General features: G+C 47.2%; 42 protein-coding genes (1 of these 42 running past the window's edge). 25 read left to right on the top strand and 17 right to left on the bottom strand.

Going from position 1 to position 57,671, the window contains the following annotated elements; genetic code table 11:
• The first annotated feature begins 947 nt into the window (after positions 1-947).
• Both ACYVSB_RS10665 and ACYVSB_RS10670 read left to right on the top strand, forming a co-directional pair.
• Positions 948-1,811 (top strand): AraC family transcriptional regulator, encoded by an 864-nt coding sequence (locus ACYVSB_RS10665; RefSeq protein WP_461219393.1) that lies wholly within the window; start codon positions 948-950, stop codon positions 1,809-1,811.
• A gap of 348 nt (positions 1,812-2,159) precedes the next feature.
• Positions 2,160-2,978: a Cof-type HAD-IIB family hydrolase gene (locus ACYVSB_RS10670; RefSeq protein ID WP_461219341.1), complete on the top strand. Its 819-nt coding sequence runs from the start codon at positions 2,160-2,162 to the stop codon at positions 2,976-2,978.
• Positions 2,979-3,461: 483 nt separating this feature from the next.
• On the opposite strand, the gene ACYVSB_RS10675 is transcribed toward ACYVSB_RS10670, so the two are convergent.
• The 5 genes from ACYVSB_RS10675 to ACYVSB_RS10695 all read right to left on the bottom strand — a co-directional run bounded on the left by ACYVSB_RS10675 (position 3,462) and on the right by ACYVSB_RS10695 (position 7,757).
• Positions 3,462-4,106: a TetR/AcrR family transcriptional regulator gene (locus ACYVSB_RS10675; RefSeq protein WP_461219342.1), complete on the bottom strand. Its 645-nt coding sequence runs from the start codon at positions 4,104-4,106 to the stop codon at positions 3,462-3,464.
• Positions 4,107-4,123: 17 nt separating this feature from the next.
• Positions 4,124-5,740, bottom strand: coding sequence for an ABC transporter permease (locus ACYVSB_RS10680; RefSeq protein WP_461219343.1), 1,617 nt, complete (start codon positions 5,738-5,740; stop codon positions 4,124-4,126).
• Positions 5,727-6,659 (bottom strand): ABC transporter ATP-binding protein, encoded by a 933-nt coding sequence (locus tag ACYVSB_RS10685; RefSeq protein WP_461219344.1) that lies wholly within the window; start codon positions 6,657-6,659, stop codon positions 5,727-5,729. The genes ACYVSB_RS10680 and ACYVSB_RS10685 overlap by 14 nt, the downstream gene beginning before the upstream one ends.
• 334 nt (positions 6,660-6,993) lie before the next feature.
• Positions 6,994-7,134, bottom strand: a complete 141-nt coding sequence (locus tag ACYVSB_RS10690; protein WP_461219345.1) for a hypothetical protein — start codon at positions 7,132-7,134, stop codon at positions 6,994-6,996.
• A 497-nt stretch (positions 7,135-7,631) separates the two neighbouring features.
• A complete protein-coding gene (locus ACYVSB_RS10695) occupies positions 7,632-7,757 on the bottom strand; it encodes a hypothetical protein (RefSeq protein WP_461219346.1) in 126 nt (41 codons plus the stop codon).
• A 244-nt stretch (positions 7,758-8,001) separates the two neighbouring features.
• On the opposite strand from ACYVSB_RS10695, the gene ACYVSB_RS10700 reads away from it, so the two are divergent.
• Both ACYVSB_RS10700 and ACYVSB_RS10705 read left to right on the top strand, forming a co-directional pair.
• Complete coding sequence (locus ACYVSB_RS10700; protein ID WP_461219347.1) at positions 8,002-8,190, top strand: hypothetical protein; 189 nt, start codon at positions 8,002-8,004, stop codon at positions 8,188-8,190.
• 285 nt (positions 8,191-8,475) lie between these two features.
• Positions 8,476-10,809 carry an ABC transporter ATP-binding protein/permease gene (locus ACYVSB_RS10705; protein ID WP_461219348.1) on the top strand — a complete coding sequence of 778 codons (2,334 nt, stop codon included), beginning with the start codon at positions 8,476-8,478 and terminating at the stop codon, positions 10,807-10,809.
• Positions 10,810-10,998: 189 nt separating this feature from the next.
• Here ACYVSB_RS10705 and ACYVSB_RS10710 read toward each other — a convergent pair whose 3' ends face one another.
• Positions 10,999-12,666 carry an ATP-binding cassette domain-containing protein gene (locus tag ACYVSB_RS10710; RefSeq protein WP_461219349.1) on the bottom strand — a complete coding sequence of 556 codons (1,668 nt, stop codon included), beginning with the start codon at positions 12,664-12,666 and terminating at the stop codon, positions 10,999-11,001.
• Positions 12,666-13,871 carry a radical SAM protein gene (locus ACYVSB_RS10715; RefSeq protein WP_461219350.1) on the bottom strand — a complete coding sequence of 402 codons (1,206 nt, stop codon included), beginning with the start codon at positions 13,869-13,871 and terminating at the stop codon, positions 12,666-12,668. Before ACYVSB_RS10715 ends, ACYVSB_RS10710 begins: the two co-directional genes overlap by 1 nt.
• 282 nt (positions 13,872-14,153) lie before the next feature.
• Here ACYVSB_RS10715 and ACYVSB_RS10720 point away from each other — a divergent pair, with 282 nt between their 5' ends.
• From ACYVSB_RS10720 to ACYVSB_RS10740, 5 genes are all read left to right on the top strand, one after another.
• Positions 14,154-15,050, top strand: coding sequence for a helix-turn-helix domain-containing protein (locus ACYVSB_RS10720; protein WP_461219351.1), 897 nt, complete (start codon positions 14,154-14,156; stop codon positions 15,048-15,050).
• A 902-nt stretch (positions 15,051-15,952) separates the two neighbouring features.
• Positions 15,953-16,411 (top strand): hypothetical protein, encoded by a 459-nt coding sequence (locus ACYVSB_RS10725; protein ID WP_461219352.1) that lies wholly within the window; start codon positions 15,953-15,955, stop codon positions 16,409-16,411.
• A gap of 135 nt (positions 16,412-16,546) precedes the next feature.
• Complete coding sequence (locus tag ACYVSB_RS10730; RefSeq protein WP_461219353.1) at positions 16,547-17,905, top strand: TPM domain-containing protein; 1,359 nt, start codon at positions 16,547-16,549, stop codon at positions 17,903-17,905.
• A 55-nt stretch (positions 17,906-17,960) separates the two neighbouring features.
• Positions 17,961-18,647, top strand: coding sequence for a hypothetical protein (locus tag ACYVSB_RS10735; protein WP_461219354.1), 687 nt, complete (start codon positions 17,961-17,963; stop codon positions 18,645-18,647).
• Between the two features lie 236 nt (positions 18,648-18,883).
• Entirely contained in the window at positions 18,884-19,702 is an 819-nt protein-coding gene (locus tag ACYVSB_RS10740) for a ZIP family metal transporter (protein WP_125597479.1), read from the top strand.
• A 143-nt stretch (positions 19,703-19,845) separates the two neighbouring features.
• Here the strand turns inward: ACYVSB_RS10740 and ACYVSB_RS10745 are convergent, their stop codons facing one another.
• From ACYVSB_RS10745 to ACYVSB_RS10760, 4 genes are all read right to left on the bottom strand, one after another.
• A complete protein-coding gene (locus ACYVSB_RS10745; protein WP_461219355.1) occupies positions 19,846-21,303 on the bottom strand; it encodes an NCS2 family permease in 1,458 nt (485 codons plus the stop codon).
• Positions 21,304-21,508: 205 nt separating this feature from the next.
• Positions 21,509-23,536 (bottom strand): MucBP domain-containing protein, encoded by a 2,028-nt coding sequence (locus ACYVSB_RS10750; protein ID WP_461219356.1) that lies wholly within the window; start codon positions 23,534-23,536, stop codon positions 21,509-21,511.
• Positions 23,537-23,834: 298 nt separating this feature from the next.
• Positions 23,835-24,311, bottom strand: a complete 477-nt coding sequence (locus ACYVSB_RS10755) for a hypothetical protein (protein WP_461219357.1) — start codon at positions 24,309-24,311, stop codon at positions 23,835-23,837.
• A 449-nt stretch (positions 24,312-24,760) separates the two neighbouring features.
• On the bottom strand, positions 24,761-25,849 hold the full coding sequence (locus tag ACYVSB_RS10760; RefSeq protein ID WP_461219358.1) for a DUF871 domain-containing protein: 1,089 nt from the start codon (positions 25,847-25,849) through the stop codon (positions 24,761-24,763).
• A gap of 441 nt (positions 25,850-26,290) precedes the next feature.
• On the opposite strand from ACYVSB_RS10760, the gene ACYVSB_RS10765 reads away from it, so the two are divergent.
• From ACYVSB_RS10765 to ACYVSB_RS10785, 5 genes are all read left to right on the top strand, one after another.
• Positions 26,291-27,163 carry a MurR/RpiR family transcriptional regulator gene (locus tag ACYVSB_RS10765; protein WP_461219359.1) on the top strand — a complete coding sequence of 291 codons (873 nt, stop codon included), beginning with the start codon at positions 26,291-26,293 and terminating at the stop codon, positions 27,161-27,163.
• A gap of 288 nt (positions 27,164-27,451) precedes the next feature.
• Positions 27,452-28,498, top strand: coding sequence for a DUF871 domain-containing protein (locus ACYVSB_RS10770; RefSeq protein WP_461219360.1), 1,047 nt, complete (start codon positions 27,452-27,454; stop codon positions 28,496-28,498).
• A gap of 14 nt (positions 28,499-28,512) precedes the next feature.
• A complete protein-coding gene (gene murQ, locus ACYVSB_RS10775) occupies positions 28,513-29,418 on the top strand; it encodes an N-acetylmuramic acid 6-phosphate etherase (RefSeq protein WP_461219361.1) in 906 nt (301 codons plus the stop codon).
• A gap of 2 nt (positions 29,419-29,420) precedes the next feature.
• On the top strand, positions 29,421-31,415 hold the full coding sequence (locus tag ACYVSB_RS10780; protein ID WP_461219362.1) for a glucose PTS transporter subunit IIA: 1,995 nt from the start codon (positions 29,421-29,423) through the stop codon (positions 31,413-31,415).
• A gap of 94 nt (positions 31,416-31,509) precedes the next feature.
• The gene (locus ACYVSB_RS10785) at positions 31,510-32,298 is read left to right on the top strand and encodes a tyrosine-protein phosphatase (RefSeq protein WP_461219363.1); all 789 of its coding nucleotides are present in this window, start codon (positions 31,510-31,512) and stop codon (positions 32,296-32,298) included.
• A gap of 191 nt (positions 32,299-32,489) precedes the next feature.
• Here the strand turns inward: ACYVSB_RS10785 and ACYVSB_RS10790 are convergent, their stop codons facing one another.
• The 3 genes from ACYVSB_RS10790 to ACYVSB_RS10800 form a co-directional block, all read right to left on the bottom strand.
• Positions 32,490-33,473: a choloylglycine hydrolase family protein gene (locus ACYVSB_RS10790; RefSeq protein WP_461219364.1), complete on the bottom strand. Its 984-nt coding sequence runs from the start codon at positions 33,471-33,473 to the stop codon at positions 32,490-32,492.
• Between the two features lie 1,142 nt (positions 33,474-34,615).
• Positions 34,616-36,412 carry an ABC transporter ATP-binding protein gene (locus ACYVSB_RS10795; protein ID WP_225422148.1) on the bottom strand — a complete coding sequence of 599 codons (1,797 nt, stop codon included), beginning with the start codon at positions 36,410-36,412 and terminating at the stop codon, positions 34,616-34,618.
• On the bottom strand, positions 36,396-38,150 hold the full coding sequence (locus ACYVSB_RS10800) for an ABC transporter ATP-binding protein (protein ID WP_461219365.1): 1,755 nt from the start codon (positions 38,148-38,150) through the stop codon (positions 36,396-36,398). Before ACYVSB_RS10800 ends, ACYVSB_RS10795 begins: the two co-directional genes overlap by 17 nt.
• A gap of 128 nt (positions 38,151-38,278) precedes the next feature.
• On the opposite strand from ACYVSB_RS10800, the gene ACYVSB_RS10805 reads away from it, so the two are divergent.
• The gene (locus tag ACYVSB_RS10805; RefSeq protein WP_461219366.1) at positions 38,279-39,109 is read left to right on the top strand and encodes a helix-turn-helix transcriptional regulator; all 831 of its coding nucleotides are present in this window, start codon (positions 38,279-38,281) and stop codon (positions 39,107-39,109) included.
• A gap of 523 nt (positions 39,110-39,632) precedes the next feature.
• Positions 39,633-40,742, top strand: a complete 1,110-nt coding sequence (gene ald, locus ACYVSB_RS10810; RefSeq protein WP_125597592.1) for an alanine dehydrogenase — start codon at positions 39,633-39,635, stop codon at positions 40,740-40,742.
• Positions 40,743-40,835: 93 nt separating this feature from the next.
• Here ald and ACYVSB_RS10815 read toward each other — a convergent pair whose 3' ends face one another.
• Positions 40,836-41,462 carry a GyrI-like domain-containing protein gene (locus ACYVSB_RS10815; protein ID WP_461219367.1) on the bottom strand — a complete coding sequence of 209 codons (627 nt, stop codon included), beginning with the start codon at positions 41,460-41,462 and terminating at the stop codon, positions 40,836-40,838.
• 35 nt (positions 41,463-41,497) lie between these two features.
• Positions 41,498-42,418, bottom strand: coding sequence for an ArsR/SmtB family transcription factor (locus ACYVSB_RS10820; protein WP_461219368.1), 921 nt, complete (start codon positions 42,416-42,418; stop codon positions 41,498-41,500).
• Between the two features lie 299 nt (positions 42,419-42,717).
• Here ACYVSB_RS10820 and ACYVSB_RS10825 point away from each other — a divergent pair, with 299 nt between their 5' ends.
• The 8 genes from ACYVSB_RS10825 to ACYVSB_RS10860 all read left to right on the top strand — a co-directional run bounded on the left by ACYVSB_RS10825 (position 42,718) and on the right by ACYVSB_RS10860 (position 54,920).
• Complete coding sequence (locus ACYVSB_RS10825; RefSeq protein WP_461219369.1) at positions 42,718-43,980, top strand: extracellular solute-binding protein; 1,263 nt, start codon at positions 42,718-42,720, stop codon at positions 43,978-43,980.
• A gap of 76 nt (positions 43,981-44,056) precedes the next feature.
• Positions 44,057-44,971 carry a carbohydrate ABC transporter permease gene (locus ACYVSB_RS10830; RefSeq protein WP_461219370.1) on the top strand — a complete coding sequence of 305 codons (915 nt, stop codon included), beginning with the start codon at positions 44,057-44,059 and terminating at the stop codon, positions 44,969-44,971.
• A 14-nt stretch (positions 44,972-44,985) separates the two neighbouring features.
• Positions 44,986-45,825 carry a carbohydrate ABC transporter permease gene (locus tag ACYVSB_RS10835; RefSeq protein WP_461219371.1) on the top strand — a complete coding sequence of 280 codons (840 nt, stop codon included), beginning with the start codon at positions 44,986-44,988 and terminating at the stop codon, positions 45,823-45,825.
• 11 nt (positions 45,826-45,836) lie between these two features.
• Complete coding sequence (locus ACYVSB_RS10840; protein ID WP_461219372.1) at positions 45,837-46,250, top strand: hypothetical protein; 414 nt, start codon at positions 45,837-45,839, stop codon at positions 46,248-46,250.
• A 51-nt stretch (positions 46,251-46,301) separates the two neighbouring features.
• Positions 46,302-48,125, top strand: a complete 1,824-nt coding sequence (locus ACYVSB_RS10845; RefSeq protein WP_461219373.1) for a glycoside hydrolase family 2 protein — start codon at positions 46,302-46,304, stop codon at positions 48,123-48,125.
• Between the two features lie 30 nt (positions 48,126-48,155).
• Positions 48,156-49,655, top strand: a complete 1,500-nt coding sequence (arfA, locus tag ACYVSB_RS10850; RefSeq protein ID WP_461219374.1) for an arabinosylfuranosidase ArfA — start codon at positions 48,156-48,158, stop codon at positions 49,653-49,655.
• A gap of 10 nt (positions 49,656-49,665) precedes the next feature.
• Positions 49,666-51,660: a glutaminase domain-containing protein gene (locus ACYVSB_RS10855; RefSeq protein ID WP_461219375.1), complete on the top strand. Its 1,995-nt coding sequence runs from the start codon at positions 49,666-49,668 to the stop codon at positions 51,658-51,660.
• 104 nt (positions 51,661-51,764) lie between these two features.
• Positions 51,765-54,920: an alpha-mannosidase gene (locus ACYVSB_RS10860; RefSeq protein ID WP_461219376.1), complete on the top strand. Its 3,156-nt coding sequence runs from the start codon at positions 51,765-51,767 to the stop codon at positions 54,918-54,920.
• 105 nt (positions 54,921-55,025) lie between these two features.
• Here the strand turns inward: ACYVSB_RS10860 and ACYVSB_RS10865 are convergent, their stop codons facing one another.
• Positions 55,026-55,799: a helix-turn-helix transcriptional regulator gene (locus tag ACYVSB_RS10865; protein WP_461219377.1), complete on the bottom strand. Its 774-nt coding sequence runs from the start codon at positions 55,797-55,799 to the stop codon at positions 55,026-55,028.
• 112 nt (positions 55,800-55,911) lie between these two features.
• Here ACYVSB_RS10865 and ACYVSB_RS10870 point away from each other — a divergent pair, with 112 nt between their 5' ends.
• On the top strand, positions 55,912-57,671 hold the 5' portion of the coding sequence (locus tag ACYVSB_RS10870) for an FAD-dependent oxidoreductase (RefSeq protein ID WP_461219378.1). It continues 502 nt past the right edge of the window; the window shows 1,760 of its 2,262 coding nt (coding positions 1-1,760); its start codon is at positions 55,912-55,914; its stop codon lies off the right edge, out of view.

Consider the following 57,671-nt stretch of genomic DNA (forward strand, 5'->3'; position numbering starts at 1 on the left):
TTAGCCCTTAACTAAGAATCACAGTCCGTCTGGCAACCTGCGGACTCTAAAGGCTTTGGTAATTAGCACGTAAGACCTGCTTGCAGGCGATGGCTGTATCTAAGCAAATTGTGGTCGTGTCGCCGTTAGGCGATGCTCTCACAAGCCTGTGACATTAGTCGCGGGTGGTTGACTAATGTCACAAAATTATAGTCAAGGAAATAATAAATTGTGAACAAAGATTTGCTGAATTAAGCCAAGCGTGTTCCTGAATGGTTGAACTACCGATGTACAGGTGGTAGGGCCCTTGGTGATTTTATTGCGTGGCAATGGGCGTCACCACATCACCAATAAATTAAGACGATAGGTTTTCGAATTTGTTACAGAAGAAGGCCAAGGCACAATTCTAGTTTCAAAAATAGAAGCCTCAAAATTCCGAAATTTTTAGAATTTTGGGGCTTTTTATGTACCAAAAAAATCTGTCCAAGATAGCAACGACATTGACAGGACGACAAATGTTAGATTTGCTATACTCAATCTTGAAAGAGTGCGAACCGACCCGGGTAGCTCCTGAGCATTAGCCTAGCAACTATTTTGGAGGCTGGTCTGTGCCTCCGGAATAGATGCGTAGCTAAGCGCAGGGAGCTGGGTCGGTGAGCACGTTTAAAAGAGAGTGCGGAACGCAACGGTTTGACTTCGAGCATTAGCCTAGCTATGGATTTGGAAGCTGTACTTTGCTTCCGGAGCCATAGCGTAGCTAAGCGGAAAAGTCAGTTGCGCGTAGCACGTTTTGAAAGAGAGTGCGGAGCGAGCCGGGTTGCTTTTGAGCATTAGCCTAGCAAGGATTTTGGAAGCCGCACTTTGCTTTCGGAAGCCTTGCGTAGCTAAGCGCAGAAAGCAGGCTCGCGCAGCACGTTTCAAACAGAAAGCGCAGAGAACGCATTTAGAAAGGTGGTCGGGATTTGAATATGATCAAGCAATTCAACGCCGCGATGGCTTATGTTGAAGCGAATTTGACACGGGAGCTCGACTCGGAACAAATCGCGCGGATCGCGGGCTGTTCTGAGTATCATTTTCGCCGGATGTTTTCCTTTATGGCGGGCATGCCTTTAGGTGAGTACATTCGCCGGCGCAAATTGGCCCTTGCGGCTGAAGTTTTGAGTTCCACGAACAAAAAAGTGAGCGATGTGGCTTATGATTTTGGTTACGAAACGCCGGAATCTTTCAGTAAGGCGTTTCAGAAAGTTCACGGCGTCAACCCATCACAAATGAAACGCGCTGATGCCAGTTTTAAAAATCTTTTGCCACTGACTTTCCAATTAACGATCAAAGGAGGAACAACCATGGATTATCGGATTGTTCAAAAAGAGCCGTTTCAGATCGTCGGCTTTAAAAAACGGATCACCTTGCAATATAACGGGGTCAACCATCAAATCGAGGCCTTGACCGCCCGCTTGACGCCGAAGATCATCGCGGAGCTCAAGTCATTTTGTGATCTGGAGCCGCGGGGGATGCTGAATGTTTCGGCGAACTTTGCTGGCGATCGCAGCGAAGGGTCTGAGTTGGATCAATATTTAGGTGTCGCCACCACGCAGGCCGTGCCAGCTGATTACGATATTTTAGCCGTCCCGGCGGCAACTTGGGTCGTTTTCAATGTGGTGGGCAAGTTTCCTGAAGCCTTGCAAGCGACATGGGCGCAAATTTATAGCGAGTGGTTCCCCACCACAGATTATCAATTGACAGGTGGGCCAGAAATGTTGTGGAATGAGGCTCCGGATACAACCAAGCCTGATTATCACAGCCAAATCTGGATCCCCGTGCAGAAAAAATAATGCCGTTGTCGCTCCGTCAAAGTGCTTTCGTAAGGATCATGGGTAAAATAAGACGAGTGGAGCGCGTCAACAGATCGTTTTGGCTCAATGAAGGAAGACGAGAGTGAGTGCCATTCACTTTTCGCCTTCTTTTTCAATTTTGGTAGCAACGCAGTCGTCCTCGGTAGTGACAAGATAAATCGCAGAGGATCAGCGGCGTCTGCAAAGACTGAGCTATCTTCAGCAAAAATCGTCATCCGGTCCAGCGTTCACGAGCCCGTCCCTAACGCCCAGGTGTCTGAGAGCAAATGCGACTTTCCCCAGCTGGTGATTTCACGTATAATGAATAGGCTAAGGAAAGGTGATTCTATGTATAAAATGATTGTCAGCGATTTGGACGAGTCTTTGTTGAATGACGCCGGCCAGGTTTCGGAGCGGGATCGCGCGACGATTTTACGCTTGCAGGCGCAACAAGTTAAATTCGTTCCCAATACTGGCCGCGGGTTCGCGTCAGTACAGGCCTTATTGAAAACGATTGGGACTTATCAACAGCCAGATCAGTATGTGATTTCTTATAATGGCGGGGTGGTCGTGGCCAACCAAGCGAATCAAATTCTGCGCCATCACTACTTGCCTTTTGCTGTGGCCGACCAACTTTATCGCCTGGCTTTGGCCGAACCTGATTTGGGGATCCATTTGTACACGGTCCACCATGTCTACGTGCGCAATCTAGATGCCGATGAAGTGCGTTATATCAAATCCCGGGGCGTGGATGTTTTGCCCCTGACCGGCGCGGACCTGAGCGCTTTTGCGAAACGCCCGATCGTCAAGATCATTATGAAGAATCTAGATCCAGAGAAATTGGCCGCTTTTCGCGCCCGGGCGGAGCGGCAAGCCGCCGAACCTTTGACGGTGACTTATTCGTCGAATCGTTATGTTGAGTTCAATCCGGCCAATGTTAACAAGGGCAGCGCCACCTTGGAGTTGGGGCAAGCGCTGGGAATCAAACCTGAAGAGATCATTGCGTTGGGCGATAATGACAACGACTTCAGTATGATCCAAGCGGCCGGCTGTGGTGTCGCCGTACAAAACGCCGTACCCCATATCAAAGAGGCTGCCAATCTGATTTTGACCGCCAACAATAACCAAGATCCCATCACGGAGATCTATCACCGCCTCTTTCAATAAGAATGACGCCAACTGTGTGGACATAGAGACCAAACTGGATTTCTGGCGCTGGGAAACAATGATCAGAATCAAAGTGTCACAATTTCTTCAAATTTTATTCCCGTAACAACCATAATTTGAACAAGAGCTTTTCAAACTTTCAGGTTATAGTTATTAACATAGAAAGCAAAGGAAATGCACGAGCACTTGCCCGGTGCGCTGCAAGACCTTGTGATCTATAAACTCCAAACAAAACCCTAAACCTAAATAAATCATGATTGATTGCCCGTCAATCATGACACCGTGCCCAGTGGTTGCCCGCCACGAAGCACATATTCGTCACAATTGCCCGTTGTGATGAACAACCAATTAGTCGCACTTGCCCGGTGTGGCTAACAACCAAATTTTTCTTCATTTTTACTCCTCCCCTTAAATAAAGACGACCAACATCTTGCCCGGATGTTGGTCGTCTTTTTGTTTTAACAGGTTCGCTTTAGGAAAAAATCAAGCTTGATCGACAAAACCATATTCAACGATCCGCAAATAACGGGTCAGATCGGCCAACAGGGGTTCCATTTCCGCCACCGTGGTCACTTCTGGGTGGCTCAACAAATACTGTTGGAATTTCTGCAGATAACCGCTGGTGACATAATTCAAAACGGTTAAGGCATCGGTAGCCGTGATGCCTGGCTTAAAGGTCATTTTCGCAAAGACAGGCAGGACGAGCCGTTGGGTCAGATCCTGGTTCGCAACCATCATCTGCTCAACATACTGGCGGCCACTGGCGGGTAATTGCTTGAGATGAATGAACCCATTCAATAATAATTGGAATTCCCGCGGGTATTGTAATTGCAGGCTGATTTTGTAGCGGGTGGCGTTGGTGACCATTGCGACTAGATCGCCGGAGTCCTGCCAAACTGCCTCGTCCATGATCGCCATCAGTCGGTCGTAAGCTTGTCGTAGCGTGGCCAAATAGAGTTGCTCTTTATTGCCAAAATATTTGAAGATCAGGCCTTTGGAGACCTGAGCTTTGGCGGCGATCGCGTCGACTTTGGTGGCTTGGTAGCCCGCACTGGCGAACAACGCCAACGCGGCCGCTTGCATGCGGGCTTTTTTGACCGGATCTTCTGGTAATCTTGTTCGTTTCATCATGTCTGCACTCATTTCTAATTGAAAATTTGATCGCGGCGATGATAGCCCCAACTGGCGATGATCAAGAGGACCACACTGAGGCCGATCATCACGCCTAAAACTGACCAATCTAAAGACTGTTGGGGAATGTTTTTGAACCAACCATAGGGCACAATCTTGACGACTTGGTCAGATAGTTGGAAGATATTCCGGAAGTACATCAGGACGAAACCGATGCCGGCGTAAGCCAACAAAAGGTGTCGCCACTTCGGCGCGAAAGCCAGCAAGACAGCGGCCACGGCGATGAACACTAAAACCACGACGCTGTTGGCGCCGAACATCCGCCAGAAATACTTCGCCGCCACTGGCTGGGACAAAACCGCCACATTTCCTAAGTATAACCCGAAAACACCTGCGCCTAACGTTAGCCAACCGTTGATCAAGGCATAACCTAAATAAGTGGCGCCTAGCCGGATGTGCCCGATCGGCTTAGCGGCGAACAATTCAATGTAACCCAACTGCCCGTCGCCGTAAAGACGATTGGTGAGAAAAAGCGCACGAATCACCGCGATCGTGACTAAAACGATACTCAAGGTGGCCATGAAGGTGACCACCACTTGATTGCCCGCTTGTTGGCGAGTTTGGCTGCCGAGAATTTGCTTGATCATCGGATTGCTGTCGATCATGTCAGCCAACGTGTTGAAAATTGAACCATACATCAGACCAATGATCAGCGCGCCAATCAGCCAACTCCAGAAGCTGCGGCCGTCTGTTTTGATCAAAGCAGTCAACGGTCCGCGTAAGAGCCGACTTTTGACCCGACCATTGCGCACGGCGACCAAGCCAGCGCCGAGATCACGGGCGTCACTGGCCCAAAAAGCCCCAGCGAAAAGAACGACGCTACTAAGCACCAATAAGCCCAAGGGCCACCAGTTATTCTGATAATAAGCGCCGGCCCGCTCCAGCCAGCCAAAAGGCGACCACCAATTGGCGCTGGGCTGGCTGACATCGACTAGCATCCGGACCAAGTAGGCCAGGCCCAGTAACGCCAGCGAGCCAGCCATTGCCGAACGTGTTTCCGCCACAACTTGCGCCAGCAACAATCCGACCACACCGAATAACAAACCGAAGGCGGCCGGTAATGTGGCCGTCAGCCAATCACCGCTCAAGTTGGCGCCAGTCATGTGGATCACCGACAGGCCGCCACCGACGAGCAGTAAGGTTGCCAAATTGAATAGCAAAACCTCCCAAAATCCGGCTAGCAAGAAAGCGTGCCGGCCAACGTTCTTGGCTTGGAGCAGTTCGACTAAGCCTGCCTCCTCCTCACCACGAGTGGCGCTGATAGCGATCAAGAGGCTGGCCAAGCCGTACATCAAGCTCATGAACACCAGCATTTCGCCGCTGAACATCACCGCGTCCGTCATCGCCACGTGCTCAGGAAAGTAGCCCAGAAAGGCGACCATCGCCGGCGTTTTCAAAGTAGCAATCAGCGATTCCCGCGCCGCTTCGTCTGGAAAAATCGTCCCGATCGCCGCCGCGTAACCAACCATCAAGCCTACTAGCCCCAGCAGCCAAAGGGTCAGTTTCAACCAGTCACGGCGCAAGTTGAGCCCCAACAAGCGTCCCGTTTGCGCAAAGTTATTTTTGAACATCGCCGGTCACCTCTGGTTCTGCCGCCTGATCGTAGTAGCGCATAAATAAATCGTCCAAAGCGGGCGGGGCGATTTGCAAGTTCGTCACTGTCAAGGCGGCCACCGCTTGAAGCACCGGGGACAACGCCTCTGAATCCACGGCGAAAGTTGCCTGGGTCGTTTGGTGATCGATCAAGTGGAAATTGTGCACGCCGGACAACTTAGCTAAACCAGCGAGGTCAGCCTGGGTTGTCACCGTCACGTTGGTCCGCGTCAAGTGCCGCATTTGCGTCAAGGAACCAGCTTCGATGATTTTACCTTGACGAATGATGGCGATGGTATCGCCCATTTTCTCGACTTCGGAAAGAATGTGACTGGAGAGCAAGATTGCCTTACCCGCCGCTTTCAAGCGCGCCACCTCTTGCTGGAAAATATTCTCATTCAAAGGATCCAGACCGGAAGTTGGCTCGTCGAAAATATAAAAGTCCACATCACTGGATAAGGCCGCGATCAACGCCACTTTTTGGCGATTACCCTTGGAATAAGTGCTATTCTTCTTCGCTGGATCCAAAGCGAAGGCTTGAATCAAGGTATCAGTCCGCGGCGTGTGTTGTTGACCACTCATCTTCAATAATAGGTCAATGGTTTGCCCACCGGTGAAATTCGGCCATAAATAAACATCCCCCGGCACGTAGGCCAAACGTTCATGAATATTGACGGCGTCTTGCCAAGCATCTTGGCCGAAAACGGACACGGTGCCACCATCCGCCTTGAGCATACCTAAGATCGTTCGAATCGTGGTCGATTTGCCGGCGCCATTGGGACCGATGAAACCCACGACTTCACCAGGGTTTACTTGTAAACTAACGTCACTAAGCGCGGTGAACTTGCCAAAGTTCTTGCGCAAATGCGTGACTTGCAAAATCGGTTGAGCTGTCATGTTGTATCCTCCCCCAATCAGGTGGTTCTGGCCGCCTGATTTTCTAAAAACAGGATGATTATAATTCTTGGTGACCGGTAAGTCAATGACTTTGCAGTCAATATAGTCTGGTGGGGATTCTGACTGTTCATACTAAGGTGGACAAGTTAGGAGATTGGCCGCAGCTTGCGCTGCGCGTGGCGTTGGTGGTGGCAAGTGTAGTGGGGCTCCAGGTCGGGCTGGGGGTGGTGGAACGCAGCGGGCACGACTTGAAGCTTTTCGGAAACCCGCCGAAAATCTTCAAGCTCGGCCTTATTGTAGGCGATAAATCGCCAACAATAATATCGCGGCTGACTCACCCCCAGCCCGACCTTCCGCCTAACGAGTAAACGACCCACCAACGCCACGCTCCGCTCCAGCCGCTCAACATTTTAACAGTCGTTTGAGCACTCACGCCGACTTGCAAGCTATCGCCAATTGATGAGGAGCCACGCAATTGACGGCCGTGGTTAGTGGTTACAAACTTTACATTGGTGACACCGGCGTAGTCTGTCTGATGAACTGAGGCAAGTTCTTGATGAATCAGCTGAATCGGTCGGCTTCCAAACCGATGATTGTTAAGGAAACAAGCAGAGAGTGTTCAGCCTACGCAAAATATCCCGGTCTTCTAATCCAAATCAGTTGGCATTGTCGTACCCCCCCAAAAGGACGATTGTTTTGACCTCTAGCTCGTAAAAGCACTTCGTCAGATATCCAACTTTGATTGCAGATAAGCTCGATTCTGCCAAGCAATCGGCTGGGACCGCGCGGGGCGTTGTTGGTTGGCAGATGTCGTGGGGCTCCAGGTCGGGCTGGGGGTGGTGGAACGCGGCGGGCACGATTTTGAGCTTTTCGGAAATCCGCCGAAAATCTCAAAACTCGGCCTTATTGTAGGCGATAAATCGCCAACAATAATATCGCGGCTGACTCACCCCCAGCCCGACCTTCCGCCAACTAGTAAACGAACCACCAACGCCAGCCGCTCAATGTTATAACAGCCGTTTGAGCACTCACGCCAATTGGCAAGCTATGGCTAATTGATGGGGAGCCACGCAATTGATGACCATGGTTAGTGGTCACAATCTTTAAATTGGTGACACCAGCGCAGTCCGTCTGATGAACTGAGGCAAGCTCTTGATGAATCAGCTGGATTGGTCGGTTACCAGCAGAAATCAGTTTAAATGGGTGAGATAAAGCTATTGACTCTATCCGAAATAACCCGACCTCCTAATCCGAATCCGTTGGCATTGCCGTACCACCCCAAAAGTGGGCGATCGTTTGACCTCTCGCTTGCAAAAGCGCTTCGTCAAATCCTTCGCCCTGATTGCAGATAGGCTCAATTCTGTTCAGCAACCGGCTGGGACTGCGCGGCTCAGTGGTGAAATTGTCCTTGGCGGCTTTGCCGCTTAGGACAAGGCTCGATTTGAAGACAAGCCGCGGTTTTTGCGGATTGGCTTCAAACGATGCCCACCACGTTCGAAACAGAGTGCGAACCGACCCGGGTAGCTCCTGAGCATTAGCCTAGCAACTATTTTGGAGGCTGGTCTGTGCCTCCGGAATAGTTGCGTAGCTAAGCGCAGGGAGCTGGGTCGGTGAGCACGTTTCCAGTCCGCATCAGCAGTCCCAGCCGGTTGCGCTTACGCGCAACACCCCACAAAAACTGCAATCAAGCGAGTAATCAAGAATAGCAGCTACATTTTCAAGAAAAGTCAGACCTGCGCCCGCTTTGTTACGGCGGTTGTTATGCTATAATCAAATAAACACTTTGTCACTTGTGGAAGGATTTGGGAGGGTTATTGTGCTCGAATTAAAAGATATTAAAAAGTACTACCGCGTTGGCGAGACCGTTACCAAAGCGCTGGATGGCGTTTCGGTTGCTTTTCGTAAGCAAGAATTCGTGGCGATCTTAGGGCCAAGTGGTTCTGGGAAAACGACGCTGCTGAATATGATCGGCGGCTTGGATCAGTACGATTCTGGCGATATGGTCATCAACGGGAAATCGACGAAGAGTTTTAAACTGACAGATTGGGATGCTTACCGCAATAACTCGATCGGCTTTGTGTTTCAAAGCTATAATTTGATCGGTCATTTAGGTATTCTGGAGAACGTTGAATTAGGCATGACTTTAAGTGGGGTCAGCGGCGCAGAGAAGCGGCATCGCGCTGAAGACGCTTTGATTCGGGTCGGTTTGAAAGATCATTTGCATAAGAAGCCGAACCAACTTTCTGGTGGGCAGATGCAGCGGGTCGCGATCGCGCGAGCGTTGGCCAATGATCCGGATATTTTATTGTGCGATGAGCCGACGGGGGCTTTGGATACCGAAACTAGCGTGCAAATCATGGAATTGATTCGCGAGCTTTCTGGTGAGAAATTGGTGATCATGGTCACCCATAATCCGGAATTAGCGAAGCAATACGCGGATCGGATCATTGAGTTCTCCGATGGGAAAATTCGCCATGATTCCAACCCTCACCAGGAACGGCCGAAGCCAGATCAGTTCCAATTGAAGCGGACGAAAATGAGTTTCTGGACGGCGCTTAATTTGTCGTTCAATAATATCCGGACGAAAAAAGGGCGGACATTTTTGACGGCGTTCGCTTCTAGTATTGGGATCATTAGTATTGGCGTCGTGCTGGCGTTATCTGGTGGTTTCCAGAAACAGATCGATCAGACCCAGACGAAAACGTTGGCGAAATATCCGATTACGATCTCGCAACAGGCGACTGACTTGCAGGCGGCTTCGGCGGAGCAGCAAAAGGAAACCAAGCAGCTCAGTGGTAAGGGCACCGCAGTCACCGCCAAGATCAGCATGCAGCAAAAGGCGATGAAGACTAACAAGATCACCACGAAATATCTGAACTATGTCAAGGATATTGATCCAGCTTTGAGCAACAACATTGGTTATACCCGCTTGGTGGGCATGAACCTGTTGCGCAAAGTCGATGGCAAGGTTGAAACGGTGACTTTTTCTAGCGCTAGTAGCAGTAACTCTGGCGCCGCGGCGATGTCGGCTTCAACGGGGTTAGGCAGTTCCTCTTTCCCAGAGCAACTGGATCAAACCAAGGAGAACTTCCTGAAGAAAAATTATCGGTTGTTGTCAGGAAGCTATCCTGCCGCTGCCACTGACCTGGTGCTGGTGGTCAATTCGGATAACACGATCAATATCAACGCTTTGAAGAATCTCGGCTTTGACATCAACGATGGTGAGAAAATCGATTTCGATCAGCTGGTGGGCACCGAGATCCAGTTGGTCGGTAACGATGACTATTACACGGCGTTGCCAACGGGGAACTACATTCCCAATACAGACGTCAGCTCATTGTATGACAAGAGTGGCAACCTCAAGCTCAAGATCGCCGGCGTGATCCGCGCTCGTAGCAATTCCAACATGGATCTGTTATCCACTGGCGTTGCTTACAGCGACAAGTTGGCGCGGCAGATCATTGATTTGAACCAAGACTCCGCGATCGTCAAGGCGCAAAAGGCGACCGACGTCAACGTGATGACCAACCAGAAGATGGACGCCACCACGAAGCAGACTTTCTTGGCCACATTAGGCGGCAGCAGTATGCCTTATAGCATCATGATCTATCCTAATAACTTCAAGGATAAAGACGCCGTTTTGAAGTATTTGGATAAATGGAACAAAGGCAAGAGCAAAGCGGATAAAATCACTTACCTAGATCTCGCCGGTACAGTGACCAATTTAACTGGTGGTCTGATGGACGCGATCACCTATGTGTTGGTCGCTTTCGCCGCAATCTCGCTGATCACCAGCATGATCATGATCGGGATCCTGACTTATACGTCAGTGCTAGAGCGGACCAAGGAAATCGGGGTGCTGCGTGCGTTAGGGGCCCGGAGCAAAGACGTGACCCGGGTATTCGACGCCGAAACCTTTATCTTAGGCGTTTCTTCTGGATTATTAGGGATCCTGATCGCCGAATTATTGACCTTCCCGATCAATTCCCTGTTGTATAATCTGACTGATTTGAAAAATGTCGCGATCCTCGATCCTGTCCAAGCGTTGATCCTAGTTGTGGTCAGCACCATCTTGACCATGTTAGGCGGGCACATTCCAGCTAGAATGGCCGCCAAGAAAGACGCCGCGATCGCGTTGCGCGCAGAATAGTTTGCAGCTTTCAATAAACAGAACAGTTTGCAGCTTTCAATGAAAATAGACTCTTGCCAGTTTCGTTGGCAGGAGTCTATTTTTTAGGTCAACTTGGGTTGAAACGTGCTCACCGACCTAGCGTCTTCCGCTTAGCTACGCAATTGTTCCGGAAGCAAAGTCCGCACTGTCAAACCCCTTGCTGGCCGTTTAATAATGATTTCCATTTTTATTAGCTGCTAAATCAGTGCTTTGTGCCCGAACGGTTTGGTCGGCAAAGCGCCAGATCTGATCGTAGTAGTCCAGGTTGGTATAGTGATGGGCCACTTCGATCACGGTGACTGGTAATCTCAGTAAGAGGTCGCGAATCGTTTTGGCGCTGTCTGGGTCAAGACTGGCGGTGATCTCATCGGCCAGAATAATCTGTTTACGATCGGCCAAGGCGCGGGCAATCTCGATTTTCAAGCGTTGCCCGCCGCTGATATTGGCGCCGTTTTGTTGGATCAAGAAGTCTAAAGGCGCTTCGCCCAACTGCTGGCTCAAGTCAACTTGCTTTAAGATCGTCATCAGTTCAGCGTCAGCGATGGGCTTGCCCAAGCAGATATTGTCACGGATACTCAAATTGAAGAGGTGGGGCTGCTGGGCGATCAGACTGATGTTCTGCTGGAAATTAGTTATATTCTGGGGCTGTTTACCACCGGTGCGCAGATAAATCGTTCCTGAATCCGGCTGTTGATTTTGCATCAATAGGTCGAGAAATGTACTCTTGCCCACGCCGCTTTTGCCGGTGATCAGAATTTTCTGTCCGGCGCTAAGGGATAGGTCGACATGCGCAAACAGTAAATGGTCTGCGAACTTCTTACTGACATCGGTAATCGTTAAACCAGCAAAATCGCTTAGTACTGGCGTCGCAGCTACACGCTGGGGTGTTGGCTGGTGCAGAAAAGTGCCGATTTTCGCGCGCACGGCTTTGGTTTCTAACAAGTCACCAGATAAATAAATGATTTCTTGGAACTGATTTTTCAAACTGCCGGCGGTGCCCAACATCGCGACGAGCAGAACGATGGTGATCCGCGGATCAAAACGCATCAAATAGATACCTAAAGCGAAAGGAACCACGTCAGCGATACCTTTCAGTGGTCCGGATAAGGAGAACATCAGCGCTTGTGTGTTGTGCAGATGTTGTTCAGCACGCTCCGTTTGTTCAAACTTACGCTGGGTAAGTCTCAGGAAAAAAGGTTGAGCCTGATGATTGTTGATCACTGTTTTTCCTTTGGCCAAGTCAATGGCAGCGCTCAAAGAATACTCCCGTTGTTGGGAGAAGTGACTGCCTAGATCCGCCAACCCATGAGCCATGAAATGTTGCGGTAGCATCATCAGCCCGGCGCCCACCGCGAAACAAATTCCTACGGCTAAATTCTGTGTCAGTAAGTAAATAATTGGGATCAAAGAGCGACAAAGGTATGTGGGCAAGGTCAGAATCGGGATGTAATAGTTCTCGCGAATCATCCGGACATCTTGAGAAACAATCGAAACGATTTCGTCTGCAGAATGGTTCGGCGTTGCCAAATATTTACGCAAACAGTCGACTTCCAGCGAAACACAGGCCTCTTTAAGGATGCTGTTAGTGACGATTTCGGTCAGGTAGAGCCCAAGATAAACAATCAAATAGAGCAAGAGCCCCTTAACGCAGAACCAGAGGACGTCTGCTAAACTGCTGTGGGCATTCATTCGACCGGCCCAAGTGGTGACCAAGGCAAAAGTTAAGGAAATAAATGAGTTGATCAGGGTGACAACGGCCAGCAAGACCAGCTTATAATTGTGGATCCGACTGGCTAGATCAGCCAGACCAAGTTTTGGTACCGATGTTGTATTCATTACAATTGCTCCTCATCCAGAAGTGTTATTGCGAAATCGTTCTCGGTTATTAATAGGTCAAAGTATTTACGAATATCACTTTTTCGTTGGCGGCAGACCGCTTCAAAATAGCCGTTAATGTCGATTGGACAAGCGCCACCCCGACATAACGGAAAGAATCTACAATCCTGGCATTGTGGACGATAGTGATAGTTATCTGACCAGAAGCTATTCTTCGCTTGATCAATTAGGCCATCATTAATGTTACCTAGCCTATTCTTTTGATCATATAGCATTTTCGTTGTACATTTAATGATGTTTCCGTCAATATTAATAGAATAGGAGTTTGGTAATCTTCCGTAACAAACGCTTTGGTAATTATTTAGAACAAACTTGATATTCATGATATTGTAACCGAGTGCGATTGCCCTTCTGCAAAGATAAATATCTGCGTCAACTCTTGCTAATCCGACCCGATAGTCGATTTTTCGTTCGCCTAATCCCCAGTCCCCGATCCTCTTAAAAAAGAATTGAAAGCGACTGTCCTTCCTAAAGTATTTTCCGTCATGATTCAGAAAATCCTCGATATTTGCTTGGTTATCTGCGGAAATATTGAATCGAAGTAAAACAGTGAACTTTGCATCTGTATTTTGCATGTACCTTAAGTTTTGGTATATTGTTGCGTAGCTGCCGGATCCATCTCGCAGCACCCGTTGAGCGTTATGCGAAACCTCATTACCATCAATAGAAATTTGGAAAGTAGTGACATCACAAGAAAGCATGCTATTAAGAATTCTGGAGTTTAGTAAATAGCCGTTTGTTGTTATGCCGGCTTTATAAATAATACCTAGGTCGACACACATACGCTTAAGCTTGTCAGTCATCTTCATAATTCGAAACCAACTCAAAAGTGGCTCACCGCCAAACCAGTTAACAACTAGTTCTGTAAAGGTCCCGTCTTTTAACTTATTTTTAATAAAATCAATAATTTTATTTTGATTTTCAGCAGGTATGTTTATGTTAGTAAAAGTTTCGTAACAATATTTGCATCTGAAATTACAATCACCGTGGACAAATATAGTGATATCTAAGGTTTTGCTATCTCTAATTTTTAGTGTTTCAACAAAATCGTTAAATTCATTTTCTTCTTTTAAAAAATGATATTGCATTAAAATATCATTCAATTGTAATTGAACCGCTTGTTTTTTTAATAGCGTTTTATCCATCATAAGTGATATATTGTTTTTTTCGTTAAAACAATATATCTTTTCTTTTCTTTCTTCTAAAATACGAAGTTTGAAAATGATGATATTTCCATGTGGATACCTCCTAATTATTTCCCTACACATGAATCGCCAAAAACAAAGTCAAATGTTTTTAAAAATGAGATAAAATCAAAGAATATGTTACAATATATTATAATATGAAAATCTTGTTTAGCTATATTTTTTTCCATATATTCAAAAATGGGCTAAATCCTGAAAAAATTCGATGGGGCTGATAGTGAAATGACAGATGAGATGCATCATTCAATTGGCGGAGTCTTCAAAAGGATTCGCAAAAATCGCGGATTGACAATCGAGCAAGTCAAGGGAGATCTATCAATCGCAACAGTTTCACGGTTTGAAAACAATACATGTGAACTCTCGCTGACAAGTTTTATTTGCTTGCTTGAAAATATGGCCCTAACACCGATTGAGTTCTTCCGCTTTTATAATTGGCTCTGTCGCGATAATGATAGTAAACAAGAAAACTTATCTGATAGATTAGTTGATTTAGAATTAAACAAACGCTTGCGTAGCACGACTGTTAATGGCTTGACCAACAACGGCTTTTGTCTTAATCAACAAGTTAATTTGCTAGCCATGGCTGCCATCAAGGCAATTGAACTAAGTAAGACAAACGGCACTGCCAAGATGGATGAGCTAGATCAGGAACGTGTCTGTCAATATTTGCTAGAGACAGACCTATGGTTAGATTTTGAATTTTTCTTGTTTGCGAGTACGATTCAGGGGCTTGATGATGCTCGTTTCGAGTTGCTTTACAGTCGGCTGATGACCATTCAATTGGGCGTGAGACCGCACTATTATAATAATCAGTGGTTTCCTGAAAGCCTTTATAAAACGGCAATTAGAAAAATCGAAATGGGACGAGCGGATGAAGCTCTGGTTCTGCTGGATCAGATGGTCACTCAGAATTCGCCGGAAACGGACTTTTATTTCAAGGAAAGACTTCTCTTTGCGAAAAGTGTTTGTCAATTCCAACAAGATCCCAGTCGGATCACAGAAAGAAATGTAGCCTTATTGTTGCGAGTTACAGCAGCTCTGAACCTTAAAATCTATCGTGCCGATGTGAACTGGCTGTTGTCGGTGGGAATTGTTGTTGATGAGGGATTGGCGGGGTAGGCGGGCACATTCCAGCTAGAATTGCCGCCAAGAAAGATGCCGCAATCGCGTTGCGCGCAGAATAGTTTGTGGATTTAAATCGACAGAATAGTTTGTAGCCTTCAGTAATGAAAATAGACGCCTGCCTTCGCACCGACAATTTTCGGCGCTAGTGGGAGTCTATTTTTAGATTGGTTGCCGAAAGATAAAGTTCAGCTGTTTCCCCCCAAGAAAAAGTGACAATGAATTCGGGCGGCCGTCAATTTTCAATTGAAAATGGTTTCATTTTGGGCGGACTGCGGTATGATAGAAGGGAAAGAACAATGTCTCCGGGAGCGAGGTGCGGCTTCCAAAATTCTGGCTGGGCTTATGCTCAGGAGCACTACCCGGGGTCGCTCCGCACTCTATCAAAACGTGCTCACCACCCCAGCTTCTTCCGCTTAGCTACGCAATTGTTCCGGAGGCAAAGTGCGCCTCCAAAACAATTGCTAGGCTAATGCTCAGAAGCTACCCGGGGTGGCTCGCACTCTATCAAAACGTGCTGCGAGGTGCAGACCGCTGCGCCTTAAAGTATCAGATTGCCCAATCTGCTTCGCAGCTTAGTCAATCTGATAAATTAATGCTCACGGTCTAACCGCACCTCTCCGCACTCTATCAAAACGTGCTCACCACCCCAGCTTCTTCCGCTTAGCTACGCAATTGTTCCGGAGGCAAAGTGCGCCTCCAAAACAATTGCTAGGCTAATGCTCAGAAGCTACCCGGGGTGGCTCCGCACTCTATCAAAACGTGCTGCGCGAGCCTGCTTTCTGCGCTTAGCTACGCAAGGCTTCCGGAAGCGAAGTTCAGCTTCCAAAATCCTTGCTAGGCTAATGCTCAAAAGCAACCTGGCTCGCTCCGCACTCTATCAAATGGGGGTAATGAATATGTTTGAATCTGATGCTAAATTGATTGTGACTGGTTGGTTGGTGCGGGAGGATGTTGATTTTTTGGCTGAGACTGATCGGTTGTCGTTTTTCTTGTATCTTTATGAGTTGTTGGCGAAGAATGATGGGTTGCCTAGTGATTTCAGTGGGTTTACTTTAGAACCGCTCTTAAATCAGCCGCAATTGTTGAAGTATCGCGATGCTTATCGGGCTGATCCGACGGCGTTCACTAAGGCGGCGGTGGCTGCGTACCAGCGGCAACCGCAACGGGTCAATGAGAGTTTGGCGACAATGGCCTATGTGCTGGTCAAGAATAATTCACTGGAATTCTTGCAAGATTTCGTTCATGGGTTTGATTTTTGGCGGGGTTGGCAACGGAATCATCAGCCGAGTCAGACTTGGGCGTTGACGCAACATGACCAGGAACGGATCGCCGAATATTTCGATCGACAAGCTTAGTTTTTGCGTTTCAGAAGTGTCGGTAGTGTCATCGGGCAAGTTAACACGTTTGACAATTGGATCAGTCTGGAGAGGCCGGTCCTTTTTTCGTCAGGACGATTCTGGCAGATCAAGATAAGGGTAGAGGTAATGATCATGAAGAAGAAATGGCTTATGGCGTTGGGTTGGTTATTGGGGTTGGTGCTGTTAGGTGTAGGCGGCGTTGGGGCACAACCGGTGGCGGCGACGAATTCCGCTTGGGTCGCCGATCACGCCGAGGTGCTTTCCCACAAGACGGTCACGCAGATCGATCGGCTCAATGACCAAACGTTTAAGAAAATCACAGGGCAGCCGCAATTAGCGGTGGTGACGCTTCAGCGCTTGCCGAAAGGTGAAGATGACATCCATGATTACGCGGTTGATTTGTTCACGAAAATGGGAATCGGACACAAAGGCTGGGATAATGGGTTGTTGCTCACGGTGGCGGTCAAGGATCGTAAGTATGATTTGACCGTGGGGTACGGCCTGGAAAATGTGATTCCTGATGGCGCGAAGAAGAAAGTGGTGACGAAGGCGGTCACGAAGCAGTTGAAAGCGGGTCAGTATGATTTGGCGATCAGACAGATGACCGCGAATCTGGGTACTTATTTGGTGCAGCGGAAAGAAAGTATTTTAACGCCAACGCAAATGGCCGCCAAACAGGCTGCCAATAAGCGACGCAAACAAATTATTTGGACGATTGTCTTGATTGTGCTGGGTCTCTTGGCATGCTGGGGAATCTATGCTTGGGTTCAATACGCGCGTAAGCAACGGGTTTGGCGGCAATTTGCCCGTGACCGCGTGACCGCGGCTGATTTCGTAGAGACGTATCCTTTGGCGACCGCGGTTTCCGCCGCGGGTATTCAGAAAGAATTAGAGCTCCTGGATCACCTCAATTCGGCGCCGAAGCAGAACACAGATGATCAGGTGATGCTACAAGTGGTCTATCCAGTGTTAACCAAGGAACTCACCACGATTTTACAAACCAATTCGGTGTCTTTGACCTATCCGATCAGCGACTACACCTTGGTGTTGACGCAACCCGACAAAGCCACGCTATTTGCGGTGCGGACCTTGGATGATTTATTAGATTTATTGACGCCCTTTGCCCAGGACTATGCGGCGACAGAAACGCTTTATCACCAAGTTTGGCAACAATATTGCCAAGAAAATGTGGTGAATGCGGATCGGCAAGAGCACCTCTGGAGATTTATTCAGGGCCACGCCAATTATAATGAAGCCGTGACTGCCGAACAGGTCAAAAGAATGATCCGCCAAGTCGATAAAGTGATGGACGACCACGGAAAAGTCACGATCACCGAAGGCAGCCAAGGCAGTGACTGGCCGACGTGGTGGGTAGTTTACAGTGTTGCTAGTAGTCAAAGCAATAGTAGTTCCTCCGGTTCTGACGACAGTTTTGGCGGCGGCTTTGGCGGTGGCAGCACCGGTGGCGGCGGCTTCTCCGGCGGTTGGTAAAATTCCGCCCCCTTGATTATTTTGGATCCATCAAGTTAGAAGATGAAAGTAAGCAATGACGACAAACTTTAAACTAGGTCCATTTCTGCTAAGTGTCGGGCTTTTGCTGCTAGGACTATTGATTGTGGGTCTGCTTTTGTATCATCACCGTCAACAGGCTTGGCAACGCTTTGGCCGCCGGCGGCTAATGGCAGCAGACTTTCGCAAACAATATCCCTTGGTCCGGTTTCTCGATTGGGGCGAATGGCAACCGTTTTTGCTGGGGACCAACGCGCCAAGCAGGCTCACGGATCACCAACTTTTACGCCTGGTTTGCTACCCCGCGCTTTGCTTAAAAATTAGTTGGCTGCTGGAGCATCAACCCGTGGCCCACGCCTATCCCAGCGTCGATTATCGCCGGGTGATCACGCAAGTTTCGCCGCAACAAATTTTTACAGCGCTGACGTTGTCCCAGCTTGTGCGCCAACTGGATCCGTTGATCGTTCGAATCAAGCCGACGATGATTCGCTATCAGGACGCGCTTTGGCAGTATCGTCAGGCGCAAGGCCTGTCTGATCGGCGGCTGGGTCAACTGGCGCGTTATGTTTGGCAACGGGTGGATTTCCGCCAAGAACCAACGGTCGCCCAGACGCGGTTACTGATTGCGGCGCTGGACCAACAGCTGGATCAGGAAGGGTTGGAACGGCCATTGAAGTGGGCGGACAACGAATTATTTGGGGAGCGAGCGCGCTTTCTCAAATAAAGCCCCGCGCAAAGGGCACCTGATCAGTCGCTGGAGCAGCCAGCTGATTGCGGCACCAATTTTCCCAGCGGCAGTTGCGATTGGCTAAAAGTAACGATCACGGTGAAAAAAACGTGATCGTTTTTTACTGGCTGGCGATTATGTTAGCGTGGCCTAATAGAAACCTTTATAAATGCTAAATATTTGTTTAACTTTTCCTTTAAACATGGTAAAGTAGGTGTGAAGGAGTGAATTTGATGATCGAGTTTTTTATAGGACTGCAACCGTGGCAGCAGGCTCTATTGGGGACCCTCTTTACCTATTTCATGACCGCGTTAGGGGCGGCCTTGGTTTTCTTCTTTAAGGAAATCAAGAAAGAAGTACTTAATTACATGCTGGGCTTCGCGTCTGGTGTGATGATCGCGGCTAGCTTCTGGTCGTTACTTGACCCCGCCATCGCTCGCGCGGAGGAGAACGGCGATATTGCCTGGTTGGCAGTCGCCATTGGCTTCGCGTTTGGCGGTTTGTTCCTGTATGGCGCCGATCGGCTATTGCCTCATATTGATGGTGCTCGCAAAAGCACCAAAAAAGGTTTTCCTGATTACCTCAAGAAAACCTTCTTGCTTGTTTTTTCGATCACGCTTCATAATATTCCAGAGGGGCTAGCTGTCGGGGTCGCGTTTGGAGCGGTCAATCAGGCCGCTGATCCCCGCCTCGCCGTGTTGGCCGCGATTTCGGTGACGCTTGGTATCGGGATCCAGAACTTTCCCGAAGGCGCCGCTGTTTCGATTCCCATGCGCCAAGCGGGAACCAGTCGAACCAAAGCCTTTTTCTATGGGCAGGCTTCTGGCTTTGTCGAACCGATCGCCGGGGTGCTGGGAGCGCTACTCGTTAGTGCCATGACCCAAATTCTGCCCTATGCTTTGGCCTTTGCAGCCGGCGCGATGATCTATGTGGTGGTGGAAGAATTGATTCCCGAAGCGCAACAGTCCCACAAGGAACACAGTCATATGGCTGTGTTCGGTGTGATGACTGGCTTCGTGATCATGATGATCCTAGATGTGGCGCTGGGGTAGCTAGTCCTCACCAAAGAGGCAGCGTTGGCGCTGGACAACATGTCGCCCAACAGTTTCTTAGATAAAAACCAAACAGAAATCCCGCAAGCTAATCTCAATTGCTTGCGGGATTTTTATTTTTTATGTGAGGCGTTAGGGTTGGCTTAGATCAGCGCCATCATGACAAAGTTGAGAATGAATAGTCCAGAACAGATCCAGAGAATCGGATGGATTTCTTTGGCCTTGCCAGTGACGGCCTTAATCAGGCAGTAGGTGATGAAACCAGCGGCGATCCCGTAAGAGATGTTGTAGACCAGCCCCATGAAGATCGAGGCCATGAAAGCGGGAATCGCTTCGGTCAGATCATCCCAATCGATGTTCTTGAAGGCGCCCATCATCATTACCCCGACGGCAATCAAAGCTGGTGCGATCGCTTCGGTGGGGACAATGGCGATGAATGGGGCGAACAGACTACTAAGTAAGAACAAGATGGCGGTGACCACACTGGTCAAACCGGTCCGACCACCAGCGCCAATTCCCGCCGCGGATTCGACGTAAGTGGTGGTATTACTGGTCCCACAGATGGCCCCAATCGAAGTGGCGATCGAATCAGCGAAGAGGGCTTTGTCCATTTTGGAAGAGAAACCAGAACCGTTCTCCATGGCCTTCTCATCGTCGGCGGAGAAGATGCCAGTGCGGCGCCCAGTTCCAATAAATGTGCCCAGTGTATCGAAAGTATCGGAGAAACTGAAAGCGATGATTGTCATGATCACCAAAGGTAAGCGATCCGCGCTAGCGAAGAGGGAGCCCAGCCCTTTCGCACCTAACGCGGCGCCAAAAGTAGTGCCTAATTCATGGATCGAATTGCCCAAGGAATTCATCGCGTCAACATGGACATTGGTTACGCCCATGGGGATCCCGATGATCGTCGCGATCAAAATACTGATCAGGACGGCGCCTGGAACTTTCTTGACGAGGAGCACGATGATCACGGCCAAGCCGACCAAAGCCAGCAACGCGCCAGACTGAGTGAAGTTGACCAAGGCTGGGACGATACCGCCGCCAGTCACCACGTTGGTCACGCCGCCTTTGTAAGCGGATTGGGTGGCGTTGTAAGCCTGGTTGTTGATGCTGAGAATATTGCCCGAATCAGAAGTGAATTGTAGGAAGCCTGCGTTCTTGATCCCAATATAAGCGATGAAGACGCCGATCCCCCCGCCCATCGCGTGTTGCAAAGATTCGGGGATTGCCTTGATGATCATTTTCCGAATCTTGGTGACCGTGATCAAAATATTGATCAGCCCACAGATGAAAACCAGCCCCAATGCTTCTTGCCACGTGAACCCAAGCGCGAAGCAGACTGTGTAGGTGAAGAACGCATTTAAGCCCATCCCCGGCGCCAGCGCGTAAGGCACGTTGGCGAACAGACCCATGATCAAAGTTCCGACCGCGCTGGCGATGATCGTCGCCAGGAAGACCGCCTGACTTGGCATCCCTGTTAACGATAAAATAGCCGGATTGACGAAAAGAATGTAGGACATGGCGAAGAAGGTCGTGACCCCTGCCATCACTTCGGTACTGACCTTGGTATGGTTTTCCCGAAGTTTAAAGAAGTTCTCCATGAATATTGTTCCCCTTTTCAATGTGATGATTTTATAATAGCTGAAAGCGGCCAATAAATCAACGTAAAATCCAAACTATTTAATAATTTACAAAATAATAGTTCGTGTTTTACTTGAAAAATCCGAACTGCGCTCAGTTTGTGTCCAAATTGACGTAAAAAAAGCTAACGGCGTCAAGCCATTAGCTTTTTTCAATCATAGAAATTTAGTGACGCGCTGCCCGTTTTTGTCGCCGCCACAATAGCAACGCTCCTAATAGCCCAACGCTGCCTAAAGTGACCAACAATCGTTGCGCCCATTGATTGACTGAATCGTTGGCTTGAGGTAGGGTGCCGTGCTTGGTGCCGCTTGGCGTTATGGTTGTCTGGTTGCTGGTCTTCACTGGCGCTAGGCTGATTTGTCGGCCGGGCATGACGGGTCGGCTTGCATGCTTGAGCGGTGTGGCCGCGCTGTTCTTAGGACCAACTTTCTTCACGCCGTTTTTCTTAGCCTGAACAACCTTGCCAGGTTGCTTGGCCGGCACAGGTGTTTGTGGCTTGATGTTGGTCGGCTTTTCGGCTGGTGTCGGTGTCTGAGGTTTGATGCTGGCAGGTTGCTTGCTCGGCGCCGGCGTCTTCTGGAAATAAAGGTCAACCGCTTGCGGGTCTTGACTGTATGTGCCAGTCAAGGCGCCACTTTTAGTAGCGTCGAATTGATAGCCGGCAACTTGTGCGTTGGGCCGTAGATCGAAGGCGGCGCCAATTTTCTGACCTTGACCAAGAGTTTGCGCAGGTTGAATGGGTTGACCAGTTTCATCCAGATAATTGATGGTCACCGTGGGATTAGCTTGCCAGTTGATTGGCCGGTAGATCATGCCGTCATAACTCAGCCGAACTTTGTTGGGGTAAGTCAGATTGATATAGGCGCTATTGACCGCCTCGGGATCGCGGAGGTAGCCGAGGTAGCCGTAGGTGAATTCGTGGACCTGATTGTCAGTTAAAGGCACGGGATCAGTGATTTGATATTGGCCGTTGCCTAGGTAATTGATGGCAGTCAAGGAGTGATCGGCGCTAGCGTTGAACGAATAGTAAGGGGTATGATTGATCACCTGCCCATCGATGCCCACCACCTCGTTGGCGGTAAACGTCAAAGGTTGACCGACGACGCCATTCAGTGGTGTGGGGTTGAGATAGCCCTGGCCAACTGCGAAAACGTAAGCGTCACTGGCAGTGATACCTTTCAACGGACTGAAATCAGTCAACGAATTGTCGGAAAGACTGATTTCATTGGCTGGATCGGCGTGACCGTTATTCGCGATCGTGGTCAACCAGGGACCAAGCAGCGCTAGTTGATGATTATTGAGCCCATTAGGATTGGCTTGATACATGGTTTCTGGTTGGCCAGCGGCGGCAATGTTCCCAGTCAACTCGATGTAGGAAATCAAATTTGCGGCGCCCTGCGTCAGGCTTAACGTCGATTGATCATTGAGCAGCCCCCAGTATTGACTGCGTAAGGACAACATGTTGAAGCTGATTTTCGCTAAGGGGCTAAAATCGTAGCTGGCGTTGCGTTGCGCGGGAATCGCGATTTGAGCGGTGAACTCCAAGTTCGTGGCTGCCGGCAATTTCTGCAGCACCTCCAAGCCACTTAAAGAAGTGAGCGGGATGGTTGAGGTAATAGTGACCGAGCCAGTGCGCGCGGCGACAACAGCTGGGGTAAGTTGATTGACCTTGACACCAAAAGCAGCCGCCATGGCCGCCGCTAAATTGGCGTCTGCGAATTGAACTGGCTGCTCATTCGCGTCGGCGGCAGGAGACGTATCGGTGGCCGGAGAACTTGGAGTGGCCGAAGCTGTCGTTGTGGTGGTTGCGGCCGAAGTGGTCGTCGCGGTTGTCGGTGATGTCGTCGGCGTGGGTGAACCTGGCGTCGTTGGTGAAGTTTGGGTTGGTGCAGTCGGTGTCGGTGAACTTGTCGTTGTAGCCGTTGTAACCGATCCAGACGAAGCAGCCGATGTCGTCGGTGTAGGTGTTGCGGCCGAAGTGGTCGTCGTGGCCGAAGTTGTGGTCGTGCTTGTTGGGCTTGAACCAGTTGTTGCCGCTGAAGTTGGTGTTGTCGCCGGGACAACCGTAGCCGCTTCTGTTGTATTCGCGGCGTGAACGAGTAGACCTGGCGCCTGAAGGCAACTACCTGTGACTAGCAAGGCGCCGGCCAACAGCGACCAACACTGACGATGGGTACATGTTCTTTTTTTCATGGTAAATTCCCCCTTAACATAGAAAAGACGTCTGACTCCCCCCGAAGACAGGCGTCTTACCGATAAAATCCGAAAAAATCCATGGATTGGTCAAGGTTGGCAGGCGCCAACCTTTAGACAGTGTCATCTTAGAATCGTTGTTGCCGGGAAGCAATTGATAGTCTTGGCCTGTCCGCCAAAAAGCAGACAAGAATCGACTTTGGCGGTCTAGACAGGTAGGCGGGACAACAAAAAAACAGCCGACCATCTGACGATGTTCGACTGTTGAGTGATTTCAACTGGTTGGTTGTTCGCGCGGTTAATGCTGGCGAATGAGCCCCTGTCCTTCCTGCAGACTTGTGACAAAGTCTTGATAGGAAACGTGCAAATACTTGCTGTAAAGATGATAGAACTGCCGTGTATTTTCCTTCGATGAGTGACAACTTAACAGGTGCAGCCCCTGACGATCGCGATAAACCGCCCCGTAGAATCCTGCGCCTTCATCACTGCTGCTGTCTGGCGCGTACAAAAATAACTTTGTACCAGGCTTCAGGAAATTACTCTCGCCATTCTTGTTCAAGGGATGGCTGCGACTGACCTGCGAATTGACCTCGCCGATTTCCTGGCGAATGAACTGTTCATTCACCATTTGATCGTCCGCCGCCTTTAAGAAGGTTAGATCCTTCAAATAAACAGCCTGATCCTCCTTGCCATGAATCAGATTAGGCCCAATCAAGAGACTGAGCAAAACCACTAGCATGAACCCAAGTAACCCAAGTTTTGTCCTTCGTTTCATTTGAGACTCACTCCTTCAGATTGACACCAGCCCACCTGCTGCGAAATCAAGCCCTGATTGACGCGCCCTGCGCCAAGACGTTCCGCTTCAAATGACTGGGGTGACACTGGAAAATAATTGGTTTTTCTATGTTCATCCTATCACACTCCTCCTCTTTTTCCAATGGTTTTGAGTGATAAAAATATTTTTTAATTCTACCGGTCAAATTATCTGGATTGAGTGATTGCGGTTGTTAAGCGCGACCAAATTAGGGTTTGCGCAAGCAATCATCGCGCCAATTTGCTTCCACTCATCGCCGCAATCCACACCAGAATGATGTTGTCGAATGCCAACTCAAATCAGTCGCAAACGAGACCAAAAAAAGCTGACCACCGCCAAATGAAGCGGCAGTGGTCAGCTTTTGTGAGAAATTAGGGCCCAAAATTTCTGGGGTTGGAAATTGTGATCAATTAGTCGATGAAGCGGAATTTGCTCCAAGGCTTGATGAAGTCCAGCAAAATCAGTTCTTCAGGTGAGATACTGCCGATTTTGTTCTTGCGTGGTTCTTTGTGCGGTTCGAGCACGATTTGGAGCTCGTTCTTGTAAATCCCAAAGTCATCATTACCGACGAGAATATCACCGCGTTGGAATTCTTCAGTGTTATCATGCGGCGCGTTGGGAACATCTTTGTAAGTAACCCGCGGCATCGTCGAACGAATCACTAAGCTGTTCATATCGCCACGACGGAAATGTTGCGGCTTCAACGCCACGGTTTTTTCAATGTCATTGACCGCATCCACGAAATCAATGTGGAATTGAACTTGATAGCGATCGATCCGCGCCAAGGCTGCTAATTCAGCCTCAGAAGCGTAAGCATTGCCAATGATCACATCATCAATGCCACCACTGGCGAATAAATGCTTCGCTTGCACTTCGATTGGCAAACGGCGATCCATTTCCAAAGTAGGCAAGCCATCATTAACATTCCAAGGACCTTGGTCGCCGACTTGGCTGGCAACGAAAGCGGCGGTATGGATGCCAAATTTGCGGAAGCGTTCGGTACATGCCATAAAGAAATCGTAAGGCAAACCGGTGCCGACTTGCGGATAGAAATTATGGCAGCCATAAAGGAATGGCGTGTTGGCTTGGTAGCTAATAATGTTGTTGAGGTAATCAACATTATTACTCATATTCAATTCAACGATCAAGCCATAAGGGTTATAAGACAGCATCGCCTCAGTCGCGCCGTTGAACCCTTCGTCAAGACGGATCCCAGCCACGTGTAAGCCGCTAAAGAATTTCAAATCATCATAACTGATTCCCAGTTGTTCGAAAATCCGTGGCGCCACATCGAGAACCGTCGCGTAGCCCAACTCATTGCCCACATCAATGATCTTTTGGAATTTGTTTTTAGTTTCTTCAACTGAGCCTTTGATTTCCAACATACTCATGAAGATCCGGCTGAAACCATATTTGTGTCCCAGTTCTAAATAGGCTTTGTCCGCCTCAAAGGTACTGTGATCAGGATAAATCGATAAGCCTAATTGTCGCATTGTCATAATCAATAATCTCCTTCGTTGATTTTTGCCAGCGGTGGCATTTGATCCGACCGCAGAGACAGCTTATTTACAAAAAACATTATACACCAGAATCAGTTGAGAAACCGCTGTAATACTTGAAATAAAGGCGTTCGAACGCCCACCTGCTCCCAAAAAGGATAACTGGTTTAGGTGCGGCGATTCCAAGCGAAGACAAGCTAGTTGCTGGAAGGTGTCGGGGAAATCAATATTGGTATATACCGATTTTTGACTGGGAAATTATTTTACTTTTTGCGTAATTCGCTGAGTGGGCATACCCTCAAGTAATCAAGCGGCGCAAAATGACCCATGCGCTATCTTATTTTTCCTTTTCTAACCGCGGTATTCGGGGTATGATACAATCATGTGAAGTTCGTACGTGTTTCAGTTGGACACGAGCCCGTTGTTAGAGAGGAAATATATATGTCAGTTAAAGGTAATATTCAAGGAATGCAGGGTAAGTTATCGGCCACCGAGCGACAAATCGCCGATTATGTGTTAGCGCATCCGGATGAGGTTTTGAAGATGACCGTCCAAGATCTGGCCGCGACTTCGGGCGCTAGCGCCGCGACAGTCAGCCGTTTTGCGCGAAAACTGAATTTTTCAGGGTATAGTGAGCTAAAGATCCAGCTATCTTCAGATTTATCGACCACCAACTTTCAGCCCGAATTATATAAGGAAATTCAGCGCAACGAAAGCCTTCATTCCATCAAATCGAAGCTGTTGAATAATGCGGAGCAATCATTACGGGAGACTGTCGACCAGATTCGACCGGAAGTTGTTGATCAGTTGATCAAGCAGATTTCCCGTTCTTATCAGCTGTTGCTTTTTGGGGTCGGCGCGTCTTACTTGGCTGCCGAGGATATTGCCCAGAAATGGACCCGACTGGGCTATGCTTGCACTTGCAGCGATGATCTGAACCAAATCTTGCCCCTGGCCGTGACCGCTGATCGGAAGAAGAGCTTGGTCTGGTTGGTTTCCAATTCCGGCGAATCACCAGAGGTCATTATGGCGGCTCGAATCGCCAAGCGGGCCCAATTGCCAGTGATTACGATGACAAAGATCGGGAATAACACCTTATCCAAATTGGCTGATATCTCAATCCAAACCTCACAACCAATGGAAAGCAATTTAAGAATTGCCGCCACACAATCGCTTCATGCTCAATTCATGCTGATCGATATTCTTTATTACGCGTTTGTCAGCCGCTTTTACGATGAAGCAAAAGAAAACGTGGAACGTTCCTATGACGCTATTACTGAGTACAAACAAACGATGCGCCGCGGTCTACACTAATTACGTCGCTCCAGCCGCCCAGCGACAAGTCGCGCCGTGACAGTATTTGACCTGTCATCTTGTTTAGCAATCACAAGGTGAGTAGGTCTTTTTTTGCGGAAATCATGAAACTTTTTTTCAAAAAAAGATAAAAACTATTGAAATTAATATTAAACTGGCTTATGATGGTGTTGTTGGAAAAGGCTTACAATTCTATGACTTGATTTATTATTAGCAAGATTTGCGAGACTGTTATTATTTTTTTGGTAGGTCGATTCTGATAGATCACTTAAGTTAAGGAGGGATAGCTTGCTTGGCTTTTCAGTTTATTTAAACCAGCCCCTAGATAATCAGATCCACGCTCAGATCCGCTCATATCATGCGGCTGGATTTACTGGCGTGTTCACCTCACTTCATATTCCTGAAGACGATCCAAAGGTGTTACGGCAGCGGTTGGCGACCTTGGTTGATTGGTGTGCGGAGCTGGATTTGACCGTGGTGGCTGATGTGTCACAGGTCGGGCTGGCCCGCATGAATATCGATGTTGGTGATGTTCAAGCGGTGGCTTCATTGAAGTTGACCGGATTACGAATCGATGATGGCGTTGAAATGGCAACTGTCGCCCGCCTTTCGCGGGCAATGATGATTGCGTTGAATGCTAGCACATTATCGGCGGCAGATATTACGGAGTTACAGGCAAACAAGGCCAACTTTGAACATCTGGAAGCTTGGCATAATTATTATCCAAGACCGGAAACTGGTCTAGACCGATATTGGTTTGAAACAAAGAATCAATGGTTACACACGTGTGGGTTCAAAACAATGGCTTTCATTCCCGGCGATCTAAATCAACGGGGCCCTATTTTCGCTGGGTTGCCAACACTAGAAGAACACCGTGAGCAACAACCGTTTGTAGCGGCGTTGGATCTTCTTCAATTAGGGACAGACCGCGTTTATGTTGGTGATGTTGGATTGACGGCAACGAGTCAACAAGCTTTTCGGACGTTCGCGGAAACGGGTTCGATTGCCCTTCATTTGGCAACGGGGCCCGAGGGATTATCTCAACGTGTTTGGCATAATCGTCCTGATGTTGCGCGGGATGTCATCAGACTACAGGAAGGTCGCGTCGCTCAATTGTTTGAGACGACGCCGATTCCGGCGAAGACCCGAGTACGCGGGAGCATCACGCTGGATAATCAGCATTATGCACGCTACGCAGGGGAATTGCAGATCACGCGCCGTGATTTGCCGCGTGATCCACGAGTCAATGTGATCGGACAGATCGCCCAGTCTGATTTAGCACTTTTACCTTTTATTGGTGCCGGGCAAGCCATACTTTTCTTGAATCAAGAATGAAAGAAGCGGTTTAAATGAACTTAGGAAATCTCACCACAGAAACAAGAAACAAGAAAACGATGCACTTAGACACGATGTCTGTTCATGAATTTGTCACAGTGATGAATCAGGAAGACCAAACTGTTGCCGTGAGCGTTGAACAGGCTTTACCAGTGATCGAGCAGGCCATTACCACGATTACCACCACGTTTAGAAATGGTGGTCGTCTATTTTACATGGGTGCCGGGACAAGTGGTCGTTTAGGCGTTCTTGATGCGGCCGAATGCGTCCCAACTTTTGGCATCGAACCTGAGATGGTGCAAGGATTGATCGCAGGTGGTGCCAAGGCCATGACGATCGCGGTCGAAGGTGCTGAGGATTCCTTAGAACTAGGGGCGACAGACCTAGCAGAACGGCAACTTTCAGCGAAAGATACAGTTGTGGGGATCGCCGCTAGTGGACGGACACCATATGTGATTGGTGGATTGGACTATGCGAAGGAAATTGGCGCGGCGACCGTTAGCCTTTCTTGCAACGCCGGTGCGTCAATCAGTGAACATGCGGGAATTGCGATCGAAGTCCCTGTTGGACCTGAGATCTTGACCGGATCGACTCGGTTGAAGGCAGGTACTGCACAAAAATTAGTCTTAAATATGTTGTCCACAGGTGCTATGATTGGTATAGGCAAAGTCTATAAAAACTTGATGGTCGATGTGAAGCCGACCAATGAGAAATTGGTTGAGCGTAGCAAACGTATTATTCAGCAAGCAACAGAATGCGACGCGCAAACTGCTGCGACCTCTTTTGCCGCCGCCGATCATGACGTGAAATTAGCAATCGTCATGACCATGACGGGTGTCGCTAAAGAGCAAGCGCAGGCACTTTTGCAACGTGCAGATGGTTTTATTAGTAAAGCAGTTGAATTGAGTAAGGAGGAGTAATAATGGCTCAAGATAAATATTCAACCATCGGTGACCAGATCTACAAGCATATTGGCGGTCCCGAGAACGTTGAACGGTTGATCCACTGTATGACTCGTGTGCGGATCACCGTCCGTGACGAGAGCAAGGTTGATATGGATGCCCTGAAGAAGATTCCTGGCGTCCTCGGTGTTGTTCAAGAGGATACCTTGCAGATCATTGTTGGCCCAGGCACTGTTAACAAAGTTGCTCAGGCAATGGTTGATCAGGTGGGGGTCGATTTAGGCGAAACCTTCCCTAAGTCGGGTCAAGCGCATCACCAAGCAGCAAACGGCGAAGGCTATGAAGCGAACAAGAGCGCTGTTGAAGCGAAAGCAAGCCAAGTCCACGCTGAACAAAAGGCGAAATTAAAGCAAACTTGGTGGCGGCGTGCGCTCCAGCATATTTCTGCAATCTTCATTCCATTGATTCCTGCCTTTGTTGGTGCCGGCCTGATTTCTGGGATCGCCGGGATTTTAGGTAACATGCAAACGGCTGGAATGATCGGCAAAGATTGGGCGCAGATCATTCTTGTTTTGAAAGTTATCAATAGTGGGTTATTTGGTTATCTTAATGTTTATGTCGGGATCAACGCGGCTAAGGAATTTAAAGCAACCCCTGGTTTAGGTGGGATCATCGGTGGTTTGGTTTATTTACCAGGCGTTGTCGCACCAGTAACGATTACCAACATCTTTACTCACCAACCTTTGTCAGCTGGACAAGGTGGGATCATTGGGGTCTTGCTGGCTGTCTGGGCATTATCCTATATTGAAAGATTCTTACACAAACATATTCCGGATTCTGTCGATATTATTTTCACACCAATGCTGACACTGTTGGCAACGGGGATCATTACGATCTTCTTCCTGATGCCGTTAGCCGGTGCTGTTTCTGATTCCCTGGTCGGCTCGATCAACTGGGTCTTGAAGGTCGGGGGCGCATTCTCAGGCTTTATCTTGGGGCTGTTCTTCTTACCAATGGTTATGTTTGGCTTACACCAAATTTTGACACCAATTCATTTGGAAATGATCAAAGATCTTGGCTACACGCCACTATTGCCTATCTTGGCGATGGCTGGCGCCGGCCAAGTCGGTGCCGCGATCGCGCTTTGGATCCGTTGCCGGAAGAACAAACAACTAACTGGGATGATCAAAGGTGCTTTGCCTGTTGGGATCCTAGGGGTTGGAGAACCATTGATCTATGGGGTTAGTTTGCCATTAGGCCGACCATTCATCACAGCTTGTATCGGTGGTGGTATCGGTGGTGCGGTCATTGGCGCCATCGGTAACGTTGGCGCGATTACGATCGGACCTTCAGGTGTTGCCTTGATTCCATTGATCGCGAATGGTAAATGGTTAGGCTACGTCTTCGGGTTGCTGGCCGCTTATCTTGGTGGGTTCATTGCCACTTACTTCTTCGGTGTTCCTAAGACAGCCATGGCTGCTACTAACGAAGATGGCACACCGGTTGTTGAAGATGTTCCTGCTACTGAAGCAGCAACGACAACAGCTCCTGTTGCTGGTACAAGCGAATTTGTTGCTCCTGTTTCTGGTCAATTGGAACAATTAGGCGCAGTGAAAGATGATGTCTTTTCAACAAAGATGGTTGGTGATGGCTACGCGATCGAACCAACTGTGGGGACAGTTGTTGCGCCCGTTGATGGCACGATCGTGAGTGTCATGGATACCAAGCACGCTTGGACAATGACCACTGCCACCGGATTAGAAATCATCGTTCATTTAGGGCTAGATACCGTTGAGTTGAAAGGTGTACCCTTTACGATGAATATTCAGGCTGGTCAACAAGTTCATGCAGGCCAACAAGTTGGACTGATGGATTTGAAAGCAATTAAGGCTGCTGGTAAAGGGACGACGGTAATTACCGTTGTTTCCAACATGGATCATGTTGCTGCGATCAGTGCTTACAAAGATGGTCAGATCGAAGAAGGCGCCAAGGTTCTTAACGTCACAAGTAAATAATTTTCAACGAAGTGATTACTTTGTTAAAAATAGAGACTGATCACAGAACACGATTGTTTTGGATCAGTCTTTTCTTGTTGAAAGGAGTTTTCAAATGAGCGTCAATGTGATTCAATTGGAAAAGGCGGATAATATCCGTGATTTAGGGGGCTATCGCACAACGGCTGGCCGCTTGGTCAAGTCCCACAAACTTTTAAGAGCGGGATCGTTGGCCAAGCTGTCACCGTCGGACCAAGAAACGCTACGTCAATATGGTCTTAAAACGGTTGTTGATCTGCGCTCGCCTCAAGAGTGTCAGAATGCACCGGATCGGCTACCACAGTCAATTGCGTATTACAACAACTCGGTTTTCCCCGTGGATGAAACTGAGGTCAGTAAAGATATCGTTGAATTGCGGACCAAATATGATAGTGATCCTCTTTCCGGCTTTCAAAATATGATCAACACTTATCGCGATATGGTCGTTAAGCCCACGGCACAGCAAGCGTATCGTCAGTTTTTCACCTTGCTTGCTGCCAATCAAACTCCCGGTGAAAGTGTATTGTATCACTGTTCTGCCGGCAAAGATCGAACGGGAATGGCCACGGTCTACTTGCTGACGGTGCTCGGTGTGGGGGCGGAAACGATTCGCCAGGATTATTTGTACTCTAATCAGTTGTTGCAAGATTCCTTAGCTCAGCGTGAGCGGGAGACGCGGCTCAATGGCGGTAATCGGGTCTTGCAGGCCACGGTGCGTTCGTTAGGATTGGTCGCGAACGAATATCTTGACGCCGCCCTCTTGCTGATTGATGAACAGTATGGTGGCCTGGCGAAATACTTGCAGGATCAGCTCGATGTTAGTGCTGCGCTGCAGACCCGCTTACGCGAAATCTATTTGGAATAAACAATAGGTGTGCTTAAAAATTGGACATCACTCCGAACAACTTCCAAGCATTAACTTGGCAATGTTTTTGGTCTCCGAAAGCATTGCGTAGTTAAGCGTAAGCAGCTAGATCGGTGAACACGTTTCTAAAAAAGAACCTACCCTCAATCAAGTTTAAGTTGATTGGGGGTAGGTTCTTTTCGATTTTTTTATCAATTCAATTCCGTGGCGCCTAGTCCATCACCCACAGGCAATTCAGTAACTTCAGACTTGTTCAACAGATCCTCGGTCAAGTGCGCCTCGTAGAGTTGCAGGGAGTCGTAAGGCTGGAAGTAGAGCGTTTGGGTGGTCAGGTCAACAAGGGAACGATATTGCGTGTAATCGACGCTGCCGTCATCCTTGATTTTCACGCCGCGAGGAATCGTGACATTGTCTAGAATCCGGAAGAGGTTGACCACATTCTTCTCGGTAGTCTCGGCGGCTTCGATGTTGCTGAGCAGATAGCTGGCGCGAACGAAGCGCTCAGGTGAGGTGTAACCGCCAGGTAGGCCGAACGTACCGGATCCAGGGCCAAAAGCGTTCAGCTTGTAGCCGTTGATTTCGCGATTAGGGGCGCTATGTGGATTCAGCGGTAAGTAATTGCGGAGGTTCGTCAGGTGCCAATTGAAATCAGGACTGTTGGCCATGACTTTAATGGGGTCATCAATGATCTGCAAGCTTTGGTCCTTGGTTTCGATCACCACGGTGGCGCCGCTCAAGTCACTGAGAATAAAGTGCAGGGGCGAGGTCACTTTCAAAAGTGCGCTGGGCGCGTCCACCAAGCTGATTTGATCGATCGATGCGCGAACATCGGCGATGCTCGCCATTTTACCTAAAACCCACATGATGAATTCATGCGGCGCCAATTGGCCGGCTTTTCCCGACACGGGTTTGGCATATTCAGCTTCACCGGCGAAGTAGAGTTCGGCCATTGCAAGGCCCTTCTCGTTGACGCCATCAGCGACTAAATAATCGCCAAGTTTACGACCGATACCAATAAAACCATAATCGAAATGGAAATGTTCGCCTAATTGGGACGTCCATTCATAATTCCGCGGGGTGACCACTGGCCGACCTTTCAATTCGGGGCCGAAATCCATGGTCCGACCCAAGAAAATATGTTGATTCTCTGCGATATAACTAATACTTGTACACATGCCAATTCCTCCTCGACCAACACGTCTGACCGTGACACTTTGTCATTATTGATCTTGCTTTTATTCTAGCACGATTTGATCTAAGCGACTATTGATTACAATTAGGATAAGTGTTTTATTTTGATTGGGAGGCAGGGGCACAATTGAAACAGCTCCCCGCTGAGGCGTCACAGCGCCTTTCCTTTTGGGGTTTTGAAACGTGTTCGCTGTCAGCTGTCAAACCATGATTCGTTTTGGGGAAGAGATGGCAACGTCAAGCAATGAAGTTGATTCAGTAAGAACTAAATTTAGCAGCTCAGCTAAGCTTTCCTGGGGTCACCAATATCGAGTTGCGGACCACTAGCCACGGTCGTCAATAACGTGGCGTCGAATCAATTGGACACAGCTTGCTAGTCGGCGTGAGTGCTTCAATGAATAAGATACCATGAGCGGCTGGAGCGGAGAGAATCGGGGTGAGATCGCCGTGAAATTAAAGGAGAGCGTGGAACACAACGGGTTGCTTTTGAGCACGACTAGTGATTTCACTGGATTGATGCAGTCAATCCAGTGAAATTGCGTATCGGCGCAGAAAGCAGTTGTGTGGAACGCGTTTTTGGCGGCTCCGCCGCTTAGGACAAGGCTCAGCTTTGAGATTCGCGTGGGCTTTGCGAAGCTCAAAGTGACGCCCACAGCGAGCTCACCCCGATTCTCGCAGCGCAAGCCGCGGGCAAGATAGAAACGTGCTCACCGACCTAGCCCCTTCCGCTTAGCTACGCAACTATTCTGGAGGCACAGACCAGCCTCCAAAATAGTTGCTAGGCTAATGCTCGGGGGCTGACCAGGTCGGTTCGCACTCTGTTTTGAAACGTGCTGCGCGCAACTGACTTCTGTGCTTAGCTACAGAATTGGCTCGGAAGCAAGGCCCAGCTTCCAAACCAATTCTTAGGCTAATGCTCGAAGTCAATCCGTTGCGCTCCGCACTGTTTTTTTGAAACGTGCTCACCGACCTAGCTCCTTCCGCTTAGCTACGTCAGTGTTCCGGGGGCTAAGACCGGCCCCCAAAACGCTGACTAGGCTAATGCTCAGGAGCTGACCAGGTCGGTTCGCACTCTGTTCTCAAGCAAAAGCCCCTGCCTAAAAAATCAGGCAGGGGCGATGGAACTTTATGCCTCTAGGGGCTCCAGTTTCAGCATTTCGTATTGTGATTGGTAAAGTTGGTAATAAAGTCCGTGTTGGTGCATCAATTCATCGTGTGTGCCGTGTTCCATGATCTGGCCACCATCAATGTAGAAAATCTGGTCGCAGTTTTTGATTGTGGATAAACGGTGGGCGATGATGAAGGAAGTGCGACCTTTCAGTAGGGCCAGCAAGCCAGATTGTAATAATTCTTCTGTCTTGGTGTCAATGCTGGAAGTGGCTTCATCCAGGATCAGGATCCGCGGATCAGCCAGTAAGACGCGGGCGAAGGCGACCAGTTGTCGTTGACCGGCGGAAAGGGTGCTCCCGCGTTCTTCGACTTTAGTTTGGTAGCCGTCTTTCAATTCGCTGATGAAATCGTCAGCGCGGACGATTTTGGCGGCGGCGACGACTTCTTCGTCGGTAGCGTCCAGCTTGCCGTAACGGATGTTATCCATGATCGTGCCGGAGAAAATAAAAGTGTCTTGCAACATGACGCCCATTTGTTTCCGGAGCGAGGACAGGGTGACATCGCGCACGTCATGATCATCGATCTTAACATCGCCCTCGTTGACATCGTAGAAGCGACTCAACAGGTTGATGATCGTGGTTTTACCAGCGCCGGTCGGACCGACTAAGGCGACGGATTGACCTTGGTCCACGTGGAAATTCACGTCGGTCAGGATATTCTTCCCAGGTTCATAGCGGAAGTAAACATGATCGAAAGTGACATGGCCTTGGATTTGAGGCAGGTTCTTGGCCTGGGATTGGTCTTCGATCTCTGGCTTTTCGTCCAGGGTTTCAAAGATCCGTTCCAAGTAGGCCGTGGCGGTGATCAGCGAATTATAGAAGTTCCCGATATTGATGACGGGGTTCCAGAAGTTGTTGATATAACCGATGAAGGCGATCAGCGTCCCGGTACTAACGTCAACGCCGATATTGCGGATCCCGACGAAGTAGATCAAGCTCATGGTCAAAACGGCGATATTTTGCACGCCGGGCCAGAGCAGGAACTGGATCTTGACCGCGTGCATCCAAGAGGTCCGGTAGGCTTCGTTATCCTCGTTGAAGATGCGGAAGTTTTCCTTCTCCCGAGCGAAAGATTGGGTCACTTTGATCCCGGAAATACTTTCGTGGATATATGCGTTCAAGTTGGACTGCTTGTTACTGAGGATCTGGTAGGCTTTCCGTTGCCGATCTTGGATAAACCAGACCATGATCACCAAAACCGGGATCAAGATCAAGCTGTACCAAGTCAGACGCGCGTTGATGGCGAACATGAAGATCAAGGTGATGATCACGTTGAAAACATCGGAAATCAAGTTGACCAAACCGTTCGACAGCAGATCACTCAAGGTGTTGATGTAATTGACCACCCGAATCAAGATTTTGCCGTGGGGCCGATTATCGAAGTAGGAGAAGGACAGGCGTTGTAAATGCTGGAAAATATCCAAACGCATATCTTTCAAGACATCTTGGCCTAATTCGGTGATGTGGTAGATCCGGTAGCGCAGACACCAGCCAATGAAGAACAGTGAGGCGGTAAAGAGGCCGCCGATCAGCCATAATTGGCGATAATCCTTATTGGGGATGATCGTATCAATGGTGATTTTAGTGAAATATGGTCCTAACATCCCGGCGACATTGGCGAGAATGATCACGATCAAAATCAGGTAGATCTTGGTCATATAAGGTTTTAAATAGTGAGCTAGTCTTTTGTAATCATGCCAATTGAACTGTTTCGTCAGTTCTTCATCGACGTTTGATTTATTTCGTGTTGCCAACTTGCTCCCCCTTTTCTAAGCCCAGTTGTTTCTGGAAAACTTCATAGTATTTGCCGTGTAGCGCCATCAGTTCATCATGGGTGCCGTGTTCAACCACACGGCCTTTCTCCATTAAGAGAATCTGATCGGCGTCGCGGACAGATGAGATCCGGTTGGCGATGATGAAGGTGGTCTTCTTGGTGGTCATCTTACCTAATTCCTGTTGGATCTTGGTTTCGGTCTCCATATCAACGGCCGAAGTCGTATCGTCCAGGATCAGGATCGACGGGTCCTTGGCCAAGGCACGAGCCAGGGAGATCCGCTGTTTCTGACCGCCAGATAAACCGACGCCCCGCTCGCCAACGACGGTTTCATAACCTTCAGGCATCTTCGCGATAAAATTATCAGCGTCCGCGATCCGCGCCACTGACTGCACGTACTGTTCGTCTAAGTGCGGCCGACCGAAGGAAATATTGTCCGCGATCGTGTTTGAGAAGAGGAACACATCCTGCATGACCATAGAAATATTGTCCCGCAATTCGCGGATCGGATAATCCTTGGCGTTGCGATCATCAATCGCTACTGTGCCGCTCGTCGGATCGTAGAAACGCCCGATCAAGTTGACTAGCGTGGTTTTGCCAGAGCCGGTCTCACCAATGATGCCGACTGTTTCACCTGGTTGCGCGGTGAAATTGATGTCGGTCAAAACATGGTGTTCTGGGTCGTCAGCGAAATGGAAGCTGACGTGGTCAAATTCAACCTTGCCTTGGACCCGGACTTGGTTCTTGGCATTGCGAACTTCAATCTTGGGTTTGGCCGCCAGCATTTGCCGAATCTTGACGCAAGAAGCCAAGAAGCGCTCCACATCGTTGATCAGCCAGCCACTCATCCGCATGGGCTGATTGAGCATCCATAAGTAGCCGTTGAAGACGACCAGGTCACCCAGCGTCATTTCACCCTTGATGACCAAATAACCGCCGAAAACCAGCGCGATCACGCTTAAACTATTGGCCACCCCATCTTGCCAAGGCAAGAAACGCTTGGAAACATTAGCGGCGTCCATGTTACGCTTCTTGTAGTCTTCGTTATGTTCGTTGAATTTCTCGATTTCGAAGTCCTCACGAACGAAGGCTTTGACGACGCGATTACCACTGATGTTTTCTTCCACCATGGAATTTAGCCGCGAGAAACTTTGTCGAATTTGGAAGAAGACCGGGTGTTGCGCCCGAGCCATTGCCTGAGTTAAGAAATAGATCACTGGGGTGACCGCTACCAAAGCCAGAGTCAGTTTCCAGTTGATCGTGCCCATAATAATGATCGAAACAACAAAGTAGAAGATGCATTCCAGAACTTGGTAGCTGACCCAAGAAACGAAATGACGAATCGCGTCGGTATCGCCGGTCATCCGGGTCATGATGTCACCAACACGTGTGTGATTAAAGAAGTCGAAATCCAACTCCTGCAACTTTTTGTACATATCCTGACGCAAATCGAATAGGGTGTTCTGGCCGGTTTGTTCGAATAAAAGTTGGTAAAGATAGCGGGTGATCGTCCGCACCAGCGTCGCTCCGATCATGATCAGCAAGAAAGGCACGAGTAAACTGTCCTTATTGCCATCGATAACCTGATCGACGATTTGCCCCATAATATATGGATTGACTAAAATCAAAGCCGTACTGATCAAGAACAAGAACGTTGCGATGATCAGTTTGCGTCGGTTAACTTTGACATACTGCCAGATCCATTGAAAATTATTCATAGATTTGAATCCTCCAATCTTCAAGAGTCTATTATCAACGTTTTTTTCGAGATTGGAATGGTCAATACTCGTCAAATTAATGTACAATGTTATACGTAGACCTATATCAACTGAAAGGGGTCAATCAGATGAGTTATGCCGACGCCAAAACGTTCAATCCTGAGATTCTCTACGCCTATGATCCCTGGAATAAAGTCGCGGGTGGTTACAATTTACACAGTCACGATTTTCTGGAGATCAGCATCATGTTGGAAGGTCAAGCCCACTACTTCATTGACGAACATTGGGTCGATGTCCAGGCTGGCCAGATCATGCTGTTCAATCCAGGCGTGCACCACGCTGAGCAACAACGACCAGACACGTATTCCCACCAACTCCATTTGGGCATCAAGAACATTTCCCTCCATGGACTCCCCCGTAATTTCCTTCCCACGAAGAAATCACAACTAGAAATCGGTGAGTATCAATATAAGATCATTGACAAAGCTTGGCAATTGGTCGGCGAGATCGACCAACAAGACGCGGATTACCAATTGATCAGTAAGGGAATCATCATCGAGATCCTTGTCTATATCCTGCGGGGCTTAACGATCCGCGAGGAGAATTACATCAAGCCCTTCTTATCTAAAACAGAAAAAAAGCAGAATCACCTGGTGGACAGCGTGATCTACTTTTTGGAGAATCATTATACGGAAGATATTACCTTGGAGCAGTTGGCCCGCGATAATTACGTCAGCCCGGCCTATTTGTCACGGATTTTCAAAGAGGCCACGGATATGAGCCCGATCAATTACTTGATCCAGATCCGCTTAAAGAACGCCCACGCTCTGTTGAAAAATGAAACCGATACCACCGTCAAAGAAATCGCTTCGGCGGTGGGCTATGAGGACGCCTATCATTTCAGCAAGCTCTTCAAGAAATATTACGGTGTGTCACCGTCACAGGTGGAAGATAAATAGATGCATGCTCGAGTTGCCCGTGAAAAAGTTTGCGACCCACACTGGGAAGCAAACTTTTTTTGGATTGGGTTGGAAGCGTGTGCCTGGCTGTTAAGTTGATTGTTGGGCGGATGCTTGAACGCTGACGGTGACGAATGCCAATGCAGAGAGGTCGAAGACTAGGCGGGCGCTTCAGCTGCCCCAGATCGAATTGGCCTTCAGATAGGCGATGTTCAGGGAAAAAGCGAAGCGTCAAACCAACTTATTAACAGTTTTTATTTTTTGTTATGGTCGCTTCCAGGCTAAGATTAAAATATTTTTTCATTTGCATAACTTTTTTGGAAATATTAAAAAAATAAACAAATTCGCATCGATGTAAGCGAAACCAATTGTCTGATATTGCCGACTTCTTCGACATTCGGGGCGTTGGGTTTTAGTCGTTGGTAAAATGATGGTTAAAGCCATAATTTCATCTATCTCCAACCAAGGTCCAATTCACAGATGGGATATTTTGTGTTATCGTGGACAATAAGGAGTGATTCATATGAGAATTGGAATTCCCAAAGAAATCAAAAATAACGAAAACCGAGTTGGCATTACTCCTGCTGGCGTGCAAAATCTCGTGCAGGCCGGCCAAGAAGTCGTAGTGGAAACCAATGCGGGACACAACGCTGGTTATACCAACGCTGACTATCAAGCCGCTGGCGCGACTGTAGCAACTGCTACAGAAGCGTGGGCTGGCGATATGGTGATCAAGGTCAAGGAACCATTACCTGAGGAATATCATTTCTTCAGACCTGGCCTGATTCTTTATACTTACTTACATCTGGCGCCAAATCCTAAACTGACCGCAGCGCTATTGGAAAATGAAGTTACCGCAGTTGGGTACGAAACCATGCGAGGCAAGGATGGCGGTTTGCCAGCTTTGAATCCTATGAGCGAAGTTGCCGGACGCATGGCCGTTTTGATCGGCGCTCAATTTTTGCAAGAACAGTATGGTGGTAAAGGTGTGTTACTGAGCGGCGTTCCTGGCGTGCGCAAGAGTCACGTGACCGTGATCGGCGGCGGCACTGTCGGTCTGAACGCGGCCAAAACCGCCATGGGTCTGGGGGCTCAAGTGACGATCCTCGATATCAATCCGGCTACCTTAGCGCGGATCGACAATTTGTTCGATGGTCATATTCAGACGCTCTTCTCGAACCCCGCCAATATCGCCCATTCAGTCAAACACGCGGACGTGGTAATTGGCGCGGTCTTGATTCCAGGCGCTAAGGCACCGAAATTAGTGACCGATGAGATGGTGGCAGCGATGGAACCTGGCTCAGTCATGGTCGATATTCCAATCGATCAAGGCGGCATTTTCGAAACCAGTGACCATGCCAGCACCTTCGACGACCCAATCTACTTGAAACATGACGTGATCCAATACGCGGTCGCCAACATTCCTGGCGCCGTGCCGAAGACCGCCACTGATGCGCTGACCAGCGTCACGATTCCATACGCGCAACTGATTGCCCAACAAGGCATCTCTGAAGCTGTCAAAACTAACCCGACGATCGCTTCTGGACTCAACACCTATCGCGGCCACATTACCGCTGCCGCCGTAGCTAGTAGCCTAGAACAAGCTTATGTCGATCCCCTGACCCTGGTTTAAATCCCCAATCATATAAAAAACAAATCGACCCCGAGTTTCACTGATAATAGTGAAACTCGGGGTCGATTTTTTGGCCTAGAATTTTAGCCTATTTCAAAGTGGTGCTAGGCTTACGCGCAGAATGGTCTTTCGCTTCTCCGGCGCAACTCGGCGAAAGTCAGACAAATAAATCTCTTTGTGCGCCTTGCTGGTGCGCCGATAACCAGCCTGCTCAACAAATGCGCCCAAGCGCGCGAAACTAGCCGGCTCATCATCAAACGCGCCCTGATGCAAAATCATCCCCACTAAACCTTCATCTCGCTCAATCAAGGCCACCTGCGCCAGTTCGGCCGGGGTTAGTTTCTTTGCGGCCATCACCTGCGCCTCCGCAAAGACAGCGGCCGTCACAAAGTCCGGCTGCTTGATCATGATCGTGTACAACAACTGACTCTTGTCCAACCCAGTGGCCTGATAATCCGCTGGCAACGTCCAGAACCCTTCCAGCGGATAAACCCCATAATCGAACGCTCCCGGGAAATCAATTCCTTTTCGCGGCGCCATTTTGATCGTGTAACTCAACGTATATAACGTCTGGATCGCCGCGCTGAACGCCGCATTATCATTCGGGTCACCTTGCCCTTTGATCGCCAAGAATCGTTGCCGCGGCAACGTGACAATACTAGGTGCTTTCTTAGTTGGATAAATCTCTTTCTCACTGGTTCGCCATGAATATGTTGACATGGGAGATTACCTCCTGGGGAATTAAATTTTGAATCTCAATGCGCATTAATGGAGTAAAAAACAGATAGCTTTATGTTCTGCGGATAGTTCCCAAAGTCTTTTCCAAAAATGGTGATGCCGCCTTGGTTGGGAGAAGCCGGATCGATACCGATTTTGAACTTAATGGTTGAGCCGCTAGTTAAATTTAAGTCATTGATTGTAATATCGGAAATAGATTCTCCATCTATGGCAGTGTCTGTTTTCAGTACGCGAAGGTGCTTGAGTAATCCGTATTGACTAAAAGAGGAATCCCACCAGGAAGGCGTGAGCCGACCACGGACATCCGAGTAGTTGCCGGGAACCGTGTCAAACCCAACAAAAACATCGTTGATCCAAAAAGACAGATCACTAGGCCAATTATTGTTTGACTGAGGAAATTCTGAGGAAACCTCCATTGAAACTTCAATTAGTTCAGGCGAAGCATTTTGTGGAATCTTATTTGGTACAACATATTCTACAGTCCCATTTGAAAACCAAATCAACGAAGCTTTGAATCGCTGTGGTGAAAGAAATATCTCTGGGTCGTCAAATTTCCCGATGCGCGAATCCTTTCCAACCATACCACAGGTTGGCTCAATATCTTGATTGCTGAAATAGTTGCCTAATTCTATGTCATAGTCGATACGGCGAAATTCAGGATAGATTTTCTGAGGCAAATTTATGAGGATCGAGTCCGTAACAATTTGAAGATACTTTTTCCGACGGTCATCCATATTCTGCGTCGTCTCTACCAATATTCCCGCATCCTCTAGAATGCGGATGTGTTTAGAGATGATGGCCTTACTATAATGCAATTCATCGGCCAGTTCAGTCACGGTATAAGACTTCTGGGCCAACTTATTGATTATCTCTAGCCGTGTTTCTGAGTTCAAGGCTTTAAAGACAGGTAGACTGTCATTTGTAAGATCGATTTCCATTTTATTACCTCCAGATAACTGATGTACGTTTCGAAATTAAAAAAGCAAAATATTTGAGTAGCAATCCAAAATGAAAAGTGGGTCGGGCGCAAACAAGTTTCGATAATGGTTAACAATATCATACACTGTTTTACTAAATTAACCAAATGGTTTCCTAAATGGGCGAAATGTACGAAAACGGGTTGCTAATTTGGGCATCTTGGACTAATATCACACTTGTAAGCGTTTTAAATTTTTGGGTTTTCTTAATCGGGTCCGAAAATGATAAACAAAAAAGTTTACAAATGGAGGATTTTTCAATGAAATGGAATAAGGTTATGGCCACACTTTTGGTTGCTAGTTCTATTTTAGTTTTAGGGGCATGTGGTAAATCAAGTGGTGGTTCGGGCAGCTCTGAGAAGAAAGAAATCACATTTTGGAATCCATTCACCGGCCCGGATGGCAAGAATATGCAGGCGATGGTCAACGAATACAATAAGACCAATCCTGAATACAAAATCAAGAACATCTCAATGAAGGAAGGGGATATGTATACCAAAATTCCAACCGTAGTCAATTCTGGGAAAAATATTCCTGATCTAAACATTGTGCATGCGGAACGAATCAAGCTGTATAAGGCACAAGGAATGTTACAGTCATACGATAAATACTTGGAAAAATATCCCGAGATTAAGTCAGATAATTATGTTCAAGAAGCGTGGAAAATCGGTGATTTGGATGGCAAGCGATATAGCTTACCACTCGATATCCATACATTCCAAATGTATTATAACAAAGATTTAGTGAAAAAATACGCACCTAATGCGCTTGACGACAATATTGTAACTTTTGATGAGATTGAGGCGGCGGGCAAGGCTGCTAAGAAAGACAAGATAACAGCATTAGGGGTTACTTGGTTTAAGCCTAACTTCTTATCATTGTTTGCTCAATACGGTGGTGAACTTAGTAAGGATGGAACAAATGTAACTTTAGATACTGAATATGGTAAGGAAACATTAAACAAGTGGGTTTCGATGTATAAATCGGGGATCACTTCACGCGATGGGCAAGATCCCGCTCAACTTTTTGGTAGTGGAAAAGAAATTTTCTACCCAGAAGGAATTTGGATGCAAAATAATGTTAAGGGCTACAAAATCAATTGGGGAATGACGAATGCGCCACAGTTGAGCGATGACATTTCGAAAGCAGTCAACTGGTCTTCTTCACACCAGTTCGTCATGTTTAAGAGTAAAGGTCGCTCTGAGGCAAAAACCAAGGCAGTTCTGAAATTCATCAATTGGGTGCGGACTCATTCAATGGAGTGGGCAAAATCCGGACAAAACCCTGCATCCTTGGCAATCCGTGAAAATAAAGAATATTTGAAGATGCCGCAATCATTCTTGATCAACAGCAAGGAAGAGCAAGCAACGTTGAGAATCTTTGATTACAAGTATAATGGCTATGTTGCCGATAGCCTAGATGCTCATGTTGGGGATATCATCTTTGGCAAGACGACCGTCGATAAGGGCTTAGCCGGAATGCAAAAAGAAATTCAAGGTAAGATTGATAAAAACGAAGAATAGTAAGTGATTTTCATTATGGAGGGAGGCTGGATTTTTTCTTATCCAGCCTCATTTATTTGATTTAGGAGGGTTCAATATGCAAGCGGAAGCAGCTATCCCCGAGAAGAAAATCAAGAATAAACGAACAAATAAGTTGACCCCATGGCTCTTTGTTGCACCACACTTGATTATATTTGCAATTTTTTTCTTGATTCCTATTATTTTCGGTATCTATATTTCATTCACCAACTGGGATCTGTTGGGATCACCAGAGTTTGTTGGATTAGCAAATTACAAGGAAATACTCTTTGACTCGAGCTCCGTATTTTACGGTCAGTTACGAACGGGGCTGAAGAACACTTTTCTATTCGTTGTGCTGGCAGTGCCTTTTTGTATCATCGTACCGCTGTTAATGGCGCTGGCGTTAAATGCAAAACCAGTTTTGGGAAAATTCTTCCAGGCGCTATTCTATCTGCCAACGCTATTTGCTATTTCAGCTGTTGTTATTATTTGGAATTTGATGTTTAACACAACATATGGGCCAATCAATAAGTTCTTTCACATCAATACTGTTTGGACGGGGACACAACCTTATGCTTGGATTGCTATCGTCGTTGTGACAATTTGGTGGACAATTGGTGGGAACATGATTATTTACCAGGCAGCGCTAAACGGGATATCAAAGGATTATTATGAGGCCGCCGAAATCGATGGTGCCTCACCAATGCAGCAATTCTGGCGGATCACCTTGCCAAGTATTCGCAGTCAAATTCTTTATACAGTTGTCATGACAACGATTGCCCAGTTTAATATCTATGGGCAACCTTTGATGCTGACAGGTGGTGGCCCTAACAGTTCGACGTCGGTACTTCTGATGTATATCCAACAGAACGCCTTTGGCTCAGGGCAATCAATTGCAGGTATTGCATCTGCAATGGCAATGATCTTAGGAATCTGCATTATGATTGTTTCAGCAATTCAATTTGTCTTTCTTCGGGACAAATCAAAATAAGGGAGGGATACTCAATGAAGCAAAAGAAATATGTGTCAAAAACAATTGCGTTTGTTTTCTTGGCTATTTTGGCGGTAATCTGGGTAATTCCGCTCTTATGGGGAATTGTAACTTCTTTCAAGAGTGAGACAGAACTACAAACAATTGGTTTTAAGTTCTTGCCCATCCAGTGGGTTCTAAGCAATTACACTGAATTGTTAGTTAATAATGCAAGTACGCCGCTCTTACATTGGTTTATGAATTCCATGGTCATCTCTGTAAGTAATACGCTCCTTGTATTAGTGGTCGTTTCATTATCCGCTTTTGCTTATGATCGGCTCGAATTTAAGGGTAAAAATGCCTTGTTCTTCTTTTTAATGGCAACAATGATGTTCCCAGGGGTTGTTAACATTATTCCTTTGTACAAAATAATCGATTTATTTGGCTGGGTCAATACAAAATGGGCAATGATCGTGCCCGGCGCTGCTGGTGTATTTAACATTTTTCTGGTGCGTCAGTTTATGTCGAACATCCCGAAGTCTTTTGATGAGGCAGCGAGAATGGATGGGGCAAGTGATTTAACTATTTTTTGGAAAATCATTTTGCCACTATCTAAACCGGTGCTATTTGTAGTTGCGTTGTTCACTTTCACGGGATCTTGGAACGATTTTCTGTGGCCGTCAATCGTCTTCAATGACCTTGAAAAAATGCCAATCACACCAGGGTTACAACTACTCCAGGGTATGTATCAAGCCCAACCAACCTTGTTAATGGCAGGCGCACTGATTGCAATCGTACCAACTTTTATTCTGTATTTGTTCGCACAAAAGTACTTCCTACAGTCGATGTCCTTGTCAGCTGGTGTTAAAGGATAGGAGGCGTTTCGATGAACCGGAAATTAGAACGAAACTTAGTCAAGATTTTAGGGATTTGGCAGCTTATCGACGGTGTCATTACAATTCTATTGTATGGTTCGTACGTAAAGATATCGGGAACGAAGACCAACTCACCTTTAAATTTTCAAACTGCTAAAGCGTTAAATGCAGTGTTTGGCAGTCTGTATACGTTCACGGTTATCTTTGGTGTCGTTCTGATTGGTCTTGGGTTGTTGAATTTATATTTTTCTAAAACTTATTTTCGTGATAGTCAGTTGTCGTATAAATTGCCAATTTATTTACTGTGCCTAGGAATTCTTGCCTACTTCTGTATGGATATTATTACAGTTGGCTTAGCAATGGTTGCCGCAGTCGTGTGCTTGGCAAAAAATAAATCGATTAAGCAAACAAAACCACTTAATTGATCTTGCGTTATAGTGCGAAGAACGAATAATTAATAGATATGGAGAGATTAGATGAGTAATAGCAGGACAAGTTATCCGCGCCCACAATTCAAGCGGGAAGGTAACTGGATTAATTTAAATGGTTCGTGGGACTTCTGTTTTGATGATCAAAATATTGGTATAAAAGAAGGTTGGTTCAATACAGGGTTGCGCGATATCAAAAAAATCAATGTACCTTTTGTTTATCAAGCACCATTAAGTGGGATTGATTGCCAAGAAAAACATGATATTGTTTGGTATCAGCGCGAAATAGAGCTAACTTCAGAGACAAAACATCGAAGTATTCTTCATTTTGGTGCCGTTGATTACTTCGCGGATGTGTATGTTAACGGCGATTATATCGGCCACCATGAGGGAGGCGATGCATCGTTCTCGTTCGACATTACAGATACGTTGATACCTGGCGAGACTCAGATTATCACAGTTCGCGCTGAAGATCGTACTTACGACGAGACGATTCCACGAGGGAAGCAATCGTGGACAGGTAAATCTGAGGGGATCTGGTATACGAATTCAACCGGCATTTGGCAAACAGTTTGGGTTGAGAGCGTTGCACAAAAGCATATCGAGCAGGTGAGAATGACGCCTGACTTGGATCATACTTCAGTTAAACTAGCAATTGATGTGGCAGATTCAGCTATCGGTGCGAAACTGGGATATGAAATAAAATTTGGTGAAACTGTCATTGCTAACGATCAATTGCAGATTCAAGCGACTCATATTGAAAGATCTGTTGAACTGGCTCAACAAAAAATATTTAGAACAGAATTCCATAATGATGGATGGACATGGACACCAGAGCATCCCAATTTGTTTGATATTACTTTTAGTCTGACTGATCAGGACATAGTTGATCAGGTGACCTCATATTTTGGCTTGAGAAAAGTTCATGCTGAAAAGGGGATGATTATGCTCAATAATCGCCCTTATTATCAAAAATTGGTTTTGGATCAAGGATATTGGCCCGATGGCTTATTAACTGCACCAAAAGATGAGGATTACAAGAATGATATTTTAATGGCCAAAGAACTAGGGTTCAATGGCTGTCGCAAACACCAGAAAATTGAAGACCCTAGATTTCTATACTGGGCCGATAAGCTTGGATATTTGGTTTGGGAAGAAGTTGCTTCGGTTCCATACTATTCTGAGAAGTCAGCAAATCGGATCGTCGATGCATGGCAGGAAGCGGTTGAGCGAGATTATAATCATCCATCTATTATTATGTGGGTTCCTCTGAATGAAAGCTGGGGAGTTGATAGAATTCACTCTAATCAGCAACAACAACATTTTTCTGAATCGTTGTATCATCTCTTACATGCTTTGGATGGTACGCGCTTAGTTCAATCTAATGACGGCTGGGAAATAACAACAACCGACGTTGTGGCAATCCATAATTATAGCCATGGGCGTCAGGATGATCCCGAACAGTATAAATTTTTCCAGAACACATTGAGCTCGGTTGAAACGCTTGTTAATCAAGCGCCAGTAAAGTGGGATATCTTCGCAAATGGTTTTAAATATGAAGGACAACCCATCGTTTTAACTGAATTTGGAGGTATCGGGTTTGATGGCAGTCGTGAAGACGGTTGGGGCTATACACGAGCGAATTCTGAATCAGAATATCTTTCCGAGTTACAGCGCGTTCTTAGTGCGGTTGCACACTCACGTGGATTATGGGGTTACTGCTATACACAATTGACTGATGTTGAGCAGGAAGTAAATGGCCTACTGACTTATGATCGTCGATTTAAAGCCGATCCAGAAAAAGTGAAAGCCATTTTTGATTTTCAAGATATCAATCGCTTATCGGGTAATGCTGCTGATTATCGGCAATAATAATTTCTGATAGATGAGTGGAGAATAGTTATGAAAAGTGAATTGGTGATTGACCCGTATGCGATTATTTCGAAAATCGATGATCGTATCTATGGCTCTTTCGTGGAACACTTGGGCCGTGCGGTCTATGGTGGTATTTACCAACCGGGCCACGAGATGGCTGATGGCGATGGATTTAGACAAGATGTTTTGGCCTACGTCAAGAAACTCCGTGTACCAATTGTCCGTTATCCCGGCGGGAATTTTGTTTCCGGATTTAACTGGGAAGATAGTATTGGGCCGAAAGAACAACGCCCGACTAGATTGGAATTAGCTTGGAAGACGAAGGAAACCAATGCATTTGGCTTGCATGAATTTATGCGTTGGTCTAAAAAAGCCAATACTGATGTGATGATGGCGGTTAATTTAGGTACTAGAGGTATTGATTCAGCACGTCAACTTGTAGAATATTGTAATTTTCCCAAGGGAACTTTCTATAGTGATCTGAGACGAAAAAACGGCGCAGAGGATCCGTTTCGAATCAAAACGTGGTGTCTAGGAAATGAGATGGATGGGCCATGGCAGTTGGGGCATAAAACGGCTGCGGAGTACGGACGACTTGCAGAAGAGACTAGCAAGGTTGTCAAATTAGTCGATTGCGATATTGAAACGGTAGCTTGTGGTAGCTCAATGAATACAATGCCTACATTTGGATCATGGGAAGCCACAGTTTTGGACCTGGCATATGATCAAATTGATTACTTATCATTACATCGTTACTATGATAACAATGGAGATACGCCCAATTTCTTGGCCCAATCACTAGATTTTGACTCTTTCATTGACGGTGTTGTATCAATTTGTGATGCTGTCAAGGCAAAAAAACATCAAACCAAGAGTATCAACCTATCATTTGATGAGTGGAATATCTGGCACCCACACCAAACTGAAACATTGGTTATGTCGGATTGGCAAGTGGCACCACACCATGCCGAGGCTGTTTATAATTTGGAGGATGCGATTCTTGTAGGGTCATTATTAATCACCTTAATCAAGCATTCAGATCGAGTCAAGATTGCGTGTCTAGCTCAACTGGTCAACGTATTAGCACCAATAATGACGGAAGAGACTGGACAAGCATGGGTGCAAACAATTTTTTATCCATTGATGCAGGCATCTACGTTAGGGCGCGGCATCGCGCTAAAACCAGTTATCAAAACGCCGTCTTATGAAACCGAACAATTCAATCGAGTGCCATACTTAGATAGTGTTGTGGTTGAGGATCAGGAAAATGGTTATTTAACAGTATTTGCAGTTAATAAGTCGCTTCAAGATCACATGGATCTCGATATTAGGTTGAGTGATGAGTACAGTATCCGAAATGGACAAGCCACACAATTTACCGGACCAGATGCAAAGCAAGATAATCGTAATGGCGAACTGAAAATCGAACCCAACTCCTCCTTAGATATTTCGGAAGGTAAAATCACAATAAAATTGGCACCGCTGTCGTGGAATGTCATCAGATTAAAAGTCAAAAATGAGCTGTAAGGAGATTGTAATGTTGAATTCACGTATTCCATCCTATCCATTGATCACGCATGATCCATATTTTTCTATTTGGTCGCCGAGTGATCATCTTAACGACGCTCAAACGGTGAGCTGGACGGGTAAGGCGATGCCGCTTAATGGAACGATTTCGGTTGATGGCACGGTCTTTCGGTTTCTTGGCGATCGCCAGTCATTGCCAGTAATCGAACAAGTTTCCGCCGCAATTACAGCTACCCAAACGCGGTACACCTTCAGTAATGGTCAAATTGAACTTGGGGTTTCTTTTGCCCAGCACTTTGATCTGAAAGATCTACAAAGTATTTCTGAACCCATCACTTATCTTTCATTCGTGGTGCGTTCGCGGGATCATCAAGCGCATGATATTCATCTTGAACTTGACTTTGATGGCACGATCACCTATGAAAGCTTGACGGATAATCGTTTGATTACACGCCAATTTGAGATTGGTCAGACGCAAGAAGTTTTCTTAGGTAAGGCGCGCCAAACGCCGCTAAATTCGTCAGGTGATCTAATCAATATTGATTGGGGGCATCTCTACTTAGCAACGGCGTTAAGTACGGATAGTCAGGTGATGGCCTATCAAAAATGGAATCAACAAGGTTTGCGCGCGCAATTTGATTTATCAACGGCGAGCGAGAAGAAGGCACAATTGCTGGTTGCTTATGATGACCTGCAAGCCATCAATTACTTTGGTCAGGCGACCAATGCCTATTGGAAACAAGCGGAGCCTTCAATGTCAGCCTTGTTAGACAAGCGATTACAATCGTTTGACGCGATTGTTAATGATTGCTATCGAATTGATCAACAGATCAGTCAGCTGGCAACGACGGTGGGTTCAGATAATTATGAGTTGATTTGCGCAACGGCCTATCGTCAGGCGATTGCCGCACACAAATTGATTCGCGATGAGAATGGCGAAATTATCTTCTTATCAAAGGAATGTAACTCGAATGGCTGTATTGGCACTGTTGATGTGAGCTATCCATCCATCCCCTTATTCCTAGCGTTTAATCCAGAGTTAGTGGCGGGCATGATGCGACCTATTTTTCGTTTCGCAAATTTACCAGTTTGGCCATTTGACTTTGCGCCCCATGATGTTGGCCGCTACCCAGATGCCACCGGTCAAGTTTATGGCATGAATCGACCAGATGATGTTGATGATGGAACAATGCTCCGTGAGTATGACACAGTGGGTGAGTATTACCAATACCCAGCTAATGCCGATCTCTATAATTTCGATTATCAAATGCCCGTTGAGGAAAGCGGCGATATGATTATCATGGCCAGTGCGGTTGAATTGCTTCAATCTGGTGACTTTCTCGAGCAGCATTATGATCAATTATGGCAGTGGTCGAAGTTCCTAGTAACGCACGGACAGGATCCAGAAAATCAACTGTGTACGGATGATTTCGCTGGTCATTTAGCGCATAATGTCAATTTGTCACTAAAGGCAATCGTTGCTTTGGCCATGTTTGGCAAGGCACTTTTAAAAGCGGGCATTCATCAGGCGGAGGCCAATGAGCTGATCGCGCAAGCGCGGAAGATGGCGGCGATCTGGGCCGAAACTGCTCAGTCTCAATCTGATACGCGGTTGGCGTTTGATCAACCCGATTCTTGGGCATTGAAGTATAACCTGGTTTGGGATAAGCTGTTCGGCTTAGGGCTGTTTGACGCTCAAATCAGCCAAAAAGAAATTCAACGCTATTTGCAACAATTGAATGATTACGGCACACCTTTGGATAAGCGCGCTACTTACACCAAGGTTGATTGGCTAATGTGGGTTGCTTCACTGACAACAGAGCGGCATGATTTCGATCAATTTACTCAGTCAGTGGTTCGCTTCCTAAACGAAACGCCAGATCGTCAGCCGTTCTCAGATTGGTATGATACGAAATCCGCTAAGATGGTTGCCTTTAAGAATCGGTCGGTGATTGGTGGCGTCTTTATGCCAATGTTGGCTAAGATTTTGCAATCACAAGCATAAACGTCGAAAAAAAGCACCTGTTGGTGCTTTTTTGCTGGTTAGTCTACCGGAGTTGGCTTATAGTTACTCTGTGAGAACGGATTCAGAATTTAAGGAGGTCGAGTATGTACTCAGAAAAGAAGATCAAGCAACAGCTGGGGTATTTGCAGGCGCAGGTCTATGGCAACTTTGCAACGGTGAGTGACTTGCAACTGTGGCAGGATCAACGTGAAGATCATCGGCAAGTGCCAGTGGACGCGGCTTGGCAGGCGGTGACTTTGGGGTCTGAATGGTCTGGACGGGACACCTATTATTGGCTCCGTTTCCAGGTGGTCGTACCTGAATTAGCTGAGCGACAAAAATATGTGATTCATTTGGATTTGGGTCGGACTGGTGGTGGCGGCAATTCCGGATTTGAAGGACTGGTCTTCATTGGTGGGCAACCGCGGCAGGCCGTTGACTCAAATCATCGCGATATCTATTTAGACGCGCAATTCGCTAAGCAAGATTTGGTTTTCAGTGTTCTGATGTGGACAGGCTTGGAGGGTGGCGGGCCGCAACAGATCCAGCATTATCGGCTACAGCAGGTTGCGGCCGGTGTGCTGGATGAGCGGATTCGTGATTGTTATCGTTATTTGAAACTGATCAATGAAACGATTTTGGAATTGTCTGATGATGAGCCGTTGAAGTATGACTATCAACGTTTGTTAGATGGCGCGTTACGGCAGTTCGATTGGGGCGGGATGACCACAGCTGAATTAAGTGTCACGGCTGGTCAGGTCTTAGCGCAGATCGCGGCCTTTATCGATCAACATCAAGGTCAGAAGAAAGCATACTCGATCGCGGCGATTGGGCACACTCACATTGATGTGGCGTGGTTATGGCGCTTGAAACACACGCGGGAGAAGACCGCTCGTTCCTTTTCAACGGTTCTGGCTTTGATGAAGGAGTATCCGGATTACAAATTCTTCCACAGCACGCCACAGGTTTATGATTTTATCAAACACGACTATCCGGAACTATATACTCAAATCAAGCAGCGAGTTGCTGAAGGTCGGTGGGAGCCTGATGGGGGCACCTGGCTGGAACCGGATGCCAACATTCCGTCGGGTGAGGCGTTGACGCGTCAATTCCTGTATGGCTCGCAGTTCTTTAAGCAGGAGTTCGGCGTTAAACAAACGGTGTTGTGGTTGCCAGATGTTTTCGGCTATTCATGGGCTTTGCCACAAATCATGTTAGGTTTTGGCATCGATAATTTCATGACGACGAAAATCAGCTGGAATGATACCAACCGAATGCCGCATGATACCTTCGTTTGGGAGGGATTGGATGGGAGCCGGGTCTTGACCCATTTCATTACGACCACGGACGACAATGCAGATTTTCGCGACAGTTCCAACTGGATGTACACCTACAACGGCGAAATCACACCGCACACGGTTCTAGGCACCTATCACGTCTACGCTGATAAGCTTGTCAACAATGACCTACTGTTGGCTTATGGCTACGGCGATGGTGGTGGCGGACCAACACGGGAAATGATTGAAAACATTGAGATGATCAATCAATTGCCAGGGCTCCCTTCCATCAAAAACACCCGGGTCGACGATTACTTTAAACAGTTGCGGGCCAATATCAAGGCCAGTGGGCAGTCATTGGCGACCTGGAATGGCGAACTTTATCTGGAATATCACCGGGGAACTTACACGTCACAGGCTCGAGTCAAACGTGAGAATCGGCAGCTGGAGTTTGCGTTGCGGAATTTGGAAATCGCGGCTGCGACGGCGTTGTTGCGCCAACAGGTGGCCTATCCTGAGGCCGAAATTCGAGAGTTGTGGCAGATGGTTCTGCGGAATCAATTCCATGATATTTTGCCGGGTTCGTCGATCCACGAAGTTTACCAAGATAATAAGTTGGAGTATCAACAAGGATTTGCGTCGATCGCGCGCTTACAGCAGCAATTAGTCGCTGCTCAACTAGAGCCGCACGCTGATTATTACCACGCCAGCAACGTGAATGCTTGGCCAATCACCACAACAATCCAGGTGGCGGAGCAACGTGACGGGGTCTTCGAAACGACCGATCGCGTTAAACTCTCTAGTCAAAAAGTAACGATGGGCTATGTTGTGCAGGTCACTGTTCCGGCGTTTGCGACGACTAACTTCAAATTTGTCGCGGCTAAGGGCGAATCGGGCGTAGCGCGGTCGGCGGCTTCAGTCCAAACAGCGACGGTGATTGCGATTAGCGCTGCCCGCCAAGTTGAGAACGATTATTATCGGATCACTTGGAACGAGGCGGGTCAACTCATTGGCCTTTGGGACAAAAAAGCGCGCCGTGAGGTCATTACCACGGCAGGTGTTGGGAATCGGCTGACGGTCTATGAGGATCGCCCTACGGAATATGATAACTGGAACATTGATGCCGACTATCCGGAAAAGGCTTGGACATTAGCGGCGGATCAGATCGAAGTCTCCGAAGTGGGACCGCTATTACAGTCGGTGATGTTCACTTACCATTTCCACCATTCGACGATCAAGCAACAAATGATTTTGCACGCGGATAGTCCGCGGATCGATTTCGAAAACGAAATCGACTGGCACGATCACAATTATTTGTTACGGACTGATTTTACCGTGGCCGTTCGCGCGAACGAAGCGACCTACGATATCCAGTATGGTAACGCCAAGCGACCAACCACGGCCAATACTTCTTGGGAAGCCGCTAAGTTTGAAACAGTGGGGCATAAATGGGCCGACTTGTCCCAGCGTGACTATGGGGTCGCGCTCTTGAACGATGGCAAATATGGCTACCATATTACGGAAAACAACTTGTCCTTATCGTTGTTGAAGTCTGGTGTTTCTCCAGATACAGAAGCGGATCAGGGTCAACATCACTTCACTTACAGCCTCTTGCCACATGAAGGTGACTTTGTCAGTGGTCAGGTTGAACCGACGGCGATGGTGCTCAATAATGGTCTGAAAGTTGACCAGGGTGAACTGCAACAGCAACAAGCGCTGTTTGCCTTTAGCGGAACCGAGGCCGTCGAAGTCGATGCGATCAAGTTAAGCGAAGACGGCCACGCGCTGATTTTGCGGCTCCACGAGTACACCGGCCAGAATACGACGATTCACGTGTTGCCGCAGTTTGCTCACGGCGCGGTTCAAGCAACGCGTTTGGACGAAACGCCGGAAGCCACCCTTGCACCCGAAACAGATGAACGTTATCGCTTGGAATTAACGCCTTATCAGATCAAAACGGTTCGGTGGGAGATTGAGAAGTAAAGGGAATTTACCAAGTCAAGACCAGACCAAATTTAAAGAGAGTATTGATACCGGTAGTGGGTATTGATACTCTCTTTTGCTGTGTCTTTTCGCGCCACCTTCACCTTAAATTTGGTGTAAGATGCGGTATTTTTGTGGGCACACACCAATATACTTTGAAAATAGTCGAGATAAATAGAAACCGTTTGAAAGACCACATTTCTCTGCTATATCGTCTAACGTCCAATCTGTTTCGAGAAGTAATTTTTGGGCATGGCGTACTCTGACCATATTTCGATATTCAATTGGAGTGTATCCGGTGGTACTTTTGAATTTTCTGGAAAAGTAGCTGGGTGTTATACAAAGGTGGTCAGCAATTTTGCTAATTGAGATTGCATCATCATTTGATATCTCACTAAGAAAGTTGATCGCATCACGAATCAAGGGCTCTTTGTATGGGATGTTGAACTGATTGATGACAGGATTACAGTTGGTTATTATTGCTAGCATTATTAGGTCTTGAAGAACAGTTTTCCTGTATTCTTTTGAAAAGCTAGATGTATCGTATGGAAATTTACATAGTATTGCCGCAGTCGACAGAATACGTTGCTTATCAGTCAAGATGACAGGAAGAGAATTGATGTACGGGCTGTCACCGTGAAAAGAAAATCTGAAGAAATGGAAGGTAAGTTTTTCTTTGATACAACGCTCAAATTCTACATAAGGTGGGCAAATTATAACACTTCCTCGACTTGCCGTCCCAGACTGACCTTGAATTTTATAATTACAACTTCCATACTCAATCAAATAAATGATCCATTGTGGGTCGGTGTCTTTTTCGAGTAGAAAGCGTTGTTTCCCTTCCCAATATACGTATTGGTTAATCTCTGGATCGAACAATATTTTTCCTCCTAGGACAAAAAAGTATATATATTAACAGATACAGTCCATATGAAAGCGCAAACAATGTTGATAGAATTAGTATAACATAGCACATAAGGAGTGTGGGCAGTTGCTAACGTTTATTAAAAAAAAGGACATGGTTGTTATCGGAGGCGGGCTCGCCGGGATTTGCGCGGCAATTAGTGCAGCGCGACTAGGAAGGAGTGTTGCACTAGTCCATAACCGATCGATGTTAGGCGGAAATTCCAGTAGTGAAATCAGAGTATGGGTCTCAAGTGCGACAAAGCATGGTGTGAATCGCTACGCGCGCGAGACTGGGATTATGGGAGAACTGTTTGTTGAAAATCAGTATAGGAATATTGATGGGAACCCGTATATCTGGGATGCTCTACTTTTGGAGAAGGTCATTTCCGAAAAGAATATTGAGTTATTTTTGAATACTGAAATAACAAAAGTATTCATGGAGGGCGAATCCATTAAGAAGGTTTCAGGGAATACTTTAGGTTCAGAGCAAAGTATTGATTTTGAAGCACCGTTCTTTATCGATTGTACAGGTGACGGGGTAATTGGCTATCTTGCGGGGGCGGATTTTCGACTAGGAAGAGAGGGAAAAGACGAATTTAATGAATCATTAGCACCTAATAAGCCGGATAGTAAGTTGATGGGAAGTTCGTTGCTGTTTTACTCAAAAGAAGAGAATCATAAAGTGGAATTTATTCCACCATCTTTTGCTAAGAATATTGCGCAAACAGAGATTGCCAAAAACCGAATCATTCATGAAAAGGATAGTGGAGCAAAATACTGGTGGATCGAATTTGGTGGAGAGCTTGATGTTGTTCACGACAACGAGGCAATAAAGGGAGAACTGCTCTCACTGATATATGGACTGTGGGATTATATAAAGAATTCTGGTAAATATAATGCTGACAACATGACCTTAGAATGGGTGGGAACGGTTCCTGGGAAACGTGAATATCGACGGCTTCTTGGAGACTATGTGCTAAAGCAAAGCGATATTGAAGAGCAGACTCCCTTCCCGGATACGATTGGTTTCGGTGGGTGGTCCATCGACCTTCATCCTTCTCGAGGGATTTATAACGAGTCAGGTGGAGCATATCACTCAGTTGCAGATGGAATCTATCCCATTCCTTATCGAATGCTTTACTCGAGAAATATAGCTAATCTGTTTATGGCCGGAAGAGATATTAGCGCGAGTCATGTTGCCTTGGGCGGAGTTCGAATTATGGGAACGTGCGCGTTAATGGGCGAGGCAGTTGGCACTGCGTGTAGTTTGGCAGTTGAAAAAAAGTGTTCACCGAGAGAAATTTATCAGCTCCACTTACCACAGTATTTGCAACTGCTTTTACGTAACGATGCATCGGTTATTGGTTATCGTAACCTTGATGCTGATGATTTGGCTAGAACAGCAGAAGTATCATCATCGGGGCATCTAAGGGAAATCAACACATACGTCAGTAATTATCGGAAATATAAGCTTAATCAAAGTGTTGCGGTAAGCTTCCCGGTAAACCCGAAACTGAGTGCTATTAATGTGCCGATTTCAGCTCGAACAAATACGACTTTGAAAGTTGAGCTATGGCAAACAGGAAAGCCACAGAATTATATTCCTCAAGAGCTGATTGATGAGCAGGAGGTTAAGGTTTCTAAAGGTGAGTTAAATTGGATTAGAATCCCATTTAATTGGAGTCCTGAACATGAAAAAAATGCCTTTGTTATTTTTAGATCCAATTCAGATCTAGAACTTCTTCTTGGTTGTGGAAAGTATCCAGGTGTATTGAGCTATGTAAACATTGCGATTGAAGAAATGAATCATCCTGACTTGCATAAATTCACTCGCGAATCACCGGT

This window comes from Lapidilactobacillus salsurivasis (genome assembly GCF_054785215.1).

Bases quoted from the DNA above. Each gene is read 5' to 3' on its own strand.
- ACYVSB_RS10665 (WP_461219393.1), top strand. From the start codon at position 948: ATGATCAAGCAATTCAACGCCGCGATGGCTTATGTTGAAGCGAATTTG.
- ACYVSB_RS10670 (WP_461219341.1), top strand. From the start codon at position 2,160: ATGTATAAAATGATTGTCAGCGATTTGGACGAGTCTTTGTTGAATGAC.
- ACYVSB_RS10675 (WP_461219342.1), bottom strand. From the start codon at position 4,106: ATGAAACGAACAAGATTACCAGAAGATCCGGTCAAAAAAGCCCGCATG.
- ACYVSB_RS10680 (WP_461219343.1), bottom strand. From the start codon at position 5,740: ATGTTCAAAAATAACTTTGCGCAAACGGGACGCTTGTTGGGGCTCAAC.
- ACYVSB_RS10685 (WP_461219344.1), bottom strand. From the start codon at position 6,659: ATGACAGCTCAACCGATTTTGCAAGTCACGCATTTGCGCAAGAACTTT.
- ACYVSB_RS10710 (WP_461219349.1), bottom strand. From the start codon at position 12,666: ATGAATACAACATCGGTACCAAAACTTGGTCTGGCTGATCTAGCCAGT.
- ACYVSB_RS10715 (WP_461219350.1), bottom strand. From the start codon at position 13,871: ATGGATAAAACGCTATTAAAAAAACAAGCGGTTCAATTACAATTGAAT.
- ACYVSB_RS10720 (WP_461219351.1), top strand. From the start codon at position 14,154: ATGACAGATGAGATGCATCATTCAATTGGCGGAGTCTTCAAAAGGATT.
- ACYVSB_RS10725 (WP_461219352.1), top strand. From the start codon at position 15,953: ATGTTTGAATCTGATGCTAAATTGATTGTGACTGGTTGGTTGGTGCGG.
- ACYVSB_RS10730 (WP_461219353.1), top strand. From the start codon at position 16,547: ATGAAGAAGAAATGGCTTATGGCGTTGGGTTGGTTATTGGGGTTGGTG.
- ACYVSB_RS10735 (WP_461219354.1), top strand. From the start codon at position 17,961: ATGACGACAAACTTTAAACTAGGTCCATTTCTGCTAAGTGTCGGGCTT.
- ACYVSB_RS10740 (WP_125597479.1), top strand. From the start codon at position 18,884: ATGATCGAGTTTTTTATAGGACTGCAACCGTGGCAGCAGGCTCTATTG.
- ACYVSB_RS10745 (WP_461219355.1), bottom strand. From the start codon at position 21,303: ATGGAGAACTTCTTTAAACTTCGGGAAAACCATACCAAGGTCAGTACC.
- ACYVSB_RS10750 (WP_461219356.1), bottom strand. From the start codon at position 23,536: ATGAAAAAAAGAACATGTACCCATCGTCAGTGTTGGTCGCTGTTGGCC.
- ACYVSB_RS10755 (WP_461219357.1), bottom strand. From the start codon at position 24,311: ATGAAACGAAGGACAAAACTTGGGTTACTTGGGTTCATGCTAGTGGTT.
- ACYVSB_RS10760 (WP_461219358.1), bottom strand. From the start codon at position 25,849: ATGACAATGCGACAATTAGGCTTATCGATTTATCCTGATCACAGTACC.
- ACYVSB_RS10765 (WP_461219359.1), top strand. From the start codon at position 26,291: ATGTCAGTTAAAGGTAATATTCAAGGAATGCAGGGTAAGTTATCGGCC.
- murQ (WP_461219361.1), top strand. From the start codon at position 28,513: ATGAACTTAGGAAATCTCACCACAGAAACAAGAAACAAGAAAACGATG.
- ACYVSB_RS10780 (WP_461219362.1), top strand. From the start codon at position 29,421: ATGGCTCAAGATAAATATTCAACCATCGGTGACCAGATCTACAAGCAT.
- ACYVSB_RS10785 (WP_461219363.1), top strand. From the start codon at position 31,510: ATGAGCGTCAATGTGATTCAATTGGAAAAGGCGGATAATATCCGTGAT.
- ACYVSB_RS10790 (WP_461219364.1), bottom strand. From the start codon at position 33,473: ATGTGTACAAGTATTAGTTATATCGCAGAGAATCAACATATTTTCTTG.
- ACYVSB_RS10800 (WP_461219365.1), bottom strand. From the start codon at position 38,150: ATGAATAATTTTCAATGGATCTGGCAGTATGTCAAAGTTAACCGACGC.
- ACYVSB_RS10805 (WP_461219366.1), top strand. From the start codon at position 38,279: ATGAGTTATGCCGACGCCAAAACGTTCAATCCTGAGATTCTCTACGCC.
- ald (WP_125597592.1), top strand. From the start codon at position 39,633: ATGAGAATTGGAATTCCCAAAGAAATCAAAAATAACGAAAACCGAGTT.
- ACYVSB_RS10815 (WP_461219367.1), bottom strand. From the start codon at position 41,462: ATGTCAACATATTCATGGCGAACCAGTGAGAAAGAGATTTATCCAACT.
- ACYVSB_RS10820 (WP_461219368.1), bottom strand. From the start codon at position 42,418: ATGGAAATCGATCTTACAAATGACAGTCTACCTGTCTTTAAAGCCTTG.
- ACYVSB_RS10825 (WP_461219369.1), top strand. From the start codon at position 42,718: ATGAAATGGAATAAGGTTATGGCCACACTTTTGGTTGCTAGTTCTATT.
- ACYVSB_RS10830 (WP_461219370.1), top strand. From the start codon at position 44,057: ATGCAAGCGGAAGCAGCTATCCCCGAGAAGAAAATCAAGAATAAACGA.
- ACYVSB_RS10835 (WP_461219371.1), top strand. From the start codon at position 44,986: ATGAAGCAAAAGAAATATGTGTCAAAAACAATTGCGTTTGTTTTCTTG.
- ACYVSB_RS10840 (WP_461219372.1), top strand. From the start codon at position 45,837: ATGAACCGGAAATTAGAACGAAACTTAGTCAAGATTTTAGGGATTTGG.
- ACYVSB_RS10845 (WP_461219373.1), top strand. From the start codon at position 46,302: ATGAGTAATAGCAGGACAAGTTATCCGCGCCCACAATTCAAGCGGGAA.
- arfA (WP_461219374.1), top strand. From the start codon at position 48,156: ATGAAAAGTGAATTGGTGATTGACCCGTATGCGATTATTTCGAAAATC.
- ACYVSB_RS10855 (WP_461219375.1), top strand. From the start codon at position 49,666: ATGTTGAATTCACGTATTCCATCCTATCCATTGATCACGCATGATCCA.
- ACYVSB_RS10860 (WP_461219376.1), top strand. From the start codon at position 51,765: ATGTACTCAGAAAAGAAGATCAAGCAACAGCTGGGGTATTTGCAGGCG.